The 42,167-nt window shown below is 75.6% G+C and carries 41 protein-coding genes, 1 tRNA gene and 1 pseudogene; 18 read left to right on the forward strand and 25 right to left on the reverse strand.

Translation table 11 applies throughout. The features are described from left to right. Together CS2_RS07985 and mca are read right to left on the reverse strand one after the other, a co-directional pair. Positions 1–241 (reverse strand): annotated as a pseudogene (locus tag CS2_RS07985) (hypothetical protein); the annotation flags it as partial. Further along, the gene (mca, locus tag CS2_RS07990) at positions 238–1,125 is read right to left on the reverse strand and encodes a mycothiol conjugate amidase Mca (protein ID WP_046530287.1); all 888 of its coding nucleotides are present in this window, start codon (positions 1,123–1,125) and stop codon (positions 238–240) included. The pseudogene CS2_RS07985 and the gene mca, both read right to left, overlap by 4 nt. Positions 1,126–1,254: 129 nt before the next feature. Between mca and CS2_RS07995 the strand changes: the two genes are divergently transcribed. Beyond that, entirely contained in the window at positions 1,255–1,659 is a 405-nt protein-coding gene (locus tag CS2_RS07995; protein WP_070319567.1) for a DUF4307 domain-containing protein, read from the forward strand. 216 nt (positions 1,660–1,875) lie between these two features. Beyond that, the gene (gene greA / locus CS2_RS08000) at positions 1,876–2,361 is read left to right on the forward strand and encodes a transcription elongation factor GreA (protein WP_046530285.1); all 486 of its coding nucleotides are present in this window, start codon (positions 1,876–1,878) and stop codon (positions 2,359–2,361) included. A 61-nt stretch (positions 2,362–2,422) separates the two neighbouring features. Here the strand turns inward: greA and ilvA are convergent, their stop codons facing one another. The 3 genes from ilvA to CS2_RS08015 are packed head-to-tail and all read right to left on the reverse strand — an operon-like array spanning position 2,423 to position 6,203. Beyond that, complete coding sequence (ilvA, locus tag CS2_RS08005) at positions 2,423–3,634, reverse strand: threonine ammonia-lyase (protein ID WP_070319568.1); 1,212 nt, start codon at positions 3,632–3,634, stop codon at positions 2,423–2,425. Beyond that, entirely contained in the window at positions 3,631–4,971 is a 1,341-nt protein-coding gene (locus tag CS2_RS08010) for an AI-2E family transporter (RefSeq protein ID WP_082739967.1), read from the reverse strand. Before CS2_RS08010 ends, ilvA begins: the two co-directional genes overlap by 4 nt. Continuing rightward, the gene (locus tag CS2_RS08015) at positions 4,968–6,203 is read right to left on the reverse strand and encodes a cystathionine gamma-synthase (protein WP_046530283.1); all 1,236 of its coding nucleotides are present in this window, start codon (positions 6,201–6,203) and stop codon (positions 4,968–4,970) included. Before CS2_RS08015 ends, CS2_RS08010 begins: the two co-directional genes overlap by 4 nt. 127 nt (positions 6,204–6,330) lie before the next feature. On the opposite strand from CS2_RS08015, the gene msrA reads away from it, so the two are divergent. The 8 genes from msrA to CS2_RS08055 all read left to right on the forward strand — a co-directional run bounded on the left by msrA (position 6,331) and on the right by CS2_RS08055 (position 15,438). Next, positions 6,331–7,008 carry a peptide-methionine (S)-S-oxide reductase MsrA gene (gene msrA / locus CS2_RS08020; protein ID WP_070319569.1) on the forward strand — a complete coding sequence of 226 codons (678 nt, stop codon included), beginning with the start codon at positions 6,331–6,333 and terminating at the stop codon, positions 7,006–7,008. A gap of 385 nt (positions 7,009–7,393) precedes the next feature. After that, complete coding sequence (locus tag CS2_RS08025; protein WP_070319570.1) at positions 7,394–8,968, forward strand: ATP-dependent DNA ligase; 1,575 nt, start codon at positions 7,394–7,396, stop codon at positions 8,966–8,968. Between the two features lie 115 nt (positions 8,969–9,083). Continuing rightward, on the forward strand, positions 9,084–10,130 hold the full coding sequence (locus CS2_RS08030; protein ID WP_070319571.1) for a DUF2776 family protein: 1,047 nt from the start codon (positions 9,084–9,086) through the stop codon (positions 10,128–10,130). 184 nt (positions 10,131–10,314) lie between these two features. Beyond that, positions 10,315–11,058, forward strand: a complete 744-nt coding sequence (locus CS2_RS08035) for a CPBP family intramembrane glutamic endopeptidase (RefSeq protein WP_233421116.1) — start codon at positions 10,315–10,317, stop codon at positions 11,056–11,058. Between the two features lie 36 nt (positions 11,059–11,094). Continuing rightward, positions 11,095–12,357: an FAD-binding protein gene (locus tag CS2_RS08040; RefSeq protein ID WP_070319572.1), complete on the forward strand. Its 1,263-nt coding sequence runs from the start codon at positions 11,095–11,097 to the stop codon at positions 12,355–12,357. 88 nt (positions 12,358–12,445) lie between these two features. Then, on the forward strand, positions 12,446–13,960 hold the full coding sequence (locus CS2_RS08045; protein ID WP_082739968.1) for a ferredoxin reductase family protein: 1,515 nt from the start codon (positions 12,446–12,448) through the stop codon (positions 13,958–13,960). A 6-nt stretch (positions 13,961–13,966) separates the two neighbouring features. After that, positions 13,967–14,557 carry an FMN-binding protein gene (locus CS2_RS08050; RefSeq protein ID WP_070319573.1) on the forward strand — a complete coding sequence of 197 codons (591 nt, stop codon included), beginning with the start codon at positions 13,967–13,969 and terminating at the stop codon, positions 14,555–14,557. A 5-nt stretch (positions 14,558–14,562) separates the two neighbouring features. Then, on the forward strand, positions 14,563–15,438 hold the full coding sequence (locus CS2_RS08055; protein ID WP_156442050.1) for an FAD:protein FMN transferase: 876 nt from the start codon (positions 14,563–14,565) through the stop codon (positions 15,436–15,438). Between the two features lie 10 nt (positions 15,439–15,448). Here the strand turns inward: CS2_RS08055 and CS2_RS08060 are convergent, their stop codons facing one another. Both CS2_RS08060 and CS2_RS08065 read right to left on the reverse strand, forming a co-directional pair. Then, a complete protein-coding gene (locus CS2_RS08060) occupies positions 15,449–16,384 on the reverse strand; it encodes a transglutaminase-like domain-containing protein (protein WP_070319595.1) in 936 nt (311 codons plus the stop codon). Positions 16,385–16,532: 148 nt separating this feature from the next. Continuing rightward, positions 16,533–16,937: an FKBP-type peptidyl-prolyl cis-trans isomerase gene (locus tag CS2_RS08065; protein WP_046530277.1), complete on the reverse strand. Its 405-nt coding sequence runs from the start codon at positions 16,935–16,937 to the stop codon at positions 16,533–16,535. Between the two features lie 122 nt (positions 16,938–17,059). Between CS2_RS08065 and CS2_RS08070 the strand changes: the two genes are divergently transcribed. After that, positions 17,060–17,920: an alpha/beta fold hydrolase gene (locus CS2_RS08070; RefSeq protein ID WP_070319574.1), complete on the forward strand. Its 861-nt coding sequence runs from the start codon at positions 17,060–17,062 to the stop codon at positions 17,918–17,920. Further along, positions 17,917–18,510, forward strand: coding sequence for a TetR-like C-terminal domain-containing protein (locus tag CS2_RS08075; protein ID WP_070319575.1), 594 nt, complete (start codon positions 17,917–17,919; stop codon positions 18,508–18,510). The genes CS2_RS08070 and CS2_RS08075 overlap by 4 nt, the downstream gene beginning before the upstream one ends. A gap of 22 nt (positions 18,511–18,532) precedes the next feature. Here CS2_RS08075 and CS2_RS08080 read toward each other — a convergent pair whose 3' ends face one another. From CS2_RS08080 to CS2_RS08090, 3 genes are all read right to left on the reverse strand, one after another. Next, positions 18,533–19,531 carry an acetylxylan esterase gene (locus CS2_RS08080; RefSeq protein ID WP_070319576.1) on the reverse strand — a complete coding sequence of 333 codons (999 nt, stop codon included), beginning with the start codon at positions 19,529–19,531 and terminating at the stop codon, positions 18,533–18,535. A 175-nt stretch (positions 19,532–19,706) separates the two neighbouring features. Beyond that, a complete protein-coding gene (locus CS2_RS08085) occupies positions 19,707–21,113 on the reverse strand; it encodes a cystathionine beta-synthase (RefSeq protein WP_070319577.1) in 1,407 nt (468 codons plus the stop codon). A gap of 13 nt (positions 21,114–21,126) precedes the next feature. Next, positions 21,127–21,963 (reverse strand): hypothetical protein, encoded by an 837-nt coding sequence (locus tag CS2_RS08090; RefSeq protein WP_070319578.1) that lies wholly within the window; start codon positions 21,961–21,963, stop codon positions 21,127–21,129. A gap of 121 nt (positions 21,964–22,084) precedes the next feature. Here CS2_RS08090 and CS2_RS08095 point away from each other — a divergent pair, with 121 nt between their 5' ends. Beyond that, entirely contained in the window at positions 22,085–22,726 is a 642-nt protein-coding gene (locus CS2_RS08095; protein WP_217997371.1) for a zinc ribbon domain-containing protein, read from the forward strand. 109 nt (positions 22,727–22,835) lie between these two features. Here CS2_RS08095 and CS2_RS08100 read toward each other — a convergent pair whose 3' ends face one another. Further along, complete coding sequence (locus CS2_RS08100; protein WP_070319580.1) at positions 22,836–23,666, reverse strand: Bax inhibitor-1/YccA family protein; 831 nt, start codon at positions 23,664–23,666, stop codon at positions 22,836–22,838. Positions 23,667–23,914: 248 nt separating this feature from the next. Here CS2_RS08100 and CS2_RS08105 point away from each other — a divergent pair, with 248 nt between their 5' ends. Both CS2_RS08105 and CS2_RS08110 read left to right on the forward strand, forming a co-directional pair. After that, positions 23,915–24,880, forward strand: a complete 966-nt coding sequence (locus CS2_RS08105; protein ID WP_070319581.1) for an ABC transporter ATP-binding protein — start codon at positions 23,915–23,917, stop codon at positions 24,878–24,880. Continuing rightward, positions 24,877–25,725, forward strand: a complete 849-nt coding sequence (locus CS2_RS08110; protein WP_070319582.1) for a DUF2705 family protein — start codon at positions 24,877–24,879, stop codon at positions 25,723–25,725. Before CS2_RS08105 ends, CS2_RS08110 begins: the two co-directional genes overlap by 4 nt. A 148-nt stretch (positions 25,726–25,873) precedes the next feature. On the opposite strand, the gene CS2_RS08115 is transcribed toward CS2_RS08110, so the two are convergent. Next, positions 25,874–29,023: an efflux RND transporter permease subunit gene (locus CS2_RS08115; RefSeq protein ID WP_070319583.1), complete on the reverse strand. Its 3,150-nt coding sequence runs from the start codon at positions 29,021–29,023 to the stop codon at positions 25,874–25,876. A 199-nt stretch (positions 29,024–29,222) separates the two neighbouring features. Here CS2_RS08115 and CS2_RS08120 point away from each other — a divergent pair, with 199 nt between their 5' ends. Together CS2_RS08120 and CS2_RS08125 are read left to right on the forward strand one after the other, a co-directional pair. Continuing rightward, positions 29,223–30,110, forward strand: a complete 888-nt coding sequence (locus CS2_RS08120) for a siderophore-interacting protein (protein WP_082739969.1) — start codon at positions 29,223–29,225, stop codon at positions 30,108–30,110. A 270-nt stretch (positions 30,111–30,380) separates the two neighbouring features. Further along, positions 30,381–30,842, forward strand: coding sequence for a PLD nuclease N-terminal domain-containing protein (locus CS2_RS08125; protein WP_082739970.1), 462 nt, complete (start codon positions 30,381–30,383; stop codon positions 30,840–30,842). A 110-nt stretch (positions 30,843–30,952) separates the two neighbouring features. Here the strand turns inward: CS2_RS08125 and CS2_RS08130 are convergent, their stop codons facing one another. The 3 genes from CS2_RS08130 to CS2_RS08140 all read right to left on the reverse strand — a co-directional run bounded on the left by CS2_RS08130 (position 30,953) and on the right by CS2_RS08140 (position 33,130). After that, the gene (locus CS2_RS08130) at positions 30,953–31,861 is read right to left on the reverse strand and encodes a M23 family metallopeptidase (protein ID WP_070319584.1); all 909 of its coding nucleotides are present in this window, start codon (positions 31,859–31,861) and stop codon (positions 30,953–30,955) included. Continuing rightward, complete coding sequence (locus tag CS2_RS08135) at positions 31,858–32,370, reverse strand: ArsR/SmtB family transcription factor (RefSeq protein ID WP_070319585.1); 513 nt, start codon at positions 32,368–32,370, stop codon at positions 31,858–31,860. Before CS2_RS08135 ends, CS2_RS08130 begins: the two co-directional genes overlap by 4 nt. A gap of 97 nt (positions 32,371–32,467) precedes the next feature. Continuing rightward, a complete protein-coding gene (locus CS2_RS08140) occupies positions 32,468–33,130 on the reverse strand; it encodes an NAD(P)-dependent oxidoreductase (RefSeq protein WP_070319586.1) in 663 nt (220 codons plus the stop codon). Between the two features lie 77 nt (positions 33,131–33,207). On the opposite strand from CS2_RS08140, the gene CS2_RS08145 reads away from it, so the two are divergent. Continuing rightward, positions 33,208–33,618, forward strand: a complete 411-nt coding sequence (locus tag CS2_RS08145) for a winged helix-turn-helix transcriptional regulator (RefSeq protein WP_156442052.1) — start codon at positions 33,208–33,210, stop codon at positions 33,616–33,618. Here CS2_RS08145 and CS2_RS18800 read toward each other — a convergent pair. The 10 genes from CS2_RS18800 to CS2_RS08190 form a co-directional block, all read right to left on the reverse strand. Next, the gene (locus CS2_RS18800; RefSeq protein WP_156442054.1) at positions 33,602–33,784 is read right to left on the reverse strand and encodes a hypothetical protein; all 183 of its coding nucleotides are present in this window, start codon (positions 33,782–33,784) and stop codon (positions 33,602–33,604) included. The two genes, CS2_RS08145 and CS2_RS18800, sit on opposite strands and share 17 nt — an antisense overlap. Next, a complete protein-coding gene (locus CS2_RS08150) occupies positions 33,777–34,439 on the reverse strand; it encodes a DsbA family oxidoreductase (RefSeq protein ID WP_070319588.1) in 663 nt (220 codons plus the stop codon). Before CS2_RS08150 ends, CS2_RS18800 begins: the two co-directional genes overlap by 8 nt. Positions 34,440–34,571: 132 nt before the next feature. Continuing rightward, positions 34,572–34,645, reverse strand: a tRNA-Leu gene (locus tag CS2_RS08155). A gap of 109 nt (positions 34,646–34,754) precedes the next feature. Beyond that, the gene (locus CS2_RS08160; RefSeq protein ID WP_070319589.1) at positions 34,755–36,278 is read right to left on the reverse strand and encodes an NAD(P)/FAD-dependent oxidoreductase; all 1,524 of its coding nucleotides are present in this window, start codon (positions 36,276–36,278) and stop codon (positions 34,755–34,757) included. Between the two features lie 95 nt (positions 36,279–36,373). Further along, positions 36,374–37,828 (reverse strand): hemolysin family protein, encoded by a 1,455-nt coding sequence (locus CS2_RS08165; RefSeq protein ID WP_070319590.1) that lies wholly within the window; start codon positions 37,826–37,828, stop codon positions 36,374–36,376. A 171-nt stretch (positions 37,829–37,999) separates the two neighbouring features. Continuing rightward, the gene (locus CS2_RS08170; protein WP_070319591.1) at positions 38,000–39,262 is read right to left on the reverse strand and encodes an HAAS signaling domain-containing protein; all 1,263 of its coding nucleotides are present in this window, start codon (positions 39,260–39,262) and stop codon (positions 38,000–38,002) included. Continuing rightward, positions 39,259–39,588, reverse strand: a complete 330-nt coding sequence (locus tag CS2_RS08175) for a PadR family transcriptional regulator (protein ID WP_046530264.1) — start codon at positions 39,586–39,588, stop codon at positions 39,259–39,261. Before CS2_RS08175 ends, CS2_RS08170 begins: the two co-directional genes overlap by 4 nt. A 255-nt stretch (positions 39,589–39,843) precedes the next feature. Next, entirely contained in the window at positions 39,844–40,797 is a 954-nt protein-coding gene (locus CS2_RS08180; protein ID WP_046530263.1) for a Ppx/GppA phosphatase family protein, read from the reverse strand. Positions 40,798–40,856: 59 nt separating this feature from the next. Next, the gene (locus CS2_RS08185; RefSeq protein WP_046531202.1) at positions 40,857–41,360 is read right to left on the reverse strand and encodes a DUF501 domain-containing protein; all 504 of its coding nucleotides are present in this window, start codon (positions 41,358–41,360) and stop codon (positions 40,857–40,859) included. A gap of 132 nt (positions 41,361–41,492) precedes the next feature. Further along, on the reverse strand, positions 41,493–42,167 hold a 675-nt coding region (locus CS2_RS08190; protein ID WP_233421114.1), incomplete at its 5' end, for an FtsB family cell division protein.

The following is a 42,167-nucleotide window of genomic DNA, read 5'->3' on the forward strand; positions in this document are numbered from 1 at the left end:
CGTCGGTCGGGCCGGCCGCCGCGGTCTCGGCGGCGACCCGCTCGCGCTCGCGGTGCGTCGCGCGTCGCATGCGCCGCGTGAACGAGACCGCGAGCGCGATGATCGCGACCGCCAGCAGGAACGTCGCGACGAACCCCGCGAACCCGGGCGACCCCTCCTGCGGGCTCTCGTACGTCGGCCCCGGCAGCCGCTCGGCCCACACCACGCCCGCGAGCAGGGCCGTGCCCAGCAGCGCGCTCATCGTGCGTGCTCCGTCCCGCGGATCCCCGCGAACAGGTCGTCCTCGGGCAGCGTCGTCGGCACGCGGGACTCCGCGAGCTCGTACTCCTCGTCGCGCCACGTCGCGAGCTCGACCTCGCGCGGCACCGCGAAGAACCAGCCCTCGGGGTCGATCTGCGTCGCGTGCGCCCGCAGGGCGGCGTCGCGCTGCGGGAAGTAGTCGGCGCACTCGACGCGCGTCGTGACCTCGCGCTCGGGCACCTCGCGCGCCTGCCGCGAGTCGATCCAGTCGCTGAACGGCGACTCGCCGCCCGCCGCGACGATCGCGTCGTGCACGGCCCGCATGCGCGCGAGCGAGAAGCCGTGGTTGTAGTACAGCTTCAGCGGGGTCCACGGCTCGCCGCGGTCGCGGTAGCGCTCGGGGTCGCCCGCGGCGGCGAACGCCTCGACGCCCACGCGGTGGCACATGATGTGGTCCGGGTGGGGGTAGCCGCCCGTGGGGTCGTACGTCGTGATGACGTGCGGCCGGAACTCGCGGACCAGCTCGACGAGCGGCGCGGCGGCCTCCTCGAGCGGCACGAGCGAGAACGAGCCCTCCGGCACGGGGGGCAGCGGGTCCCCCTCGGGCAGGCCCGAGTCGACGAAGCCCAGCCAGTGCTGCCGCACGCCGAGCGCCGCCGCCGCGGCGGCCATCTCCTCGCGGCGCACCGCGCGCATCTCCTCGAGGCCCACGGGCGCGGGACCGTAGTGCGGGTTGAGCACGTCCCCGCGCTCGCCGCCGGTGCAGGTCACGACGAGCACGTCGACGCCCTCCGCCGCGTAGCGGGCCGTGGTCGCGGCACCCTTGCTGGACTCGTCGTCCGGGTGCGCGTGCACCGCCATCAGCCGTAGCCGGTCCGTGCTCACCTGAGGATCCTCCCGTGGCAGGTCGTGGGACGAGAGACAATGATCCCTCACGCGCCGCGCACCGCGTCCGCGCGCCCTCGAGCAGGGCACCCGAGACCGCTCACCGACACCGCACCAGGAGGCCCCACCGTGGTCGCACCGGCCCCCCGCCCGCCCGCCGGGCGCTACGGACCGGAACCCACCGACGGCACGCGCCGCCTGCAGCGCCTCGGGCTCGCCGCGCTCGTGGTGGTCGCGATGCTCGTGATCGGCTGGGTCGGCGGCGGCGTGCTGCGCGACCCCGTGCAGTGGCAGGACGTGGGCTACCGCGTCGACGGGCCGACGCGCACCGAGGTGACGTTCGACGTGACGACCGACGTCGGTCGGTCGGCGACGTGCCGCGTGCAGGCGCTGTCGTCGTCGTACGCGCAGGTGGGCGTGCTCGACGTGCCCGTGCCGCCTGCCGACCACCGCACGCGGCGCGTCACGGTCACGGTGCCGACCGTCGAGCTCGCCGTCACCGGCGTGGTCGACGGGTGCCGCCTCGACGGATGACGCCGATCCCCCGTCCGGGTCAGCGCGTCACCGCGCGCTTGGTAGGCTAGGCGTTTACGCCGCCCCCGGTCCGGCGTCACGCACAGGTCGACGTCACACCGCGGCGGGACGGCACCACCCCCTCCCTCCCGGCACCGCACGGCCTCGACGCGTGCCGGCACGTGGGGCCCACACGCCGCCGACGAGGCGGCCACCGGAGTCAAGGAAGGAGCGATCGTGACGGACACGACTGCTGCCACGTGGCTGACGCAGGAGGCCTACGACCGCCTCAAGGAGGAGCTCACGCACCTCGAGTCGGTGGGTCGCAAGGAGATCGCGGACCGCATCGCGGCGGCCCGGGACGAGGGCGACCTCAAGGAGAACGGCGGCTACCACGCCGCGCGCGAGGAGCAGGCCAAGCAGGAGGCGCGCATCCGCGAGCTGCAGGCCAAGCTGCGCAACGTGCAGATCGGCACGCCGCCGGACGACGGCGTCGTCGAGCCCGGCATGGTCGTGACCGCGGTCGTCGCGGGCGACGAGATGACGTTCCTGCTGGGCTCGCGCGAGATCGCGGGCACCGCGGAGATCGACGTCTTCTCCCCCACGTCGCCGCTGGGCGCCGCGATCCAGGGGCACAAGGTCGGCGACTCGACGTCGTACGAGGCGCCGAACGGCCGTCAGATCCCGGTCGAGATCACCGCGGCGAGCCCGTTCGTCGGCTGACCGCGCACGACCCGTCACGCGGGGGACGCACCGGAGACCCGGTGGCGTCCCCCGCGTGCGTTCAGGCGTCGCCGATGCGGTAGCCCGCGGCGCGCAGCGTGGCCAGCACGGCCGCGCAGTGCTCGGCGCCCTTGGTCTCGATCTGCAGGTCGATCGCGACGTCGCTGAACGCGAGGTCGCCGCCCGTGCGCAGGTGCGACACGTGCATGACGTTGCCGCCCGTCGCGGCGACCTCGTGCAGCAGGTCCGCGAGCGCGCCGGGCGTGTCCTCGACGACGACGTGCAGGTGCAGGTACCGCCCGGCGGACGCGAGGCCGTGCCGCACGACGCGCAGCAGCACGAGCGGGTCGATGTTGCCGCCCGACAGCACGCACACCACGGGCCGCCCGTCGTCGCCCGCGACGCCGCGCGGGTCGGCCATGAGGGCCGCGACGGCCGCGGCGCCGGACGGCTCGACGACGAGCTTGGCGCGCTCCGCGACGAGCAGCAGCGCGCGCGACAGGTCCTCCTCGGACACGGTCCGCACGGGCACCTGGTGGCTCGCGAGCACCTCGAACGGCACGTCGCCGGGCGTGCCGACGGCGATGCCGTCGGCCATGGTCCGCAGCTCGGTCGCCGGCACCGGGCGGCCCGCCGCGAGCGACACCGGGTAGGCGGCCGCGCGGGCCGCCTGCACGCCGATCACGCGCACGTCGGGACGCTCGTCGAGCGCGGCGGCGATGCCGGCGGCCAGGCCGCCGCCGCCGACGGGCACGACGACCGTGCCGACGTCCGGCACCTGCTCGAGGATCTCGAGCGCGACCGTGCCCTGCCCGGCGTCGACGTCGGGGTGGTCGAACGGGTGGATGAGCACGGACCCGGTCCGCGCGGCGTGCTCGCGCGCGTGCACGAGCGCCTCGTCGACCGACGTGCCGGCGAGCTCGACGCGCGCACCGTAGCCGCGGGTCGCCGCGAGCTTGGGCAGCGCGGCGTCGACGGGCATGAAGATCACCGCGTCGATGCCCAGCAGGCGCGCCGCGAGCGCGACGCCCTGCGCGTGGTTGCCCGCGCTGGCGGCGACGACGCCGCGCGCCTGCTCGTCGGCCGTCAGCCGCGCCATGCGCGTGTAGGCGCCGCGGATCTTGAACGACCCGGCGCGCTGCAGGTTCTCGCACTTGAGCCACACGTCGGCGCCGGCCAGCTCGGACAGCGCACGGCTGCGCTGCACGGGCGTGCGCTCGGCGACGCCCTCGAGGAGCGCGGCCGCGGCGCGGACGTCGGCCGGCCCGATCACGGGCCGACCGGCGGGTCGCCCGCCGTGGTGCCGCGCGCGGGGCCGTGCTCGTGGCGGGCCGCGTCGGCCTCGGACTCCGCCTCGGCGGCTGCCGCGATCGCGCGGTCCACCACGGGGTGGCCCTTGGCGCGGATGGGCACGTGGTCGTGCGTGCCGAGCTGCGGGAACTTGTCGTGCCCGTGCAGGTACAGCACGACCGTGTTGACGACCGCCGCGATCGGCACCGCGAACAGCGCACCGACGATCCCGGCGACCAGCGAGCCGGACGTGACGACGAGGAGCACCGCGACCGGGTGCAGCGACACCGCGTGCCCCATGAGGAACGGCTGCAGCACGTGCCCCTCGAGCTGCTGCACGAGCAGCACGATGCCGAGCATGATCAGCGCCGACACCCAGCCCTGCGTGACGAGCGCGACGAGCACCGCGATGGCGCCCGTGACGATCGCGCCCACGAAGGGGATGAAGGAGCCGAAGAACACGAGGACGGCCAGCGGCATCGCGAGCGGCAGCTGCAGGATCGCCGCACCGGCGCCGATGCCGATCGCGTCGACGCCCGCGACGAGGATCTGCGTGCGCGTGTAGGCGCCGAGGGTGACCCAGCCGCGCCGGCCGGCCTGGTGGACGCGCTCGCGCGAGCCCCGCGGCAGCAGCCCGACGAGCCACGCCCAGATGCCGCGCCCGTCGATGAGGAAGAACAGCGTGCAGAACAGCGCGATGAGCGTGCCGGCCGCGACGTGCCCGACCGTGACGCCCACCGACAGCGCGCCCGAGGCGATCTGGTCGGCGCTCGACGCGGCGGCGTCCTGCAGCTGCGTGATCCACTCGTCGATGTCGGCCGTGCCGAGGTGCAGCGGCCCCTCCGACAGCCAGTCGACGAGCTTGGTGACGCCGTCGCTGGCCTGGTCCCACAGCTCGGTGACGCCGTTGACGATCGACTGCCCCGCGAGCGTCAGCAGCCCCGCGACGAGCCCGAGGAGCAGCACGACCGCGATCCCCGACGCCGCGGCGCGCGGCAGCCGCAGCCACCGCTGCAGCGCGCGCACCAGCGGCGAGAGCAGCACCGTGAGGAGCAGCGCGATCGCCACGGGCACGACGATGACCTTGAGGACCGCCAGACCCCACACGCCGAGCGCGACGGCCGCGAGGATGACGATGAGGCGCCAGGACCACGCGGCGGCCGCCTGCACGGCGGGCGGCACGGGCCCCGGGCGCGGGGTCGCGGCGGTGCCGGGGGCGGGCAGCGGCTCGGCGGGCGCACCCTCCTGCGCCGCGCCGGGTGCGCCGTCGGCCGCCGGGGCGGCCGTCGTGGCGTCGTCGCGACGGCCGGGCGTGCTCATCGACCGAGCCCGGCGGCCGCGAGCGCCTGGCCGAGGTCGGCGAGCAGGTCCTCGACGTCCTCGATGCCGACGGACAGCCGCACGAGGTCGTCGGGGACCTCGAGCGCGGTGCCCGCGACGGAGCCGTGCGTCATGCGCCCGGGGTGCTCGATCAGCGACTCGACGCCGCCGAGCGACTCGGCGAGCGTGAACACGCGCGTCGCGGCGCACACCGCGACCGCGGAGTCGGCGGAGCCGGTGCGGAAGGCGACCATGCCGCCGAACCCGCGCATCTGCCGCGCTGCGACCTCGTGGCCGGGGTGCTCGGGCAGGCCGGGCCACAGCACCTCGGTGACGCCGGGGTGCTCGACGAGGAACCGCGCGACGGCCTCGGCGTTGGCCACGTGGCGGTCCATGCGCACCGCGAGGGTCTTGAGGCCGCGCAGCGTGAGCCACGCGTCGAACGGGCCCGCGACGGCGCCCGACGCGTTCTGCAGGAAGCCGACCGCGTCGCGCAGCGACGTCGTGCCCGTGGGCCCGGTCATGCCCGCGGGCAGCTGCGCGCCGTCCGCGACGACCACGGCACCGCCGACGACGTCGGAGTGCCCGCCGACGTACTTCGTGGTCGAGTGCACGACTGCGTCGGCGCCCAGCGCGAGCGGCTGCTGCAGGTACGGCGTCGCGAACGTGTTGTCGACGATCAGCACCGCGCCGTGCGACTGCGCGTGCGTCGCGATCGCCGCGACGTCGGCGATGCCCAGCAGCGGGTTGGTGGGCGTCTCGACCCAGATCGCCTTGGTGCGGCCCGGCTGGATCGCCGCGAGCACCGCGTCGGGGTCGGACAGGTCGACGGGCGTGTGCTCGATGCCCCACGGGCCCAGGACGCGCGCGATCAGGCGGTACGTGCCGCCGTACGCGTCGTCGGGCACCACGACGTGGTCGCCGGGGCGCAGCACCGAGCGCAGCAGCGCGTCCTCGGCCGCGAGGCCCGACGCGAACGCGAACCCCGCGGCGCCGCCCTCGACGGCGGCGAGCGCCTCCTGCAGCGCGTCGCGCGTCGGGTTGGCCGAGCGGGAGTACTCGTAGCCGTCGCGCAGGCCGCCGACGCCGTCCTGCTTGTACGTCGAGACCTGGTGGATCGGCGTCACCACCGCCCCCGTGCGGGGGTCCGGGTCCTGACCTGCGTGGATGGCACGGGTCGAGAAGCCGGCGGCGGACCAGTCGTGGGGCTGCGCGAGCGGGTCGTGGGTCACGCCCCCAGGCTAGGCGGTGGCGCGCGCGGCAGCGCAGGCGCACACGCGGGTGGTGGCGCACGGCACGCGGAACACGGGCCACGGTGCGCCTGTTGCACGTCGTGGACCCGACGACAAGGAGACGGTCATGGCCTCGCTGTTCGAGACGCTGCTGGGCTCGTCGCTGCGCACCACGATGGTGGACGCGGAGCACGCCCTCAAGGGACGGGACGGGTACCCCTACGCGGTCCCGTCGACGCACGCGGTGCTGGGCACGCCGCTGCAGGGCCCCTGGCCCGACAGCACGCGCGTGCTGTACCTGGCCTCGGGGTGCTTCTGGGGCGCCGAGAAGGAGGCGTGGCAGCTGCCCGGCGTCGTCACCACGGCCGTCGGCTACATGGGCGGGTTCACGCCCTACCCGACGTACGAGGAGACGTGCACGGGCCGCACGGGCCACACCGAGACGGTGATGGTCGCATACGACCCGACCGTGCTGTCCGACGTCGACCTGCTGCGGCACTTCTGGGAGGAGCACGACCCCACCCAGGGCTTCCGCCAGGGCAACGACGTGGGCACGCAGTACCGCTCCGCGGTGTTCTTCACGACGCCCGAGCAGGGCGCGGCCGCGCAGGAGACACGCGACGCGTTCGCGCCGGTCCTCAAGGCCCGCGGCTACGGCGACGTGACGACGGAGATCCGCCCGGTCGAGGAGGCCGGCACGTTCTACTACGCCGAGGACTACCACCAGCAGTACCTCGAGAAGAACCCGGCGGGGTACTGCCCGGTGAACTCCACCGGCGTCGCCTGCCCGGTCCCCTCGGCCTGACCGAGCCGGATCGCCCTCTCACCACCCGGTGAGAGGGCGATCCAGTCACCCCACCCACCCCTCCGCGAGAGCGCGATCCAGTCACCCTCACCCGCGAGAGTGCGATTCAGTCACGGCGCCGTCGCCGCGAGATCCGGCACGGAGTGCCCGTCCCTCGGCCAGACGGTGCTGGATCGCACTCTCACCACCTGGTGAGAGGGCGATCCAGTCATCTACCCACCCGGTGAGAGGGCGATCCAGCCCCCACCCACCCGGTGAGAGGGCGATCCAGTCATCAACCCAACCGGTGAGAGGGCGATCCAGCCACGGCCGCTTCGCCGTGAGACGACGGGCGCTGGCCGGCACCCGTCGGGCGGGTGTGGGTGGCGCGGGTGAGGATGGGCGCATGCTGCTCGACGACGTCGCCGACGCGTCCGCCCGCGTGGCCGCGACGCGGTCGCGGCTCGCCAAGCGCGCGGTGCTGGTCGACGTGCTGCGGCGCGCGGGGGCCGACGGGACGCACGACGTCGCGGTCGTGGCGCGCTACCTCGCGGGCGAGCTGCGGCAGCGGCGCACGGGCCTGGGCTGGCGGTCGCTGGCCGGGATGCCCGGGCCCGCGGACGCGCCGACGCTGACGGTCGCGGAGGTCGACGCCGCGTTCGCGACGATGGCGGAGATGTCCGGCCCCGGGTCCGCCACGGCCCGCACCGACGCCGCCCGCGCGCTGTTCGGCGCCGCGACCGAGCGCGAGCAGCACCTGCTGCGGGGGCTCGTCAGCGGTGAGCTGCGCCAGGGCGCGCTGGACGCGCTGCTGCTCGACGCGGTCGCCGAGGCCGCGGGCGTCCCCGCCGACGTCGTGCGGCGCGCCGCGATGCTCGCGGGCGAGACCGAGGCGGTCGCCGTCGCCGCGCTCGCCGCACCCTCCCCCGAGGACGCCCGGACCGCCCTCGCGGGGTTCACGCTCGCCGTGGGGCGGCCGGTGCGCCCGATGCTCGCGCAGTCCGCGCCCGACGTGCCGACGGCGGTCGCGCAGCTCCTCGGACGGGCGGGGACCTCCGACGGGCCGGCGGCCGAGGTGGTCGTCGACACCAAGCTCGACGGCATCCGGGTCCAGGTGCACCGCGACGGCGACGACGTGCGCGTGTACACGCGCAGCCTCGACGACGTGACGGCGCGCGTGCCCGAGCTCGTCGCGGCCGTCCGCGCGCTGCCCGCGCGCACGCTCGTGCTGGACGGCGAGGCGCTCGCGCTCGACGCCGACGGCCGCCCGCGCCCGTTCCAGGAGACGGCCTCGCGCAGCGCCACGCGCGACGCCGACCTCGCGGGCGCGACGACGCTCACGCCGTTCTTCTTCGACGTGCTGCACGTCGACGGCCGCGACCTGCTCGACGCGCCGCTGCGCGAGCGGCTGGCCGTGCTCGACCGGGTCGCGGCGCCGCACGTCGTGCAGCGGGTGGTCACGAGCGACCCGGCCGTGGCGGCCGAGCACTTCCGGTCCGTCGTCGCCGCCGGGCAGGAGGGCGTGGTCGTCAAGGCGTCCGACGCCCCGTACGAGGCGGGACGCCGCGGCGCCGCGTGGGTCAAGGTCAAGCCGCGGCACACGCTCGACCTCGTGGTGCTGGCCGTCGAGCGGGGGTCGGGGCGGCGGTCCGGGCTGCTGTCGAACATCCACCTGGGCGCACGCGACCCCGCGACCGGCGGGTTCGTCATGCTCGGCAAGACGTTCAAGGGCATGACCGACGAGACGCTCGCGTGGCAGACCGCGCGGTTCCGCGAGCTGGCGGTCGCCGACGACGGCTGGACCGTGACCCTGCGACCCGAGCAGGTCGTCGAGGTCGCGTTCGACGGGCTGCAGCGCTCGACACGCTACCCGGGCGGGCTCGCGCTGCGGTTCGCGCGGGTCCTGCGGTACCGCGAGGACAAGCCCGCCGCCGAGGCGGACACCATCGATGCGGTGCGCGCGCTCGCCGCGCCGGCCTGACGGCTCCGCGGGGTCGACGCAGCCGCCCAGGGCGGCGGCGGGCGGCACCTCCCGGCGCGCCGACGCGCCGAGAGGTCCCTACGCTGGCGGTGAGGGATCTGCCCAGGGGGAGAGCATGAACCGCTCGATCAGCATCCTGTTCCGCGCCATCCCGCTCGCGATGGGCGCCGTATGCCTCGCGTTCGGCCTGGACGTGCTGTCCGGCGGCTCGGACGCCGGACACTTCGTCGCCGGGCACGTCTGCCTCGCGCTCACCGCGATCTGCGTCGCGCTGTTCACGACGGCGGCGACGATCATCCGCCAGCTCGTGCACCGCTACGGCGAGGTGTGGGAGATCGTCCTGCCCGTCCTCGGCTACGCGGTGGCTGCCGCGACGACGCTCTGGGGCGCGCTCGTCGCGGCCGGCGGGTCCGAGCCGCAGCGCGTCGTCGCCGGGCACGTCCTCATCGGCATCGGCTTCATCGCCGCGTGCGTCAGCACGGTCGCGACGGCGTCCACCAAGTTCGTCCTCATCCAGCGGTCCGCCGCGCTCGGCGCCGGGGGCGGCGCGCCGGACGGCGCGTACACGCGGGCCGCCGGCCGGGCGCTCGTCGCGGTGCCGGCCGTGCTCGCGACCGTGGGTCTGGTGCTGTCGGCCACGCTCTACGCCCACGGCGGCACGCCGCACCTGGTGGCGGCGCACGTGCTCACCGGGCTGTCGCTCGTCTGCGCGTCGCTCGTCGCGCTCGTCGCGAGCATCGTGCGGCAGGTGCGCAACGAGTTCGGCGACGCCGAGCGCTACCGCTGGTCGTGGTGGGTGGCCGCGATGGGGACCGTCAACGTCGCCCTCGGGATCGGGGTGCTGCTCGCGTCCGACGACCCCGCGCGGCTCGCACCCGGGACCGTGCTCGTCGGCCTCGGGCTGGTCTGCTTCAGCATCCTGTCCAAGGTGCTGCTGCTCGCGCTGGTGTGGCGGCGGGTCTTCGCGCTGGCGAACCGCATCCCGCTGATCCCCGTGGGCACCGCGCTCGCGTGCCTCTTCTTCGCGGCGTTCCTCTTCGAGGCCAGCACGCGGCAGCCCGGCTACTTCGTCGGCGCGCACGTGCTGGTGGGCCTCGGCGCCGTGTGCTTCACGCTGTTCTCGATCGTGTCGATCCTCGAGGCGGGCACCTCGACGTCGTGACGGCGGACGGCGCCCGCACCGCGGACGACGGGCTGCACGCGGGCACGCCGTGAGGCAGGGTGTCCGGATGGACGAGACGGCCGGGACCCTGCCGGCAGCGCCCGAGGACGGGCTCCGGCGCGTCGCCGCGCCGTCCGCCTGGCGCGTCGTCGCCGCGGCGCTCGTGTGCGGCTCGGCCGTGCTCATGTTCGCGCTGCACGTCCGGCCGCTCGCGTACGCCCCGCTCGTCGTGGGCGTGCTGCTCGCGTGGGCGGTCGACCGCGTGCTGGGGCGCGACCTGCTCGTGGTCGCGACCGGCATGGTCATCGTCTCGACCATCCCGCTCGGCGCCGACCTGTCCGACCTCGGCATGGTGCGGTTCACGATCGCGCTGTCGCTCGCCGTGGTGATCCCGTACGTGCTGTCGCGGCACGTCAACGGCGACGACGTCGTCCGGTTCCCGTGGCGCACCGGGCGGCGGTGGACGCGCACGCAGTGGGCGTACCTGCTGTTCGTCGTGGGCGCCGGGTACCTCGTGCTGCCGTTCTACTTCCTCGACTCGGGCGCGTACCGGAACTGGCCCACGGTCGTGGAGGGGCACGAGGTCGCGCGCCTGTTCGTCGGCGTCAACGCCGTCGGAACGTGGGACGAGCTGTTCTTCATCTGCATCGTCTTCGCGCTGCTGCGCCGGCACTTCGGCCTGTGGACCGCGAACGTGCTGCAGGCGCTCGTCTTCGTGTCGTTCCTGTGGGAGCTCGGCTACCGCGAGTGGGGCCCGCTCCTGACGATCCCGTTCGCCCTCATCCAGGGCTTCACGTTCAACCTCACCAAGTCCCTCACCTACGTGCTGGTCGTGCACCTGCTCTTCGACGCCGTCGTCTTCATGGTGCTCGTGCACGCCCACACCCCCGAGCTGTTCGACGTCTTCGTCACCGCACCCGCGCGCTGAACCGTCGCGCCGCACCACCCGAGAGGCAGGACCCCCATGACCGACGCGCTCACCACCTGGGCCGGCAGCCACACGTTCCGCGGCGGACCGCTCGTGCACCCCACGAGCGTCACCGAGGTCGCCGAGCTCGTCGCCGGCGCGCAGCACGTGCGCGCGATCGGCTCGCGGCACTCGTTCCACGACCTCGCCGACTCCCCCGGCACGCTCGTCGCGCTCGACCGGCTCGAGGTCCCGACCGTCGTCGACCCCGACGCCCGCACCGTGACCGTCGGCGCGGGCGTGCGGTACGGCGAGCTCGCGCGCGACCTGCACGCCGCGGGCTGGGCCCTGCACACCATGGCCTCGCTGCCGCACATCGCGGTCGCCGGCACGGTCGCGACGGCCACGCACGGTTCGGGCGACGCGTCGCCCAACCTGTCGGCGGTGGTCCGTGGCCTGGAGGTCGTCGGCGCGGGCGGCGAGGTGCGCGTCCTGGGCCCCGACGACCCCGAGCTCGCGGCGTCCGTGGTGGGCCTCGGCGCGCTGGGCGTCGTCACGCGCGTGACGTTCGCGATCCAGCCGACGTACGACGTCGCGCAGGAGGTGTGGCTCGACCTGCCGTGGGACGTCGCGCTCGGACGGTTCGACGCGATCATGGGCTCGGCGTACTCCGTGAGCCTGTTCACCGACTGGACCGGCGACGCCGTCGGCCAGGTGTGGCGCAAGCACCGGGTCGACGCCGGGACGCTCGGGGACGACGCCGTGCTCGCGGGCGCGCGCCCCGCCGAGGGCCCCGTGCACCCCGTGCCCGGCCAGGACCCCGCGGCCTGCACGCAGCAGGGCGGCGTGCCCGGCCCCTGGCACGAGCGCCTGCCGCACTTCCGGCTCGAGTTCACGCCCAGCGCGGGTGCCGAGCTGCAGTCCGAGTGGCTCGTGCCGCGCGCGCACGCCGTCGCCGCGATCGAGGCGCTGCGCGGGCTGAGCGACCAGGTGTCGCCGCTGCTGATGATCAGCGAGATCCGCTCGATCGCGGGCGACGACCTGTGGCTGTCGACCGCGCACGGCGGCGACCGCGTGGGCCTGCACTTCACCTGGCAGCCGCGCCGCGCCGAGGTCGAGGCCGTGCTGCCCGTGATCGAGGCCGCGCTCGCGCCGTTCGACGCGCGCCCGCACTGGGGCAAGCTCTTCGCCGGCCCGGGCGCCGGGCGGACCTGGCAGGACCTCTACCCGCGGTGGGACGACGCCCGCGCGCTGATCGAGCGCTGCGACCCCGCGGGCGTCTTCGCGAACGACTACCTGCGGCGCGTGGGCCTGCACTGACGCACAGGCGCCGCACAGGGCCGCCTCAGCGGCTTCGCGGGCGGGCCGCTCAGGCTCGAGCTCACCGGGACACCCCAGGGAGCACACCATGAGCGCCACCCGCACCGACGCACCGACCGCCACCCCGCCGGACGGCGCCCGCACCGCCGAGCCGGCCGGCAGGCTCGGCCCCGCCGGGCACCTCGGCCCGTCCGCCGCCGCCGGCGCACCACCCGCCGCACCACGGCGGTCGCACGCCCGCGCGCTGCTGCCGCCCGTGCGGCGTGCGTGGTGGCGCGACGCGGTCGCGGCGCTCGTCGGCGGGCACCTCGCGCTCGTCACGCTGCTGTGGGCCACCGCGGACGGCCTCGACGTGTCCACCACGGCCGCGCTCGCGACGTCCGCGGGGCGGCTGCTGGGGCTGTGGGCGTCCGCGCTGCTGCTGGTCCAGGTGCTCGGCATGGCGCGCGTGCCGTGGGTCGAGCGCGCGGTCGGGCAGGACCGGCTGAGCGCGTGGCACCGGTGGGCGGGCTTCACGTCGTTCTGGATGCTCGTCGCGCACCTCGTGCTCGTGACCGTGGGGTACGCGGCGTCCGACGGGCGCGGCGTGGTCGGCGAGCTCGTGCAGCTGGTGCTGACGCTGCCCGGCATGCTGCTGGCGGCCGCGGGCACCGCGCTGCTCGTCGCCGTCGTGGGGCTGTCGGTGCGCGCCGCGCGCCGCCGCCTGCGCTACGAGTCCTGGCACCTGCTGCACCTGTACGCGTACCTCGGCGTGGGCCTCGCGCTGCCGCACCAGCTGTGGACCGGCACGAGCTTCCTGCTGCACCCGTGGGCCGCGACGTACTGGTGGGCGCTGTACGGCGTCACCTTCGTCTCGGTGGTCGTGTTCCGCCTCGTCCGGCCGCTCGCGCTGTCGCTGCGGCACGACCTGCGCGTCGCGGCCGTGCTGCCCGACGCGCCGGGGCTGGTCTCGGTCGTGGTGCGCGGCCGCGACCTGCACCGGCTGCGCGCCGAGGCCGGGCAGTTCTTCGTGTGGCGGTTCCGCACCGGCGCCGGGTGGACGCGCGCGCACCCGCTGAGCCTGTCGGCCGTGCCGCGGACCGACGGGCTGCGCGTGACCATGGACGTGACGGGCGACGACGGCGCCCGGGTCGCCGCGGCCCGGCCCGGCACGCGCGTGCTCGTCGAGGGGCCGTTCGGGCGCGTGACCCCGAGCAGCCGCCGGCACGCGAGGCTCGCGGCGTTCGCCGCCGGCGCGGGCGTCGCGCCGGTGGTCGGTCTGCTCGAGCACGGCGCGGCGCACCCCGGCGTCGACACGCTCGTGCTGCGGCACCGCGACGACGCCGACCTGCCGCTGCGGGACGACGTCGACGCGCTCGTGCGGCACGCGGGCGTGCGGTTCCTCGACCTGCCGGGGCCGCGCTCGCGCACCGGCACGCCGTGGCTGCCGGCCCACCTGGGCCACCACGCGGGCCCCGCCGCGCTGCACCAGCTCGTCCCGGACCTGCTCGACCACGACGTCGTCGTGTGCGGGCCGCCCGCCTGGACCGCCGCGCTCGTCGCCGACCTGCGCACCGCGGGCGTCGCCCGCTCCGCCATCCACGTCGAGAGCTACGTCTGGTAGGTCGTCATGCGCCGCATCCTCCTGAGCATCGTCACGACCGTCTCGGGCGTCGTGCTGCTCCTGCAGTACCCCACGAGCCTCGACCGCTCGGCCGGCACGACCGACGTCACGGCCGCGGGGACCACCACGACCGGGACGACCGGCGGAGCCCCGTCGGCGGGGTCCTCCGCCGGGTCCGACCCTGCGGCGTCGGCGAGCGCGTCGTCGTCCGGGTCGTCCGGGGCGTCCGGGACGTCGGACGGCTCGTCCAGCGGGTCGTCCGCCGGTTCGTCCGGCGGGGCGTCGGACGGCTCGTCCGGCGGGTCGTCGGCCGGCACCGGGCTGACCGACGGCCGGTACACGGCGTCGACGTCGATGCGCTACGGCACCGTGAGCGTGACCGTCACGGTGAGCGGCGGTCGGGTCACGGCCGCGTCGGGCTCGCAGGACTCGCAGGACGGGCACTCGCGGCAGGTCTCATCGGCCGCGCTGCCGACCCTCGACGACGAGGCGACGACCGCGGGCGGCGCGTCGATCGCGATGGTGTCGCACGCGACGTTCACGAGCGAGGCGTACGCGCGGTCGCTGCAGGCCGCGCTCGACCAGGCACGCCCGTGAATGCCGTGGCGGGCGCCCGCCCGGACGCCGCCGCCGTCGCGGCCGCCGCGCGCCCGACCGACCTGCCGGCGGACCCGTCGGACCCGTCGGACGGCCCTGCGGCCCGCGCCGCCGACGCCCTCGCGCGCGCGGCGGCGGCGCTGCCGGTGCGCGCGTGGGTCGAGCACCACATGGGCATGCCGTGGAGCGTGCACGTGCGCGGCGACGCGGCGCACGACCCGCGCACCGCCGCGACGGTCGAGCGCGCGTTCGCGCGCGTGGCCGCGCTCGACGCCGAGCTGAGCCCGTTCCGCGCGGGATCGGCGCTGAACCGGCTGCGCCGCGGCGAGCTCGCGCTCGCCGACGCACCGGACGCCCTGCGCGCCGTGCACGCCCGCTGCCTCGCGGCACGCGACGCGACCGACGGCGCGTTCGACGCGTGGGGCTGGCGTGACGGGTTCGACCCGACGGGCCTGTCGAAGGGCTGGTCGGTCGACCACGTGCTCGGGCTGCTGGGCGTGCTCGACGCGGACGTCGCGGTGGGTGCGGGCGGCGACGTCGGCGTGCGCTCGGCGTCGGGGCTGCCGTGGCGCGTGGGCGTCGAGGACCCGGCCGACCGGGGGCGGCTGCTCGCGCACGTCGACCTGCTGGACGGCGGCGTCGCGACGTCGGGCACGGCGGCGCACGGCGGGCACGTCGTCGACCCGCGCACCGGCGGCCCGGTGTGGGGCGTCCGGTCGGCGACGGTCGTCGCCGCGGACGTCGTGACCGCCGACGTGTGGGCGACCACCGCGATGGTGCTCGGCCCGGGCGACGCACCGGCACGGCTCGCGGCGCTGCCGGGGACGCGGGGCGTCCTCGTCACGGCCGACGGCGCCGTGCACCGCTGGGCGACGCCCTGAGCGTGCCGGGTCAGTCCCAGTCGGTGGTGCGCGTGCGCAGGTCGGTCCACCCGGACCGTCCGAGGGGCGACGTCGTGCGCACCCGGTCGCCGGGGTGCAGGCGCGGGTCGGTGGCGTAGCGGCGGGCCGCCTCGCGCTCGGCGTCGACGTCGCCCGCGTCGGCCCGCACCAGCAGGTCGGCGATCTCGTCGGCGAGCGCGTCGAGCTCGGCCTCGGGCACGTCGCCGGGTGCCGGGCCCCACACGTCCCACAGCAGGAGCTCGTCGCGCCGCCGGTGCGCGAGCTCGAGCGTGAGGTACGCGCGGACCAGGCCGCGGCCGCGCAGCGCGGGCACGCCCCGCACGCCGTACGCGTCGAGGTCGAGGCCGTGCGCGCGGTGGGCGACCCACAGCTCGGCGGCGGTGGGGAACGGGCTGTGCGGGCCCGTCGGCATGTCGAACGGGTCGAACGGCTCACCGGCGAGCGGCGCGGCCCCGAAGGCGGCGTCGAGCTCGGGGTCGCTGCGCACCCAGCGCGCGCCGTCCCACCGCTCGACGACGACGTGGTCGAGGGCGAGCGCGGGGTCGAGGTAGCGCGCGAAGCCGACGCGCGAGCGCGCGGGCACGCCGTGCGCGCGGAGCGCGCCGACGACGAGGAGCGTGTGGTCGCGGCAGCAGCCGGCGACACGGTCGGCGTGCGGGCGGCCCGCGAGCGGCGCGGACGAGGCCGCGAGGCCGGCGGCCAGGATCCGGTCGAGCCAGCGCAGGTCGATCGTGGGCAGGCGCGCGGGGTCGAGCGTGTGCGCGGACGCGCGGTAGTGGCCGATGAGGCCGGTGGCCGCGGCGTGCAGGTCCTCGGGGCGGGTGCCGACGGCCACGAGGACGGCGGCGTGCTCGCGGGGGTCGCTGTACTCCGAGTGCGCGGCCCACCAGGCGGGGTCGACGTCGAGGCTCGTGGTGCTGCTCACGGCGGCATCCTGCCGCGAGCGCCGCACGGGGCCACGGCGCGTCCACGGCGGGAGACGCGGACGCGCGACGTGCCGTCGCGCGCGGCCGGGCCCGGACGCACGCGCGGCCGGCACCCGTGGGGGCCGGCCGCGCGGTGGTGACGTCGCGTCAGCTGACGCCGACGATGTCGACGACGAAGACCAGCGTGTCGCCGCCCTTGATGCCGGCCTGCGGCACGCCGCGGTCGCCGTACGCGAGGTGCGACGGGATCGAGAGCAGCACGCGCGAGCCGACCTGCTGGCCGACGAGGCCCTCGTCCCAGCCGGCGATGACGGCGCCGACGCCGATCGGGAAGCTGATGGACGACCCGCGGTCGAACGAGTTGTCGAAGACACCGCCCTGCCACGACTGGCCGAGGTAGTGCACCTCGATGTCCTGACCCGCCTCGACGAGCGCGCCGTCGCCGCGGCTGAGCACCACGACCTCGAGCTCACCCGACGGCTGCGCGTCCGGGAACGTGAGCGTGGGCTTGGTGCCGGGAGCGCCCGAGACCTCGGGCAGCGCTGCGGCCATGTCGACTTCTCCTTCGGTGGGTGACAGTGCCCGCCCATCCTGCCCTGCGCACGGTGGGGGTGCGCGGCGCCGTTCGCCCTCGGCGGATGGACACCGTTGGCTAATGGCATTAGCTTTACCGCATGACGCACCTCCTCACCGTGCCCGAGGGCACCGTCTCCTACGAGGTCCACGGCCCCGACGGCGGCACGACCGTCGTCCTCGTGCCCGGCATGGGCGACCTGCGGTCCTCCTACCGCGACCTGGTCGACCCGCTCGTGACCGCCGGCCACCGCGTCGTCGTCACCGACGTGCGCGGCCACGGCGACGGGACGCACGCGTTCGCCCGTCACGGCGTCGAGCCCACCGCGCAGGACGTGTCGGCGCTGCTCGACGCGCTGGGCGTCGACGCCGACCACCCCGCCGTGCTCGTCGGCTCGTCCTTCGCGGCAGGGTCGGTCGCACGCGTCGCCGCCCTCGAGCCGGCGCGGGTCCGGGGCGTCGCGCTGCTCGCGTACGCCGCGAACGACGCGCCCGCGGGGCGCGCGGTCACCGCGCAGGTCCGCCTGCTGCTGGCGCGCCCGTGGGGAGCCGCGGCGTGGGCGTGGTTCTACGGCAGCCTGCTGAAGGGCCGCCGCGCCACCTGGACCGACGCGCACCTCACGGACCTGCGGCGCGCGCTGCGCACGCCCGGCGCGCTCGGGCAGCTGCGCCGGCTCGCCCTCGCGCTGACGGCAGGCGGGCACCGCACGCTGCTCGACCAGGTGCGCGTCCCCGTCCTCGTCGTCACCGGCGCCCTCGACCCCGAGACGCCGGACCCCGCGGCCACGCACGCCGCGACGCTCGCGACCGTGCCGCACGACGCCGTCACCGGGCTGCTCGTGCCCGAGGCGGGCCACTACCCGCAGCACCAGCGCGCCGACCTCGTCGCGCCCGCGCTCGTCGACCTCGTCGCGGGCCTGCCGCGCACGAGCGGGGCCCCGGCGACGGGCGGCGACGCGTGAGCCCGCGCGCCGGGCTCGACCGGGCCGCCGTCACCGAGCACGCCCTCGCGGTCGTCGACGCCGGCGGGCCCGAGGCGTGGCAGGCGCTGTCGCTCGCCGCCGTCGCGGCGCGCGCGGGCGTCGCGGTGCCCAGCCTCTACAAGCACGTCGACGGCCTGCCGGGGCTGCGGCGCGAGGTCGCGCTGCGGGCGGTGACCGAGCTCGACGACGTCGTCGCGGCGGCCGCCGCCACCACCGACGACCCCGACGCGCGCCTGCGGGCCGTGGCGCACGCCATCCGCGCCTGGGCGCGCCGGCGCCCCGGCCGCTACCAGGCCGTGCAGGGCGGCTGGCTGTCGCAGGCGGACGCGGGCGAGGTGCACGCCGCGAGCCTGCGCGCGGTCGACCGCCTCGCGGCCCTCGTCGCCGACCTGGGCGTGCCGCCCGAGCGGCGCGTCGACGCCGTGCGGGCCGTGCGCGCCGGCGTGCACGGGTTCGTCGTGCTCGAGCTCGAGGGCGGCTTCGGCATGACCGAGGACGTCGGGACGAGCTTCGCGTACCTCGTCGACGGGCTGGTCGCGGGGCTGCGCCGCGCGGCGGACGGCACCTGAGCCCGCCCGCCGCGCGCGGGCGTCAGCGGGCCAGCACGTCCCGCAGCCAGCGCAGCTGCGCGTCGACCTGGAAGCCCTGCCCGCCCTCGTGCTCGTTGAACTCGTAGACCTCGATCGCCTGCGCGGGGCGCTCGGGCGCGAGCGTGCCGTAGTGGTTGTACGCCGCGAACACGGTCGACGGCGGGCAGATCGGGTCGCGCAGCGCGACCGAGAACAGCGTCGGCGCGGTCGCGCGGCGCCCCAGGTGCACGCCGTCGAGGTACGACAGCGTGCGCATCGCGGCGTCCTTGTGGTCGCGGTGCACCGCGAGGTACGTGACGACCTCGTGGTACGGGTCGGTGTCAACCAGCGCGATCGCGCGCGGCACGTGGCACAGGAACGGCACGTCGGGCATGACGCCCGCGAGGCCCTCCGTGAGCCCGGCGACCGCGAGCGTGATGCCGCCGCCCTGCGACCCGCCCGTGACGACCACGCGCTCGGGGTCGACGCCCGGCAGCGACCGCACGGCCTCGACCGCGCGCACGCCGTCGGTGAACACGCGCCGGTAGTAGTGGTCCGCCGGGTCGAGGATCCCGCGCGTCATGAACCCGGGCACCTGCGGGCCCGCGCCCACGGGGTCGGGGGTGTCGCCGCCGCTCCCCCAGCGCGACCCCTGGCCGCGCGTGTCCATGAGCAGGTGCACGTAGCCCGCCGCGGCCCACGCGAGCCGCTCGTGCGGGCGCCCGCGACCGCCGCCGTAGCCGATGAACTCGACGACCGCGGGCAGCGACGACCCGTCCGTGGCCGAACCCGCGGGGCGCGTCACCCACGCCTTGACGGGGTGGCCGCCGAACCCGGCGAACGTCACGTCCTCGACGTCGACCAGCGCGAGCCCCGCGTCGTACGGCTCGCGGCGCACGTCCAGGTCGAACGCGCGCGTCTCCGCGAGCGTCGTCGCCCAGAACTCGTCGAGGTCGGCGGGCTCGTCGAGCTCGGGCAGGTAGCGCTCGAGCTCGGGCAGGGGCAGGTCGTACAGCGCCATCGCGGGTGCACCTCCGGGCAGTGGCCCGGGAAGGGGGCACCCGGGACCGGCGCAGCGATGCTAGCGCGGTCGCAAGCGCTTCCCCGCCGCGCCACGGCGCGCTGCCGCGGACGGTGCGCCACCCGGGCGACGAACCGTCCGCGCAGGTCGGCGGGGTACCGACGTGCGCCGTCGGTCAGCGCGCGAGGAACCCCAGCAGGTCGTGGCGCGTGAGCACGCCCACGGGTCGGCCGTCGTCGACGACCATGAGCGCGTCGGCCTTCTCGAGCGCGGCACGCGCGGCGTCGACCGGCTCGCCCGAGCCGATGAGCGGCAGCGGCGCGGACATGTGCGCGTCGACGCGGTCCGCGAGCGACGCGACGCCCGAGAACACCGCGTCGAGCAGCTCGCGCTCGCTCACCGCGCCCGCGACCTCGCCGATCATCACGGGCGGCTCGGCGCCGACCACGGGCATCTGCGAGACGCCGTACTCGCGCAGGATCTCGATCGCGTCGCGCACCGTCTCGGTGGGGTGCGTGTGCACGAGCGCGGGCAGGTCGCCGCCCTTGGTGCGCAGCACGTCCGCGACCGTCGCGCCCTCGCCGCCCGCGAGGAAGCCGTACGAGCGCATCCACGAGTCGTTGAAGATCTTCGACATGTACCCGCGGCCGCTGTCGGGGAGGATCACGACGTACACCGCGCGGGCCGCGGCCTGCGGGTCGCGCTCCTGCAGCGCCCGCGCGTGCCGCAGCGTCGCCTCGACGGCCATGCCGCACGAGCCGCCGACCAGCAGACCCTCCTCGCGCGCCAGGCGGCGCGTCATCGCGAACGAGTCGGCGTCCGACACCGCGACGATCTCGTCCGGCACCGACGGGTCGTACGCGGCCGGCCAGAAGTCCTCGCCCACGCCCTCGACGAGGTAGGGCCGCCCGTCGCCGCCCGAGTACACCGAGCCGGCGGGGTCGGCGCCGACCACGACGACGCGCCCGCCGTCGGCCTCCGCGCGGTCCGCCGACGCGTCGTGCAGGTAGCGGCCGGTGCCCGTGATGGTGCCGCCCGTGCCGACGCCCGCGACGAGGTGCGTGATCCGCCCCTCGGTGTCGGCCCAGATCTCGGGGCCCGTGCTCGCGTAGTGGCTCGCCGGCCCGTTCGGGTTGGCGTACTGGTTCGGCTTCCACGCGCCCGGCGTCTGCGCAGCGATGCGGTCCGACACCGAGTAGTACGAGTCGGGGTGGTCGGGCGGCACGGCCGTGGGCGTCACGACGACCTCGGCGCCGTACGCGCGCAGCACGTCGCGCTTGTCCTGGCTGACCTTGTCGGGGCAGACGAACACGCAGCGGTACCCCTTGCGCTGCGCGACGAGCGCGAGCCCGACGCCCGTGTTGCCCGACGTCGGCTCGACGATCGTGCCGCCCGGCTGCAGCTCGCCCGAGGCCTCGGCGGCCTCGATCATGCGCAGCGCGATGCGGTCCTTCACCGACCCGCCGGGGTTCAGGTACTCGACCTTCGCCAGGATGGTGGCGGTCAGGCCGGTGGTCACGGACGAGAGCCGCACGAGCGGGGTGCCGCCGACGAGCTCGGAGATGTGCTGGGCGTACTTCACGCGCCCGATCCTCTCATCGTCCCGGGAGCGGCAGGGGTGCGCCGACCAGCTCCTCGACCTCCGCGAGGTCCACGCCCTGGCCCCACTGCGAGAAGAACGTCGTCGCGGTGCCCGAGTACGTCTGCCCGTCGCCGCCCACGGCGTCGCCCGTGACGTCCATCCGGACCGTCGGGCCGGCGACGTCGGTCCAGACGACGAGCTCGGTGGTGGTCGCGGGGATCGCGGCGACCGGCTGGAACGGGGCGTCGGCGCGGATCGGCCACAGCGTCGTCGTCGTGCCGTCGGCGAGCTCGACCTCGGTGCGCTCCCCCACGGTGAACCCGGGGGCCGCCGTGATCATCGCGTAGGTCATCTCGGGCGAGCTCGTGGCGCGGTACATGTCGACGCCGTCGGCCGCGAGCATCTGCTCGGTCGACCCGCCCGGGTCGGCCTGCACCCACGCGCCGTCGGTCGACAGCCACCCGGTGTCGGGCGTGACGGCGACGGTGGGCGCGCCGTCGCGCGTCCCGATCGCGTAGAGCCCGCCGTCGACGAGCGCCCAGCGCTGGTCGGCCACGTGGTCGGCCTGGTGGATCTCGAAGCGGCCGCTGCCGGCGGCGCGGACGAAGTCCGTGAGGCACGCGGCGAGGTCGGCGCTCGCGATCTGCGCGCCCGTCTCCAGCGTGATCGCGGCGCACGACGCGGGGACGACGGGCCCGGCCGGCGGCTCGGCGGACGCCGCGGACGAGGCCCCGGGCGCGCCGCCGGCGGCGGGCGTGGACGTGCTCGGCGACGCACCGGGCGCACCGCTCGCGCACGCGGTGAGCAGCAGCAGGAGGGCGAGCACGGGGGCCGTGCGGGACGGGCGCATGCGGAAGGTTCCTCCGTGCGGGTGACCTGGCGGGGACGTGACGATCCGTCGGTTAATCTCGCCGAGCGCGGTAGGCGCGTCAAGAACGGGTGGGCGGGTCCACCGCCGACGAGGAGCGAACGTGACCGAGGCAGTGCCGTTCACCGACAACGTGCGGGACCTGTCCAACGCCGACGGGTACCAGTTCGAGTTCCGCTGCGAGCGCTGCGGCAACGGGTACCGCTCGGCGTTCCAGCGCGACCTGCGCGAGACGGGTCAGAGCCTGGCCCGCGGCCTGGGCAACCTGCTGGGCGGGCGGTTCTCGCAGCTCAGCAGCGCGGCCGACAGCCTGCTCGACCGGGGCACGAACTCCGCGGCCAAGGACCGTGCGATGCGGCAGGCCGTCGGGCAGATCGCGGACCGTTTCCACCAGTGCCGCGGCTGCGGCGACTGGGTGTGCGGCGACGTGTGCTGGAACGACGAGATCGGGCAGTGCGTGCGCTGCTCGCCCGTGCTGGCCGAGCAGCTCGCGCAGCTGCAGGCCGAGGCGCGTCGCTCGCAGATCACCGAGCGGCTCGCGACGACCGACCTCACCGCCGGCATGGACCTGCGCACGCCGTCGATCGCGCGCTGCCCGTCGTGCGGCGCGCAGTCGGGCGGCGGCAAGTTCTGCCAGGAGTGCGGCGGGTCGCTCGCGGCCGAGCGCACGTGCACGTCGTGCTCCGCGACCAACCCCGTGACGGCGAAGTTCTGCAGCGAGTGCGGGACGCCCTCGGGCCCCTGACGCACCCCTGACGCGCCTGGAGAGGCACGCACGGACGTGCCCACGACGTGACGACGCCCCGCCGACCCGGAGGTCGTCGGGGCGTCGTCGTACCCACGCTGTCCGCGTGTCAGTCGCCGCGGAGGATCGCCAGCAGGCGCAGCAGCTCGAGGTACAGCCAGACGAGCGTGACGATGAGGCCGAACGCGGCCGACCACGCCATCTTCGCGGGTGCGCCCTGGTCGACGCCGCGCTTGATCGCGTCGAAGTCCATGATCAGGCTCGCGGCCGCGAGGCCGACGGCCAGCAGCCCGATGCCGACGCCGAGCAGACCCGAGCGCAGCGGGCCGTACATGCCGTCACCCACGCCGAAGAGCATGAGGCCGAGGTTCAGCAGCGAGTACACGAGGTACCCCGCGATGCCGATGAGCACCGCGCGCTGGAACTTGGGCGTGACGCGCACCTTGCCCGAGCGGAACAGGAACAGCGACACCGCGAACACCGACAGCGTCGCGAGCACGGCCTGCCCGACGATCCCGTCGTAACGGGTCTCGTAGACGGCGCTGATGCCGCCCAGGAACATGCCCTGCGCGACCGTGTACAGCGTGATGAGCACCGGGCTCGGGTTCTTCTTGAACGCGTTGACGAGCCCGAGCACGAGGCCCGCGAGCGCGCCGACGATCCACAGCTCGGGCGCGATCCGCCAGGTCGCGGCACCCACCACCACGAGCAGCGCGAGCAGCCCGCCGGTCTTGACGATGACGTCGTCGTACGTGAGGCGGCCCGTGTCACGCGGGGTCGCGGTGGGCGCGTCGTACATCTGCTCGAGCGTGACGGCGTCGGCGGCCTGCGCGCCGGGCGTGCCCCACGCGGGCGCCTGCTGGACGCCGCCCTGCTGGCGGCCGCGCTGCTGGCGCGGGTCCCCGAACACGGGACTGTTGCTGAAGACGGGGTTGGTCATGCGGCTCTCCTGGTCGTGGCCGGCCGGGGAAGTTCTGTCGACGTGGATCTCAACGTAGCCGCGGTCCCGCGCGTTCCCCACCGGGCGGGGGAAGGACGCGCAGCGGGCGGAGCCTGCGACCTGCGACGTCCGGACTCGTTCTCGCGGATGAGGCGCCGGGGCGCAGATCGGTCGCCGGACGGTGCCGCCACGGCCCCCCGCGGGCATAGCGTCGTCGCCGTGAGCACAACGCGAACCCAGGGGACGTGATGATCGAGGCGCACGGACTGACCAAGAGGTACGGCAGCAAGACCGCGGTCGACGGCATCAGCTTCCAGGTGAGGCCCGGCCGCGTGACCGGCTTCCTCGGGCCCAACGGCGCGGGCAAGTCGACGACGATGCGCATGATCGTCGGGCTGGACAAGCCGACGGCCGGCACCGTCACGGTGCAGGGCAAGCCGTTCGCGCGCTCGGCCGCACCGCTGACCGAGGTCGGCGCGCTGCTCGAGGCGAAGGCGGTGCACCCGGGCCGCTCGGCACGCCAGCACCTGCGCGCGCTCGCCGCGACGCACGGCATCGGCAACAAGCGTGTCGACGAGGTCATCGAGCTCGCGGGCCTGGCAGCCGTCGCGAAGAAGCGCGTCAAGGGCTTCTCGCTCGGCATGGGCCAGCGTCTCGGCATCGCCGCCGCGCTGATCGGCGACCCGCACACCCTCATCCTCGACGAGCCCGTCAACGGCCTCGACCCCGAGGGCGTCGCGTGGGTGCGCGGCCTGGCCAAGCACCTCGCGTCCGAGGGCCGCACGATCTTCCTGTCGTCGCACCTCATGAGCGAGGTCGCGGTCACCGCCGACGACCTGCTCGTCATCGGGCGCGGCAAGATCGTCGCGGCCGGCCCCGTGAGCGAGATCGTCTCGCGGGCCACGACGACGACCGTGCGCGTGCGCAGCCCGCACGCGTCCGAGCTGGCCGCCGCGCTGTCCGGACCGCAGGCCACGGTCGACGCGATCGAGCCCGGCCTCATCGAGGTGCACGGCCCGTCCGCCGCCGAGATCGGCGAGCTCGCGGCCGCGTCGCGCTACGTGCTGCACGAGCTGACGCCCGTCAGCGGCTCGCTCGAGCAGGCCTACATGGCGCTCACGTCCGACGCGGTCGAGTACCGCTCGGGCGTCGAGGGCGCCCCCGCCCCGGCCGTCGCCCCCGCCGGCCCCGCGACCACGGAGACCCCGCGATGAGCGCCACCGCCACCTCCCCCGCACCCGCCCGCACCCGCACGCCGGCCGCCCGCGTGTCGTTCCCGCGCGTCGTGCGCTCGGAGTGGATCAAGCTCTGGAGCGTCCGCTCGACGTACTGGACGATCGGCATCACGCTCGCGGTGCTCGTGCTGCTCGCGTGGGCCATGGCCGCAGCGTTCTCGTTCGCCGGCTTCAACGGCGAGCCCGGCTCGGCGGCGATCGTCTACAACGTGCTCGCCCCGGGCCAGATCTTCGGCGCCCTCACCCTCGTGGTCGTCGCAGCACTCGTCGTGACGGGCGAGTACGGCACCGGACAGATCCGTTCGACGCTCACCGCGGTCCCCACACGTCTGCCCGTGCTGTGGGCCAAGGCGCTCGTGGTGCTCGTCGTCACGTTCGCCACCGCCGCGATCGGGACCGCGCTGCAGCTCCTGCTGGCGGGCGCTCTCGAGTCGGCGATGCGACCTGACTGGTCCGACCCCGAGATGCTCCGCATCGTGCTCGGCACGCCGCTGTACATCGCGACGGTCGCGCTGCTCGGGTTCGCGGTCGGCGCGCTGCTGCGCAACACCGCCGCGACGATCGCGATCGTCATCGGCTTCGTGCTGGTGATCGAGAGCGTGCTCAACCTCATCTCGTGGAAGCCCCTCGAGTGGGTCCGCCCGTTCCTGCCGTCGTCGGCGGGCGCCCGGGTCTCGACCCCCGAGGAGTTTCTCCAGATGACGAACCAGATGTCGAACCAGGCCGTCGACCTCAGCCCGTGGCAGGGGTATGCGGTCCTGGCCGGCTGGGTCGTGCTGCTGGTCGCCCTGGCGGCCGTGCGGCTCCGCACGCGCGACGCCTGAGGGGGCGTCCGCGCGAGAAGACGACGCGGCGCACCACCGTCCTGGAGGGGGACGGCGGTGCGCCGCGTTCGTGCGTCCGGGGCTCGTGCGCCGGGGTGTTCGTACGTCCGGCCGCCCGAGCACCCGAGGGGTCGGACCGCCCGGGCCGTCAGGCCGCGTGCGCGCCGTGCGTGCCCGCGACCCCGGCGCGTGCCTCGCGACGCGCCGCCCGCCGGGCCCCCGCCCGCAGCCGCGCCCGCTCGACGAGCGTGTAGAGCACCGGCACGAGCACGAGCGTCAGCAGCGTCGAGGTGAACAGGCCGCCGATGACGACGATCGCGAGCGGCCGCGAGATGAACACGCCACCGCCGGTCAGGCCGAGCGCCATCGGCACGAGCGCGAAGATCGTCGCCGCCGCGGTCATGACGATGGGCCGCAGGCGCTTGCGGGCGCCCTCGGTCACGGCCTCGTCGAGGTCGCGCCCCCGCTCGCGGTACTGGTTGACGAGGTCGACCAGCACGATCGCGTTGGTGACGACGACGCCGATGAGCATGAGCACGCCGATCAGCGCCGGCACGCCCAGCGGCGTGCCCGTGAGCAGCAGGCCCAGCAGCGCGCCGGTCGCCGCGAACGGCACCGACACCATGAGGATCACCGGCTGCAGGAGCGACCGGAACGTCGCGACCATGACCACGTAGACGATCGCGATCGCGATCAGCAGCGCGAGCCCGAGGTCGGAGAACGCGTCGGCCTGGTCGGCCGCGACGCCGCCGACCTCGACGCTCGCGCCCGCGGGCACGTCGACGTCCTCGAGCGCGGCGGTCAGGCGCTGCGTGAGCGCACCGAGGTCCTGGTCCGCCGGGGTCGCCGAGACCGTCGCGGCGCGCTCGCCGTCGATGCGGGTCGTGGACACGGGCACCTCGACCTGCGCGACGCTCGCCACGGCGGTCAGCGGCACGACCCCCGTGGGCGTGGGCAGCACGAGCTGCTCGAGCTCGGCGACGCTCGCCGGGGCGGGGAGGGTCACGACCGTGACGTCGAGCGGGCCCGCGCCCAGATCGACCGTGCCGACGGGCCGCGGCGACATGAGCCCGGCGACGGTGCCGACCACCTGGGTCTCGGTGAGCCCGGCCGCGGCCGCCGCCGCACGGTCGACCGTGACCTGCACGGTCGGCTGGTCGGCGGCGAGGTCGTTCGTCACGTCGGTGGTGCCCTCGACGCCGGCCACGACGTCCCGCACGCGGTCCGCGAGCGCCGCGAGCTCGTCGGGGTCGTCGGACTGCACGACCACGTCGACGGTCGAGGACCCGAACGCCGCGTCGGCGCCGGCCACGACGACGTCACCGGCGGTGCCGGCGGGCAGGTCGGCGACGGCCGCGCGCACGTCGTCGGTGACCTCGGCGTTGTCGGAGTCCGCCGCGAGGGTGAGCGCGAACGTCGCGCGCAGCGCACCGCCGCCCGAGAACGCGGCCTCGATCCCGCCCGACGAGCCGACCGTGGTCTGCACGGTCTCGACGCCGTCGACGTCGGCCAGCGCGTCCTCGACGACGCGCGCCGCGGCGTCCTGCGCCTCGAGCGACGTCGCCGGCGGGAACGTCTGCGTGACCGTGAGCGTGTCCTGCCCGGCGTCGCCGAGGAAGTTCGTCTCGAGCCGGGACGCGAGCCCGACCGTGCCGCCGAACACGACGAGCGCGGCGACGATCGTCACGACGGGGTGCGCGAGCGCGCCGCGCAACGTCGCGAGGTACCCGCGCTGCATCCACGAGCGGCGCTCCTTCGCCTCCGCCTCGGCGCGCACGCGCTCGGCCTGCGCGGGGTCGGCCGCGTCGGCGCGCACGAACCAGTACGCGAGCACCGGCACGATCGTCAGCGACACCAGCAGCGACGCCGCGAGCGCGATGGCCGTGGTGAACGCGAACGGCCGGAACAGCTCGCCGACCATGCCGCCGACCAGGCCGATCGGCAGGAACACCGCGATCGTCGCGACCGTGGACGCGGTGATCGCCGCGGCGACCTCGCGCACGGCCGTGACGATCGCGTCGCGCTTCGGCTCGCCGTACGACAGGTGCCGCTTGATGTTCTCGATGACGACGATCGAGTCGTCGACCACGCGACCGATCGCGATGGTCATCGCGCCGAGCGTGAGGATGTTGAGCGAGTAGCCGGTCAGGCGCAGCCCGATGAACGTCACGAGCAGCGACAGCGGGATCGACACCGCCGACACCAGGGTCGAGCGCAGCGACGCGAGGAACAGCAGGATCACGACGACCGCGAACAGCAGCCCGAGCCCGCCCTCGGTGGCCAGGCCCTCGATGGACTCCTCGATGAACGGCGCCTGGTCGAACACCACGGCGACGTCGACGCCGTCGCCGAGCTGCGCGCGCAGGTCGTCGACCGCCTGCTGCGCGCCGTGCGACACGTCGACCGTGTTGCCCGCCGGGGTCTTGGTGAGCGCGACCGCGAGCGCGGGCTCGCCGTCGAGGCGCGAGAAGCTCGTGGCGGGCACCGGCGCGACCACGACGTCCGCGACGTCGCCCAGGGTCACCGGCCCGGCGGCGCCGAGCAGCGGCAGCGCGCGCAGGTCGTCGACCGACGTGATCTCCGAGCCCGCCTGCACCGAGAGCGTGCGGTCGCCGTCGTCGACCGTGCCGGTGGGCAGCACGACGCCGTTGTCCTGCAGCACGGTCTGGACGGCCGTGGGCGACAGTCCCGCCGCGGTGAGCGCGGGCAGGTCGAGCGTGATCGTCACGGCCTGCTCGGCGACGCCCGTCACGGCGACGTCCCGCACACCGGGCACCTGCTCGAGCCGCGGCGCGACGACGTCCTTCACGACGCGCGCGAGCGCGGCCTGCGGGTCCTCGCCCTCGCGCACGTCGTCGGGGGTGCCGGCGACCGCGAGCTGCACGACCGGGAGGTCGTCGATCGACCCGGTGAGCACGGTCGGCTCGACGCCGTCGGGCAGCGACGAGCGGATGCGGTCGACCGCGCGTTGGATCTCCTGCGCGCGGGCGTCGACGTCGACGCCGTACGTGAGCTGCACGGTCGTCGTCGACACCGACGTCGCGGACGTCGAGGTCACCGACTCGACGTCGTCGACGGACGACAGCGCCTGCTCGATCGGCTCGGTGAGCTGCTGCTCGACGAGGTCGGGCGACGAGCCCGGGTCGACCGCGACGACCACGGCGGTCGGGATCTGCAGCGACGGGATGAGCTCCTGCTTGAGGGAGCCGAGGCTGAACCAGCCGAACACCGCGATGGCCACGGTGACCAGCGCGACGACGGAGCGGTTGGCCAGGGACAGCCGGGCGAGGCGGGACACGGTTCCTCCGGGGCTCGCCGGCGGGCCGGCGGGGACGTCGACGGCGCAGGCACGTCGAGGGTACGGCGGTGCAGGGACGTCGGCACCAGTCTGGGCAACGGCCGCCCCGGGCAAGGGGTTCCTGACGCGGTGACGTGGTCCGCCTCACACCCGACGCCGGCCGCCAGGTGCGGGCGACGCCCGAGGTTAGGCTCGCCTCATGAGCACCACCGGCCCGGCCGCCCTGCCCGTCGCCCCCACCGGGCGCCCCGCGCCCGTCCTGGGCGAGGTGGTGCGGACGGAACGGCTCACGCCGCACCTCGTGCGCGTCGTGCTCGGCGGGCCGTCGCTGCGCCCGCTGACGGCGCCGACGTGCGCGGACTCCTACGTCAAGCTCGGCTTCGTGCCCGCGGGCGTGCTCGACGACTGCCCGCTCGCCCCGGACGGCCGGGTCGACCTCGCGGGGCTGCGTGCGCTGCTGCCCGCGGGCGTCCAGCCCCGGCAGCGCGCGTACACGGTCCGCGCGTGGGACGCCGCCGCGCACGAGCTGACCGTCGACCTCGTCGTGCACGGCGACGAGGGCCTCGCCGGGCCCTGGGCGGCCGCGGCCGTCCCCGCCGACCGTGTTCTCGTCCACGGCCCTGGGGGTGCCTGGGACCCGCGCCCCGGCGTCGACGCGCACCTGCTGGTCGGCGACGCGAGCGCGCTGCCGGCCGTGGCCGTCGGCCTCGAGCGGCTGCCGCGCGACGCGGTCGGCACCGCGTTCGTCGAGGTGCACGGCCCGGACGACGAGATCGCCCTCGACGCGCCCGCGGGCGTCACCGTCACGTGGCTGCACCACGGCGACGCCCCCGCGGGCTCGACGCTGCCGGCCGCCGTCCGGGCCTGGGCCTGGCCCGCCGGCCGGGTCGGCGCGTTCGTGCACGGCGAGGCGGGCGCGGTCAAGGACCTGCGCGCCTACCTGCGCACCGAGCGCGGCGTCGCGCGCGAGGACCTGTCGATCTCCGGCTACTGGCGCCTCGGTGCCGACGACGAGGGGTGGCGCGCGGGCAAGCGCGCGTGGAACGCGCAGATCGAGGCCGCGGAGGCGGCCGCGGGACTCGCCTGAGACACCCGCCCCACCCGGACCGGGAACGGACCGCCGAGCGCGGTACACCCACCGCCCGTCGGGACCGGATCGGCCAAGACCGGACCGGACCGCGAGTGCGGCACACGTTCCCCGAGTGCGGCACACGTGTCCACCGCGCTCGGCGGACGAGTACCGCACTCGCGGTGCCGGGCACCGGTCGAGCAGCGCGGGCGAGCCGCCGTACGCCGGACGCCGCCCCCACCGGGGCGCTACGGTGCTGCTTCCCGTGACACCTGCCAGGAGGCCTCGATGCTGCGCGCCCTGCCCGTGATCGTCCAGGTCGCCCTGCTCGTGTACTGCCTGATCGACTGCCTCCAGTCCGACCCCGACCGCGTGCGCAACCTGTCGAAGGGCTGGTGGGTCGTCCTCATCGTCGTGCTGCCGATCGCCGGGGGCGTGGCGTGGCTCGTCGCGGGACGGCCGCTCACCCCGCGCACGCACGTGCCGTGGCCGTCGACGGCGACCGCCGGCTTCCCGGAGCACGAGCGCCCCCGCCGGTACGGCGACGACGCGGCCGCGGAGGAGCGGCGGCGCGCCGAGGAGCGACGGTCGGACGAGCTGCACGAGCAGATGCTGCGCGACTGGGAGGCGCAGCTGCGCGCCCGCGAGCAGGGCGCGGCCGGCGCGTCCGAGACGGCCGGCGGTGAGCAGGGCGCGGCCGGCCCGCACGGAGCGGCCGGCGACGACGGCGCCGGGCCAGGTCGCGTCTGATCTTGACCCTCCGGGCCGAGCCGGGTCGCGTCCGATCCGGGTCACCCCCGACCCGCGTCACTCGCAGCCGCGTCGACTCCGGCCCGTGACCGCCCCGGGATCGGCGCACCTCACATCTCGACGACCTGCCCCGCGGCCGGGAGGCCGGGCGTGATCTCGGTGCGGACGGTCGTCGCGCGGGACGGGTCGGTGACGTCGGGCAGCACGCGCGCGTCGCGCCACCGGAACGGGATGCCGGCCGCGCGCAGCGGCTGGGGGCGGTCCATGAGCTGCACGTGCAGGTGCGGCTCGCTCGAGTTGCCGGAGTTGCCGACCTCGCCCAGCACGTCCCCGGCGGCGACGCGCTGCCCGGGCCGCACGCGTGCGCTGCCGCGTCGCAGGTGCGCGACCAGCGAGAACACGCCGTCGCCGTGGTCGAGCACCACGTGGTTGCCGACGACGGCCGAGGGGCCGCCGAGGTCGCGCGTCGCCTCGACGGTCATGAGGTACGCGAGCGCGGGCCAGGACGTGCGGCCCCGGTGGTCGCGCCGGCCGTCGACCACGCGCACGACCGTGCCGTCGGCGACCGCGTGCACGGGACGGCCGAACGAGGGGAACGTCTCGGGCCGGGGGAAGCCACCGCGCCACGGGACGGTCGCGGGCGTCCCCGGCGGGCTGGGCAGCAGCACGTCGATCGCGTACGTCTGGCCGTAGGCCCGGATGCCGTGGCTCGGCACCTGGTCGGCCGGGCTGTTGACGACGGTCCAGCGGCCCCGCAGCGGTGACGCGACCTCGACGGGGTCGCGCTCGACGCGTGGCGGCCGGACGAACGACAGACCCACGAGGACCGCGGCGCCCGCGAACCACACCACCGGGTGCGGGTCGAGCACGCGGCCGACGACGATCCAGGCGAGGACGCCCCAGAACCACACGGGCATGAGCCCCGCGACGGCGCGTCGAGGCCCGTCGAGCGGCGCAGTGCGGGACTCGGAGCGGGGCTCGGGACGCGACCCGGCCCCGGTCGGCGGTGCGGCGCTCATCGGACCGCCGCCAGCAGGGTCGTGAGCAGCGGGACGAGCCGCTCGGCGGGCACGACGTGCTCGCCGCCGGCCGCCGCGCGCAGCCAGCCGGCCGCCTGGAGCTGGCGCAGGTGGTGGTACACCTGACCGGTCGAGCCCACGTCGACCGCGTCGGCGAGCTCGCGCGCCGTGCGGGCGCCGTCGAGGACCGCGCGCAGCAGCGCGAGCCGCACGGGGTGCCCGAGCGCCGCGAGCACGGGCGCGAGGTCGGACCAGTCGGCGGCGAGCAGGTGGTCGGTGGTCAGCGCGTACTGCCACCGGGCCTCGTCGCCCGCGGGCGTGCGGACGTCGCCGACCATCATGACCGCGCCGCTCGACGCGGGGCGGTCGACGCGGGCCGTGAGGCCCGTGAGCGCCCAGAACCGGTCGTCGGCGTCGGTGTCGAGGGGCGGGGTCGTCGTCGTGGGCGCGGCTTCGAGCGCGGCGACGCGCTCCTCGAGCGTGGCCACGCGCGCGAGCAGGTCGTCCATGCACCCAGGCTACCGGAATCACGGAATTCCGAAATTCCTCCAGGGCTGGGGCGGCCGCCGCGCCGGGTGGTCACGGACGGCGGCCCCGGCGGAGCGGTCAGCCTCGGGCGCTCCAGACCAGCGGGGCCTGACGGACCCAGGTGCCCTGCTCGACGACGTCGACGAGGAACCCGGCGAGGTCCCGGCGGTTGACGAACGTCGCGGGCTTCTCGGCACCCCGCACGGCGGCGCGCAGGGGCCCCCGCGCGGGCTTGTCGGAGAGCGCGACGGCGCGGGCCAGCGTCCAGTCGACGTCGGACGCCCGCAGCAGCGCGTCGACGCCGGCGTGGTCCTCGAAGCCGGCCTTGATGTTCGAGATCGCGATGAGCCCCCGCATGACCGGGTTGAGGTGCGCGCGGTCCTCGGCGACACCCTGGGTGGACGTCGCCACGAAGCGCGTGATGCCCTGCTCGGCCATCACCGCCAGGGTGGCGCGCGCGGCGTCGGTCATGAAGTGCGGCGGGCTGACGGGCCTGGCCCACGGGTTGTCCGACGCGCGGGCGTTGTTCAGCACGCTGATGACGGCCTCGGCGCCTTCCGCCGCCCGGCGGATGTCGTCGATGTCGGCCGGCGTGCCCGCGACCAGCTCGACGCCGGCGGGTGCGTCGAGCGCGGCAGGGTCACGGACCAGGGCGCGGACCCGGTGCCCGCGGGCGGCGGCGTGGGACAGGACGTGGATGCCGGTGCGGCCGCTGCCGCCCAGCACGAGCAGGGTGCTCATGGGGGGGTTCTCCTGTGGTGTCGTAAGAGTTACTGTTGGTGCGGTAACGGTCGGATCGGTAGGTAGGGATGGTCGGGATGGCGACGCAGCGGACGATCGCGGGCCCGTGCACGGCGTGGCCGGAGGACAGCGCTTTCATCCGGGAGGTGCTGGACCGGATCGGTGACAAGTGGACGGTCCTGGTCGTCAGCACGCTGGGCGCGGGCCCGCTGCGGTACTCGGACCTCCAGGCGAGCGTCCCCGGGATCTCGCAGCGGATGCTGACCGTGACGCTCAAGGAGCTCGAGCGCGACGGCCTCGTGACCCGGACCGCGTACCCCGAGGTGCCGCCGCGCGTGGTCTACGAGCTCACGGACCTCGGCCGGTCGCTCCTGGCGTCCGTCATGCCCTTGGCGGGGTGGGCCGCCGAGCACCACGGCACGATCGCGGCGCACCGCCGCGCGCACGCGACCACGGGCGTGGGGCGGGCGGCTACGCGGGCGGGTTGACCCCGACGGGCCGCTCGCCGCCGGCCGACGCACCCGGACCGCTCGGGGCGTCGGCACCGGACGGCTCGTCCGGCCGGGCCGGGAGCGCGCAGGCGCCCGTCTCGGGGTCGCACATCCCCGCGGGGTCTCCCGCGACCACGAGCAGCGGGCGTACCGGCTCAGCCACGGACGTCGACCTTCGCGGCGACCTGGTCGAGGACCTGCCCGTACGTCTCGACGGACTGCGCGCCGGGCACCGCGACCTGCCGGTCGACGACCACGAACGGCACGCCCGTCAGGCCCAGCGCCGCACCCTCGGCGCGGTCCGCGTGCACGTCCGCGGCGTACTCCGTACCCGCGAGGACCTGCCGCACGCGGTCGCCGTCCAGGCCGACCGACTCGGCCACGTGCACGAGCGCGTCGGGGTCGAACGGGTCGACCGTCCCGGCGAAGAACCGGTCCTGCAGCGCCGAGAAGAAGGCCGTCCCCAAGCCCTGCTCGTTCGCGAGGTGCAGCACGCGGTGGACGTCGAACGTGTTGGCGTCGAGGCGGTCGAGCGAGAACTCCAGGCCCTCGCTCCGCGCGAGCGCCTGGATGCGCCGCTCGGCGTCGCGCACCACCGTCGCGTCACCGCCGTGGGAGCGGATGAAGGCGCTCTCGATGGTCTCCGGCTCACGGGGTGCGCCGGGGTTCAGCTCGAACGACCGGAGCCTGACCTCGAAGCGGTCGGCGTCCGGCCGTCGCTCGATCGCGGCCTGGAGCCGGTGCTTCCCGACGTAGCACCACGGGCACCCCAGGTCGGTCCACACCTCGACGACCACGGGCCGGTCCTGCTCACGCATCTGCCACTCCCCTCGTCATGCCGCACTGTCGGTGCGTAACGCCATGATGCGTGCGTTCGAGGGGGCGTACAAAAGGCACTTCGAGGTGCGTCACCTCGCGGGCTCCGCGCGGCTCGAGCCTCGGGCGTCGGGTGCCCCCGCCGGGGTTCGAACCCGGACTGGACCGGGTTTAAGCCGGTTGCCTCTGCCGGTTGGGCTACGGGGGCGCGCCCGTCATCCTGCCAGCGCGCGGGCCCCACGTGCGGCACGGGACCCGGGACGCACGACGCCCCCGCGACCACGGCGGGTCGCGGGGGCGTCGGCGGCGGGCGGGCGTCAGGACGCGTGCGCGTCGCCCTTCTCCGCCGGGGAGCCCTTCTCGGCCTTGGACGGCGGCAACGAGGGCGCCGCGGTGGCGCCGTCGGTCGGGGCCGTGCCCTGCGCGCTCTGCTCGACCTTGGGCTTCGGCGGCACCGACGCGGCGCGGAACTCGGCGCGCGGGTCGTGCAGCGACCCCAGCGCGACGACCTCGCGGCGCAGCAGCACCGACCCGGTCCAGCCCGCGGCGATCCGCAGCTTGCGGTTGAACGTCGGCATCGCGAACACGTGGTACGTGCGGTGCAGGACCCACGCCAGGAAGCCGCGGACCTTGATGCGGCCGAACATCTGCGCGACACCCTTGTACATGCCGAGCGACGCGACCGCGCCGACGTTCTTGTGCTTGTACGGCGTCGGGCGGCCCGAGCGGAGCACGACGGCGAGGTTGTCGCCGATGTGGTTGCCCTGCCGCAGCGCGTGCTGCGCGTTGGGCGGGCAGAACTTGCCGGGGTTGTAAAGGTCGGGCACCGCGGCGCAGTCGCCCGCCGACCACGCGTCGGCCACGACCGTGCCGTCCTCGGTGGTCACCTGCAGCTCGGCGTTGCAGATGACGCGGCCCATCTTGTCCAGCGGCAGGTCCGACTCCTGCAGCACCGGGTTGGCCTTGACGCCCGCCGTCCACACGACCGTCTCGGCGTCGAACTCGGTGCCGTTCGACAGCACGATGTGCCCGTCGACGCAGGACGACAGGAACGTCGACAGGAAGATCTCGATGTCGCGCTTGCGGAGCTGCTCGAGCGTGTAGCCGCCCAGCTCCTCGCTCACCTCGGGGAGGATGCGCGGGCTGCCCTCGACGAGCACGAAGCGCAGCTCGTCCTGCTCGATCTGCTTGTACTTGCGCACCGCGTAGCGCGCCATGTCCTCGACCTCGCCGAGCGCCTCGACGCCCGCGAAGCCGCCGCCGACGAACACGAAGGTCAGCATGCGCCGCCGCAGCTCCGGGTCCCACGTGGACGCCGCGACGTCGATGCGGCCCAGCACGTGGTTGCGGACCGCGATGGCCTCCTCGACGTTCTTGAAGCCGATCGCGACCTCGGCGAGGCCGGGGATCGGCAGCGTGCGCGCGACCGAGCCGAGGCCGACGACCAGGTGGTCGTACGTCACCCAGTACGGCTCGCCCTCGATGGGCGTGATCTGCACGCGGCGGTTCGCGTGCTCGATGTGCGTGACGTGACCCTGCAGCACGTCGACGCCCTTGAGCGCGCGACGGTGCGGGGCGACGACGTTGCGGGGGTCGATGGACCCGGCGGCCGCCTCCGGCAGGAACGGCGCGTACGTCATGTACGGGCGCGGGTCGACGACGACGATGGCCGCCTCGCGCTTGCCGAGACGACGGCGCAGCCGACGGGCCGAGTACAGGCCCACCGTGCCGCCGCCGAGGACCAGGACGCGCGGCACCTTGCGGGGCTTGCCGGCGGGCGCCGGCATGAGCTCGCCGGACGGGCGGGCGGCGTCGACGGACGCGGAGGGCGACTGAGGCATACCTCATACGGTAGACGTGCACGCGCTCCCACGCGCCCTCCGGGGCCGGTGATACCGCGCACACCGAGCACGCGCGCGGCCCGTCGCGATGGGCCTCAGGTCCCGGGTCGCCGGTCGCGGGCGCCGTCGTCGGCGGCGGCGCCCGCCCCGCCCGTCCCGCCCTCGGTGACGGGCGCCGCACCGCGCTCGACGCGCACGCGCGTGATGCGGCGCCGGTCGACCACCCGCACGCGCAGCAGCACCGGCGGCGCGTCGTCCGCCGCGTCGTCACCCTCGCCCTCGGGCGCGACCTCGACCGCGTCGCCGGCGGCCGGGATGCGCCCGAACCGCGCCAGCAGGTACCCCGCGACCGTCTCGTACGGCCCCTCGGGCAGCGCGACGCCCGTGCGGTCCGCGAACTCCTCGAGCGTCAGCCCCGCGTCGACCTCCGCGGCGCCCGTCACGCGCACCGGCACGGGGTCGTACTCGTCGACGATGTCGCCGACCAGCTCCTCCAGCAGGTCCTCGAGCGTCACGATGCCGTCGGTGCCGCCGTACTCGTCCACGACGACCGCGATGTGCGCACCCGTGCGACGCATCGTCGACAGCGTCGGCAGGACCGCGTTGGTGCCCGGCAGCGACACGATCGGCCGCGTCACGTCGCCCACCGTCGTGCCGGCGACCTCGACGATCGCCTCGACCACGCCCTCGCGCCCGTGCGTGTCGGGGTCCTCCTCGGCCTCGCGCACGGCACGCGCGACGGGCGCGAGCAGGTCGCGCACGTGCACGAACCCAACGATGTCGTCGAAGTCCTCGCCCGTCACGGGGTACCGCGAGTACGGCAGCGTCCCGACGAGCCGCGCGGCCTCGGCGATCGGCGCGTCGGCGGCGAGGAACGTCACGTCGGCGCGCGGGCGCATGACCTCGACGAGCGAGCGGTCGCCGACGTCGAACACGTCGTCGATGAGGCGCCGCTCGTCCTCCGGCAGGTCGGGGTGCGAGCGCACGAGGTCGCGCAGCTCCTCGTCGGTGATCTGGTCGCTCGTCGCGGCCGGGTCGAAGCCGAGCAGCCGGACGACACCGTTGGTGGACTTCGAGAGCAGCCAGATCACCGGCGTCATGAGCACCGCGAACCGGTCGAGCGGCGGACCCACCCACAGCGACACGCGCGCGGCCTGCTGCATCGCGATGCGCTTGGGCACCAGCTCGCCCAGCACGAGCGACAGGTACGCGATGACGAGCGTGAGGGCGATCAGCGCGACGCCCTCGGCCGTGCCCCGCGGCAGCCCCAGCGACACGAGCACCGGCGCGACGGCCGGCGCGAGCGACGACGCCCCGAACGCGGCCGAGAAGAACCCCGCGACCGTCACGCCGATCTGCACCGCGGCGAGGAACCGGTTGGGGTTCCGCGCGACCGCCGCGACGCGCACGCCACGGGTGCCCTGCTTCTCGAGCTGGCCGAGCTGCGACTCGCGCAGCGACACCAGCGCGAGCTCGGTGCCGGCGAACACGCCGCCGACGAGGATGAACAGCAGGACGAGGCCGATGTCGGCCCAGGTGTCAGCGGTCATGGCGTGGGTCTGCCCGAGGTCATGTGCGGGTCCGGGTCGGCGGCGGGGACGTCCTCAGCGTAGAGGCCGGCCGTCGCCGTCGCGCGGGCTCCGCGGCGGCGTGCGGGACGGCGGCCCGGTGCGCGACGCCCTTCGCGTCGCGCGCCGGGCCCGCGCGGGACCCTGCCCGCGTCAGCGACCCGTGCGCCGCGCGACGGTCGTGGACACGGCCGTCCGCGTCGCCGGGTCGTCGCCGCGGTCGGTGACAGCACCCGCGGGCTCGACACCGTCGACCGATGCGTCCGCGGTCCCGTCGCCCCCGCCGGGCGCCGGGCTCGTCCCGTCCGCGGCGCCGTCGGCTCCGCCGGCCGGTTCCGTGCCGTCCCCCGGCGCCGCAGTCGACCCGGCAGGGACCTCCAGCGTGGGCGCCTTCGCGAAGGGGAACGGCGGCGTCGTCGGCGCGACGCCCTCCGGCGGCCCGTAGACACCCGAGTCCGGGCTCACGTACTCCTGCTCCGGCCAGCCGCGCAGCGGATAGACGTTCCAGCGCTGACGGCCGTCCTGCGCGACGGCCGGCGCGAAGTACCACGGCCGGTCGTCGTCGGGGCGGAACCAGGGCTCTGTGCCCTCGTCGAACGTCGTGCGGACCTGGCGCCCGCGGTCGTCGTAGATCTGCACGTCCGAAAGCGGGTTGCCCTCGGCGTCGTACACGAACAGGTTGCTCACCGGCATGCCGTCGACCACCACGCCGTCCTGCGGGACCTCGACGCGGTACGAGGTGGAGCCGTGCTGGTACGCGAGGGCGGCAACGGCGCTGCGCGCCCACGCGTCCTGCCCGTTGTGCCACAGCACCAGCGGGAGCAGGGCGACGGCCGCCACGACGGTCGCCGCGCGCACGGCCGCGACCGCCGGCCGCGACGTGAACCACAGGCCGCGCCCCGCCTGCACGCTCGTGACGACGGCGAGGAGCAGCAGCAGCCACGCGGCGCCGTGCTGCGGCAGCCACGTCGGTCGCGTGTCGAGCACGCGCACCACCAGCTGGTAGACGGCCCAGGCGCGCACGAGCCACCACGCCGGGCGCAGCGACACGGCGAACTGCTCGACCGGCGCCCACCACGCGTGGATCCGCAGCCGTGCCAGCAGCGCGTCGGCCGCGGCCCGCAGGCGACGGCCAGGTGCGCGCAGCACGTCGCCGGCCGTTCGGCGGCCGGTCCCGGCGTGCTCGAGGCCCGCCGCCGCGCGCAGCTCGGCCGCGTACGCGTGCGGCGAGCCGAACTCGTCGACGAGCGACGCGCGGTGCGGCCGCCGCTCGTCGGCCAGCGCGTCGGCCAGGTTGGCCTCGAGGCCGTCGGTGAGGTCGTCGACCTGGTCGGCGCCCAGGTCCGCCAGCGCGGCGCGCACCTGCGCGGCGTACGTCCGCACGTCCTGCGCCACGGCGTCGTCGATGACGGTCATGCTGCCCCCTCGGTCTCGAGCAGGCGCCCCATCGTGCCGGCGAACTCCTGCCAGTCCTTGCGCTGCGCGGCCAGCAGGGCGCGGCCCTGCGCGTTGATCCCGTAGTACTTGCGGTGCGGCCCCTCGTCGCTCGGCACGACGTAGGACGTCAGCGCGCCCGACGAGTACAGGCGGCGGAGCGTGCCGTACACGGACGCGTCGCCGACCTCCTCGATGCCCGCCGCGCGCAGCCGCCGCACGACGTCGTAGCCGTACCCGTCCTCGTCGGCGACGACCGCGAGCACGGCAAGGTCCAGCACCCCCTTGAGCAGCTGTGTCGTGTCCATGCACCCTCCTGCGCTCGGACGGTCCGCACCGCCGGCCCCGGGAGCCGGGGCCGGCGGGCGGCACGTGGTGCGGACGTCCCTCCAGAGCCCGCACGTCGCACAGTAGTGCGCAGTACGCACTACTGTCCACGACACGCCACGGACTCACGCGAACGGCCGCGTCACGCCCACGCCGACGAGCCCCCCGCGGCGGCCGCCCGTGGCGCCGCCCCCCGCGCACGGGGCCCCGGCCCGGCGCACCCGGTGCGCGGGCCCTCAGCGCTCGGCGACGCTCCAGGCGATCCCGTCGAGGATGTCGTGCTCCGACGTCACGACCCGCGTCAGCGCTCCCCCGGCCGCCGCGACCTCGTCGCGCACGCGCGCCACGACGTCGCGCCACACGAGCGCACCCGCGCCGATGACGTCGACGCGCCCCGGGTGCAGGTACGGCAGCGCCGCCCGCTCGTCACGAGTCCGCGCGAGCATGTCCTCGCACGCCGCGAGCACGTCGTCGACGCCCAGCACGGCGCCGTCGATGCGGTCGCGGTCGTACCGGTCCAGCCGCAGCGCGTGGGCCGTGAGCGTCGTGACCGACCCCGCGAGGCCGACGAGCGTGACCGTGCGCCCCAACGGCACGACCGCCGCGGCCGCGTCGAGCGCGGCGCGCACGTCCGCGCCCGCCGCGGCGACCTGCGCAGCGGTCGGCGGGTCGTCGTGCAGGTGCCGCTCGGTCAGCCGCACCGAGCCCACGTCCATCGACAGCGCGGCCTCGGGCGCGTCGGTGCCGAGCACGAGCTCGGTCGAGCCGCCACCGAGGTCGACCACGAGGAACGGCCCGTCGAACCGGCTCGCGAGCACACCCGTCGCTCCGCGGAACGACAGCCGCGCCTCCTCGTCGCCGGCGATCACCTCGGGGTCCACGCCGAGCGCGTCGCGCACGCCCGCGACGAACTCCTCGCGGTTGCGCGCGTCGCGCGTCGCCGACGTCGCGACGAACCGCACGGCCTCGACCCCCAGGTCCTCGCACACCGCCTGGTACCCGCGCGCCGCCGCGAGCGTCCGCGCGAGCGCCTCGGGCGCGAGCACGCCCGTGCGGTCGACGCCCTGCCCGAGCCGCACGACCTCGTTGCTGCGGTGCAGGTCGACGAGCGTCCCGGCGCCCGGGTCGACGTCCGCGACGAGCAGACGGATGGAGTTGGTCCCGCAGTCGATGGCTGCCACGCGTGTCACCGGGTCATCGTGCCACCGCGCGCCCACACGCTCCGCGCGCGACCGCCCGACGGTCGCGCTCAGCAGGTGCAGCGGTCGGGGCGCCAGCGGTCCGCGACCATCGCGAGCGCCTCGTCGCCGATCGGGTTGACGCCCGGCCCCGCGGCCAGCGCGTGCGCCACCAGCACGTGCAGGCACTTGACGCGCTGCGGCATGCCACCGGCCGAGATCCCGGCGATCTCCGGGACGTGCGCGATCGCCTCGCGGTCCGCGAGATACGCCTCGTGCGCGCGCCGGTGCGCGGCCGCGAGCTCGTCGTCCTCCGCGAGCCGCTGCGTCATCTCCTTCATCACGCCCGTCGCCTCGACCGAGCTGACCGCGGCCACGGCCTGCGGCGACGTGAGGTAGTACGTCGTGGGGAACGGCGTGCCGTCGTCGAGCCGAGGCGCCGTGCGGACCACGAGCGGGCGGCCGCACACGCAGCGCGCGGCGACGCCCACGACGCCGCGCGGCGCACGCCCGAGCTGCTCGGTGAGCACCTCGACGTCGCGCTCGCTCACCGGGTCGGTCGCGCCGGGCGCCACGGGTCCGGGCGCGGGGAGGGCCGAGGGGCCGGGCACGTCGCGGTGCGTGGTCGGGTCGGGTCGTGCGGGCACGGCTGTCCGTTCGTCGGTCGGTGCGGGACGTCCATCATCCCCCACGCGCCGCGCGGGCCGTCAGCCGGCGGGGTCCGCCGGGGCGTCGCCGGACGGCGCGTCGGCCGGTGGCGCGTCCGGCGCCGGCGCCTCGGGGGTCGCGGCGGGGTCGGCGCCGTCGACGTCGAGCCCGCCCGCGATCTCGACCGAGTCCCACACCGACGCGTACCAGGGCCGCGTCGCGCCGTCGGCCGCCGTCGGGACGGGGCCCTCGTCGGCCGCGGGCACGTCCGGCACCGTCTCGGGGTCGACGACGACGAACGCCGTCTCCCCCGGCATCACGAACGACAGCCGCTCGCGCGCCTGCGCGACCACGTACGCCTGGTCGTCCCAGCGGCGCAGCTCCGCCTCCAGGTCGGACTTCTCGGCCGCGGACGCGTCGCGCTGGCTGCGCAGCTGCTGCACCTCGGCGCGCGTCTGCAGGTACGTGCCGAGCGTCGGGTACACGAGCACGAACGCGACCAGCAGCACGAGCGAGAACACCATCGCCCGCACCGTGAACAGTCGCGGCACGGGCAGCCGCGTCGTCCCGGCGCGCGCGGTGCCGCGCGGCGGCGTGCCGGTGCGCCCCGGGCCGGAGCGGCCCGCGGCTCCCCGACCCGCGCCGGGCCGCGAGGACGACGGGGCGACCTTGGGGACCGCGCCGGACCGCGGCGGGGGCGTACGCGTGCTCCGCGGCGCCGACGGCGCGCCCCC

The sequence above is a fragment of the Cellulomonas iranensis NBRC 101100 = JCM 18110 genome (genome assembly GCF_001552375.1).
Classification (GTDB): Bacteria; Actinomycetota; Actinomycetes; order Actinomycetales; family Cellulomonadaceae; genus Cellulomonas; species Cellulomonas iranensis.

Excerpts from the sequence above, each read along its gene's own strand:
- CS2_RS08010 (WP_082739967.1), bottom strand. The coding sequence starts at position 4,971 with ATGAGCACGCCCGGCCGTCGCGACGACGCCACGACGGCCGCCCCGGCG.
- msrA (WP_070319569.1), top strand. The coding sequence starts at position 6,331 with ATGGCCTCGCTGTTCGAGACGCTGCTGGGCTCGTCGCTGCGCACCACG.
- CS2_RS08025 (WP_070319570.1), top strand. The coding sequence starts at position 7,394 with ATGCTGCTCGACGACGTCGCCGACGCGTCCGCCCGCGTGGCCGCGACG.
- CS2_RS08030 (WP_070319571.1), top strand. The coding sequence starts at position 9,084 with ATGAACCGCTCGATCAGCATCCTGTTCCGCGCCATCCCGCTCGCGATG.
- CS2_RS08035 (WP_233421116.1), top strand. The coding sequence starts at position 10,315 with ATGTTCGCGCTGCACGTCCGGCCGCTCGCGTACGCCCCGCTCGTCGTG.
- CS2_RS08040 (WP_070319572.1), top strand. The coding sequence starts at position 11,095 with ATGACCGACGCGCTCACCACCTGGGCCGGCAGCCACACGTTCCGCGGC.
- CS2_RS08045 (WP_082739968.1), top strand. The coding sequence starts at position 12,446 with ATGAGCGCCACCCGCACCGACGCACCGACCGCCACCCCGCCGGACGGC.
- CS2_RS08050 (WP_070319573.1), top strand. The coding sequence starts at position 13,967 with ATGCGCCGCATCCTCCTGAGCATCGTCACGACCGTCTCGGGCGTCGTG.
- CS2_RS08065 (WP_046530277.1), bottom strand. The coding sequence starts at position 16,937 with ATGGCCGCAGCGCTGCCCGAGGTCTCGGGCGCTCCCGGCACCAAGCCC.
- CS2_RS08070 (WP_070319574.1), top strand. The coding sequence starts at position 17,060 with ATGACGCACCTCCTCACCGTGCCCGAGGGCACCGTCTCCTACGAGGTC.
- CS2_RS08080 (WP_070319576.1), bottom strand. The coding sequence starts at position 19,531 with ATGGCGCTGTACGACCTGCCCCTGCCCGAGCTCGAGCGCTACCTGCCC.
- CS2_RS08090 (WP_070319578.1), bottom strand. The coding sequence starts at position 21,963 with ATGCGCCCGTCCCGCACGGCCCCCGTGCTCGCCCTCCTGCTGCTGCTC.
- CS2_RS08100 (WP_070319580.1), bottom strand. The coding sequence starts at position 23,666 with ATGACCAACCCCGTCTTCAGCAACAGTCCCGTGTTCGGGGACCCGCGC.
- CS2_RS08105 (WP_070319581.1), top strand. The coding sequence starts at position 23,915 with ATGATCGAGGCGCACGGACTGACCAAGAGGTACGGCAGCAAGACCGCG.
- CS2_RS08110 (WP_070319582.1), top strand. The coding sequence starts at position 24,877 with ATGAGCGCCACCGCCACCTCCCCCGCACCCGCCCGCACCCGCACGCCG.
- CS2_RS08120 (WP_082739969.1), top strand. The coding sequence starts at position 29,223 with ATGAGCACCACCGGCCCGGCCGCCCTGCCCGTCGCCCCCACCGGGCGC.
- CS2_RS08125 (WP_082739970.1), top strand. The coding sequence starts at position 30,381 with ATGCTGCGCGCCCTGCCCGTGATCGTCCAGGTCGCCCTGCTCGTGTAC.
- CS2_RS08130 (WP_070319584.1), bottom strand. The coding sequence starts at position 31,861 with ATGAGCGCCGCACCGCCGACCGGGGCCGGGTCGCGTCCCGAGCCCCGC.
- CS2_RS08135 (WP_070319585.1), bottom strand. The coding sequence starts at position 32,370 with ATGGACGACCTGCTCGCGCGCGTGGCCACGCTCGAGGAGCGCGTCGCC.
- CS2_RS08140 (WP_070319586.1), bottom strand. The coding sequence starts at position 33,130 with ATGAGCACCCTGCTCGTGCTGGGCGGCAGCGGCCGCACCGGCATCCAC.
- CS2_RS08145 (WP_156442052.1), top strand. The coding sequence starts at position 33,208 with ATGGCGACGCAGCGGACGATCGCGGGCCCGTGCACGGCGTGGCCGGAG.
- CS2_RS08150 (WP_070319588.1), bottom strand. The coding sequence starts at position 34,439 with ATGCGTGAGCAGGACCGGCCCGTGGTCGTCGAGGTGTGGACCGACCTG.
- CS2_RS08160 (WP_070319589.1), bottom strand. The coding sequence starts at position 36,278 with ATGCCTCAGTCGCCCTCCGCGTCCGTCGACGCCGCCCGCCCGTCCGGC.
- CS2_RS08165 (WP_070319590.1), bottom strand. The coding sequence starts at position 37,828 with ATGACCGCTGACACCTGGGCCGACATCGGCCTCGTCCTGCTGTTCATC.
- CS2_RS08170 (WP_070319591.1), bottom strand. The coding sequence starts at position 39,262 with ATGACCGTCATCGACGACGCCGTGGCGCAGGACGTGCGGACGTACGCC.
- CS2_RS08175 (WP_046530264.1), bottom strand. The coding sequence starts at position 39,588 with ATGGACACGACACAGCTGCTCAAGGGGGTGCTGGACCTTGCCGTGCTC.